Genomic DNA, 57,671 nt, shown 5'->3' with positions numbered 1-57,671 from the left:
ACGGTTCAGATGACGGCTCTGATGATGGACAAGTGGCGCTGTTTCAGGAAAAGCCGAAAGCGTCAGATATTCGCTTGTTAAAAACCATGGCGGAAAAACTGGCCAGTGGTAAATGGCAGGGAGATTTAGATTCTTGGCCAAAATCCGTTCCCCATCATATCTGGCAGACCATTCAATGCGATCGCCATTCATGCTTAAAACACCTGCCTGAACATACTAACTGTCCGTTTCACAAAGCCCGTGAAGCCATGGAACTAGCCGATGTATTGGTAGTTAACCATGCCCTATTGCTTTCAGATTTAGAACTGGGTGGCGGTAAAATTTTAACCGAGCCAGAAGACACCATATACATTCTTGATGAGGCCCATCACCTGCCACAAATCACTCGCGATCATTCCTCGGCAATGGCTACGGTAAAAGGCGCGATGGATTGGTTAAGCAAGGTGAGCATGCTTAGCGACAAGATTTCCAAACTAAGTAAAAATCAACGCGCCATCTCTCCGTCGTTGAAACTGACGGATTATTGCCAGGAAATCATTGCCGATTTACAAAAGGTATTTAGCTTTATTGAAGCTAACCGCGCAGTGTATTTTGCTGACGAAGAACAGTATCGTTTTGAAAATGGCTTAGTTCCTAAGAACCTAAAAAATCTGGCTGAAGATATAGCTGGGATAAGTAAAAAGGCGCTGGCAGAAATCACTAAGCTCTATAACCTGCTGATGGAAGAGGTTAAAGACGGTGCCATACAGATGTATCAGGCTGAAGGCCTGTTATCGGAAAGCGGGTTTATTATGCAGCGTCTGGAAAACTTAGAAAAAATCTGGGCGATGTATGCGAAAACCGATCCGGAAAAAGGTGCGCCGCTAGCACGCTGGATTGAACAAAGTGAAGGCAAGCGTGACGATGTTGTGGTTTGCGCTTCGCCAATTGAAGTCGGCTTTATGCTTGAAGATAACCTCTGGAGCAAATGCGAAGGTGCAGTGCTGTGCTCCGCCACTATCTGCGCGCTAAATTCCTTCGACCATTTCCGCCGTCAGGTGGGTCTTGGGAAAAATGATGGAACTCAATATCAACGCATCGGTTCACCATTTGATTACCAGAACAATGCGGTACTGCACATTCCGGCAATGAAAACCGAACCTACCAATAGCGATGCTTTCACCGACGAATTGATTAAGGTGATCCCGGGCATATTAAAAGATGAGGAAACCAACTTAGTGTTGTTTTCTTCCTACTGGCAAATGCAAAAAGTGGCGGAAGCACTGCGGGAAAAATCCAAGATTGAAATCCTCATGCAAGGTGAAGATTCGCGCCAACACATTATCGAAACCCACAAGAAACTCTGTGATCAAGGTAAAACCAGCGTAGTGTTTGGTAGCCAAAGCTTTTCTGAAGGTCTGGATTTACCGGGCAAATATCTGACCAATTTGATAATCACTAAGCTGCCCTTCTCGGTTCCAACGTCACCTGTCGATCAGGCGCAATCGGAGTACGTAAAGCTTAAAGGTGGTAATCCATTCATGCTCCTGACCGTGCCAGAAGCCTCGAAGAAACTCATTCAATCCTGCGGCCGCTTACTGCGCAATGAGAAAGATACCGGTGATATCTATATTCTCGACAGGCGTCTTGTGAGCAAGCGTTATGGCAAGGAACTACTCGATTCATTGCCGCCGTTTAAACGGGATGTTGCTTACTAATTGCTATCAGTACCCTGTCATCCAGGGTCGCCCTCTCCCGTCATAAACAAGTAGCCCTCTCCCGTCATACCGGGGTCGCCCGGTATCTTCTTGCTAGGCCTTAGATTCCGGATCGAAGTCCGGAATGACGTTGAATCTGGAATGGGAATGACGCTGAGAGTATCGAAACCTCAAGCCATGATAAACGGGGTCCCTAACCCGTCATAAACAAGTAGCCCTAACCCGTCATAAACAAGTAGCCCTAACCCGTCATAAACAAGTAGCCCTAACCCGTCATACCGGGGTCGTCCGGTATCTTCTTGCTGGGCCTTAGATTCCGGATCGAAGTCCGGAATGACGTTGAATCTGGAATGGGAATGACGCTGAGAGGATCGAAACCTCAAGCCAGGATAAACGGGGTCCCTAACCCGTCATAAACAAGTAGCCCTCTCCCGTCATACCGGGGTCGCCCGGTATCTTCTTGCTGGGCTTTAGATTCCGGATCGAAGTCCGGAATGACGTTGAATCTGGAATGGGAATGACGCTGAGAGTATCGAAACCTCAAGCCAGGATAAACGGGGTCCCTAACCCGTCATAAACAAGTAGCCCTCTCCCGTCATAAACAAGTAGCCCTCTCCCGTCATAAACAAGTAGCCCTCTCCCGTCATACCGGGGTCGCCCGGTATCTTCTTGCTGGGCCTTAGATTCCGGATCGAAGTCCGGAATGACGTTGAATCTGGAATGGGAATGACGCTGAGAGTATCGAAACCTCAAGCCAGGATAAACGGGGTCCCTAACCCGTCATAAACAAGTAGCCCTCTCCCGTCATACCGGGGTCGCCCGGTATCTTCTTGCCGGGCTTTAGATTCCGGATCGAAGTCCGGAATGACGTTGCATCTGGAATGACGCAAAGTGCGAAAAACTTAACTTCTTTTAAATAAACGAGTTACCTGCGGGTGTGATAATTTGCAGGCAGTGTTAAGCTAATAAAATAATGTAATGGCTGAACAAAGGATTAGGGAATGAGAAAAGGACTCGGCAAGCATCTACTTAGAGCTGCGCTATTCATTGGCACAGCCATATCCTTATTCTTTGTCCCTTGGTTATTAGTAAAAGCCTGGATTCTGCCGCTGCCAGATACTGTTGAAGAACAACTCAAACAAGGAGTCAGCCATGGGTTTGAAGGTATCATTGTGTATATCGATCAGGCCGGTAAAACGCCTCAGCAGTTTGCAGCGGGATGGCACAATCGAGACTCCAAGACATCTGCAAAAACCGATGCTCTGTTTAAAATTGCCAGCATAAATAAGCTCTATGATGCACTAGCTTTAACCAAACTAGTGGCCGATGGGCGACTCTCTCTCGATAAAACAATCGCAGACTATCTACCTGAGTTAATTGGAAGAATCGAGCATGCCGATCAAATTACTTTGAGGCTAATGGTTCAGCATCGCAGTGGCATTCCCAATTTCACCGATGCCCCGAATTTTTGGGCGGAGCCAACATCTACCTATGAAGAGAGTCTTGCCTTGATCCTCGATAAACCCGCCAATTTTAAACCCGGTGAAGACTACGAGTATAGCAATACCAATTACCTGTTACTCAACAAAATAATGAATAACGAGTTGGGTTACGATAGTTTTAAGTTCATTGAAAAAGAAATCTTACAGCCACTGTCTCTAAACAGCACGTTCAATTCGTCCAAGCAAGTTGATATGAGCCAGGTTATGAGTGGATATCACGTTGGATACCCTCATGATTTGAAGGAAGGTGAGCACGGTATGTTGGCCACAGCCGAAGACGTTGGAGTATTTTTAAGAGCTCTGAACGATGGGACGATATTCGAAGGAGAAGAACGGGAGATATATTCTTCTATTTACGAATATGAACACGGTGGGTGGATTCCTGGCTATCAAAGTTTCGCTACTTATCACCAAGATATTAATACCGTAATGATTGTTTTCTATAACACAACCGATCCCAAGCTTTACTATTGGAACCTATCGGAAATCATCAATAGCCGAATTATTAAAATTCTTAAAAAGCAGAATAATCCCGAACCACATTAACGGGCAGCCCCCTGCTCTATTGGACTTGGCTTGATTGCTGTTCGCGATAACGGTCCAGCTCTTCTAATAACCAATCGCCAGATGGAACAGCTTCCTGATCCGGGCAATGGATCATGTATTTCTTTTTAGAAATCAGGCTTTGGGTGGCACTTTTCTCGATAAAGTCTTCAGTCGTTTCAATATCGTCAACAAAGTAGTCGTATTTCTTTTGAATATGTTCGACCGCTTCTTCGCCTTGGTGAAAATCACCATTGCGTTCGTATTTGCAGCCACTATCGCCAACGTACTTGAGCAGGTGCTTGATTTCTTTTTCGGTTTGCGGGTCGATTTCTGATGCTATCGCCAATGGGCTGATCGCCAAAATACCGGATAACAAAATCATTACGCTGCGCTTCATAAAACTCTCCCGAAGGTTTGAAAATGTGCCTGTTATTTGATTATATGCAATCTATCTAGGACTGCACTCAGCCACATAAAGTTTAAAGTTAATAGCACAATTTTTGCGACATTATTTAGGTTGATACTCTGGATAGTCCGTTAAGCCTTTTTCACCACCACCGAACAGGGTATCCGGATCATGTTGCGCAAGCGGGTAGCCATGTTTAATCCGCTCCGGCAAATCAGGATTAGCAACAAATGGCCGGCCAAAGCCAATCATATCGGCTATCTCGTTTTTAATGGCTTCACTGCCCTTTTCGGCATCGTAGCGCCCTGCGTAGATAATCACCCCAGTAAAGGCTTTGCGAAGCGCTAGCTTAAAGCTCTCTGGAGTATCTGGCGCATCATCCCAATCCACTTCCGCGATATGCATATAGGCGATTTTATGTCGGTTGAGTAATTCGGCAGCTGCAACATAGGCTTCCTCTGGATTAGCGTCAACTGTGCCGTTAAGTGAGGTTAAAGGCGCAAGACGCACACCGACTTTATCGGCACCAACTGCGTCAACCAAGGTTTCAACAACTCGGTCCAAAAACCTTAATCGGTTCTCGAGCGTGCCACCGTACTCATCGACACGTTGATTAGACTCAGAATCAATAAACTGATTTAACAGGTAACCATTGGCGGCATGTAACTCGACGCCATCAAACCCGGCCTGTATAGCGTTTAGTGCCGCCTGATGAAACTCCTGAATGACCAATTCGATATCTTCAACAGACATAGAACGGGGCTGAACAACATCGACAAATCCTGGGGTTTGCTCGCCGTTATCCACATACACTTTAACATTTTCTGCTTTCAGGGTTGAAGAAGAAATCGGTTGTTCTCCACCTAGATTATTGGGATGGGATACCCTGCCTACATGCCACAATTGAGCGAATATGATGCCGTCTTTTTCATGCACCGCTTCCGTTACCAGTTTCCAGCCCTCTACCTGGGCGTCGCTAAAAATCCCTGGGGTAAAAGCGTAACCTTTGCCCATCGGTGAAATTTGCGTCCCTTCACTAACAATCAAACCTGCGGACGCTCGCTGTTGATAGTAAGTAGCCATCATTTGGTTGGGGATATCGCCGGGTTGGGAAGACCTTGAACGTGTCATGGGTGGCATGACAATGCGGTTTTTAAGTTGGTAAGGTCCAAGTTTAATCGGTTGGAATAATGCGTTACTCAAAACAAACACCTCGTTGAAGGGTCTATACCAATTTCATTAAATTCTTACTTAGTGGACTTGATATTATGAGCTTAGCTCAAAATCATTGGGGCGGTAAATTTACTGGGGTCAGAGTCAAACAGCGACTGCCGACCCCAGTAAATTCAACAACTCTGGCCCCTTGATGAAGACTATTCGATGCCGATGTATTTGTGGACCTGAATGGAAAGGCGCCAGTTATTAGCGATACAGGTATCGATGGCAAGTTGGGTTGCCCGTTCTTTTTGGCTGATAGGTTGCAGGTAAACCGGGGTATCAGTAATGCCATGCTCTGCAAGCAAGGCTTTTAAATCATCTACATGTTGTTCTGTTGCTACCGGATGCTTAATTTCATTGGCTCTGTGCATCGCCGAACCAAGCACCTTGTAACCACCGCGCATATTTACCTTAGGAGATACCGTTACCCAACATTTAGGGCTGACGAGTACTTCAAAGGTTCCTGAGGTTTCCACTTGCGTCGAATAACCACTCTCTTCCAGGACTCGGCACAATGGTTCGAGGTCAACCATACAAGGTTCACCGCCTGTTAGTACGATATGTTTGGCCTGCCAGCCGTTATCAGCAATGGTCTGCAATAAATCGGCGATACTAAATTCCGCCCACTCATCGGTTTCCGCCGACTTTGCCAGCATAACCGGAGCGCTGACTTCCCGTTCGGGATCAATATCCCAGGTATGTTTGGTATCGCACCATGAGCAACCAACAGGACACCCTTGTAAACGAATAAAAATGGAAGGTTGTCCGGTAAATGACCCTTCACCCTGAATGGTCTCGAACATTTCGTTAATTTTGTATTGGCTCATCATAAATCTTCTTTAGCGATACAAGATTATCAAGTAAAATTACGGATATTTCGTATTATACATTACGCAAGTTAATAAATGGCTGAAAATATGACAGAAAAAGTCGTGGTAATTTACTCCGGTGGCATGGATTCATTCACCGTGCTCAATCGTGCAGTTCGAGACAACAAAGAGGTCTATGCCCTATCCTTCGATTACGGACAGCGCCATGTAAAAGAGTTGGAATATGCCGCCAATGTTTGTAAAGAGCTGGGTATTGAACATAAAGTGATTGATATCACCAGCATCAACCAATTATTGGCCGGTTCATCGTTAACCGACGAAATTGATATCCCGGAAGGCCATTATGCTGAAGAGAGTATGAAATCTACGGTGGTGCCAAACCGTAATATGATTTTATTATCGCTTGCGGTTGGCTATGCGGTATCAAAAGGTGCTGGTCAGGTTTATTACGGTGCCCATTCTGGTGATCACGCCATTTACCCGGATTGTCGCCCAGAATTCGTGATGAAAATGAACGATGTCTGTAAAATCGCTAACTACGAACCGGTGGAAATTTACTCCCCTTACCTGACAGTTTCTAAAATCGATATTCTTACTGATGGTTTGGAGATGGGGCTAGATTATTCGAAAACCTGGACCTGTTATAACGGTCGTGAAAAAGCCTGCGGTAAATGTGGTGCTTGTCAGGAACGTTTAGAGGCGTTTGCAAAGAATAATGCGACGGATCCTCTAGAGTACGAATAAGAAAGCTAAAAGTGGAAGGTGGAAACATTAAGCCCGCCTTCTACCCTCTTAGATTTTATGTTTCTGACAATTTAGATTAGCGTTTCGCGTCCAATGCCTGTTGAATTTGATCCAACTCTTCCGGGCTCAATTCCGCCTTTTTCAATAAGTGAACAATGGCTTTTGCCGCCCCGCCTTCACCATTGGCGCTGATAAATACCGGGCCACCTTCACTGTCGGCGTGAACCACTTTTTTAATGATTTTTACATCATGGTCTTCACCATGGGTTTCACTAATGGTATCAACAACAATCACTTTATTGGCACCATCTCCTTCTGATACCCATTCAAATGCTTCTTCGCCATGTTCACTTTCAATATGCAACACATGACCATCGCCGTTCCCCACCATGGCAACCTTGCCCAATGCTTTCATCACAACTTCACGGGTTTCTTGCGGAAGATCGGCAAGCTCCTGCTCGAGAACCGCTTTATCTTTTAACGCTTCATCACTAAGTTTCAATGTCGTTGTATTGCCGTTTTCGCTGACGGTAACATTAGCATCGCTGCCTTTTTCTTTAATGATTTCAATTTCTTGTTCGATTTCTTTTGTTTCGGTTGCTTGCAGAGCTGGCGACATTGCTAATGCAATCAAACCGGCGCAAACTGAAGCAGATAGTAGTTGTTGTTTTTTTTCTTTCATCATCGATTCCTCTTTTTATCGTTTTAGGATAACCAGTTCGACTCTACTTTCCAACCAGTTAAAAAACATTTGTTCGAATTAGCAACATAAGGTTGACGCTCTAATGCCGCATTTAGAATATTATTATTTTCAGCACACGTATAAAAATCTGAGGCAAATAAACGACTTATTCAGAGCTGTTTAAACATCGTTATACGATTGCTTAAAAACAGGTAGTAAAAAAGCACGTGGCTGCGTTTTTTCACCTAGAATTAAGGGAGGATGGGGTTTATAGCGAGGTAGTTATGGGTTCAGTTTGGCGCCATCACGCAAAGCATTTGGCAAATTTACTTGGTGAAAACGATGAACTTAAGGCACACCTGTACCTTGAGCAATTGATGCTATTTCCGGTCGATATTCAAGACAAAATTATCGAAGACATTGCCAAACTGCCACGCTGTAACAGCGATGAGATCGCTGAAATCATCAATTATTACACTTCCAGAGTTTAAAAGCCGGTTTAATTCAGCGCTGGATTAACTGCGCAGCTGCATATCACGCAGTTTAGCAATTTCATCACGAACTGCCGCTGCTTTCTCAAATTCCAGATTACGAGCATGCTCAAACATTTCATTTTCAAGCTCAGCAACCTTAGCATCAATCTCAGACGTCGATAATATTGGCGTTTGTTTTTTCGGCTCCGCAACTTTCTTGTTATCGCCCTCGACGCCAGAATCTACACCCATGACGTCAATTATACGTTTCACCAGACCTTTCGGCGTAATGTTGTTTTCTTCGTTGTAAGCCTGTTGCTTAGCACGACGACGCTCAGTCTCATCAATAGCACGCTTCATTGAACCAGTAATTCTGTCAGCATACAAAATGGCGCGACCATTAAGGTTACGAGCAGCACGACCTATGGTCTGGATTAATGAACGGTCAGAACGCAGGAAGCCCTCTTTATCGGCATCAAGAATTGCCACTAAAGACACCTCAGGCATGTCCAAACCTTCTCGGAGTAAGTTGATACCGATAAGCACATCGAATTTACCCAAACGTAAATCACGAATGATTTCCATACGTTCAACCGTATCCACATCAGAGTGCAGGTAACGGGTTTTAACGCCATGCTCTGAAAGGTATTCGGTTAAATCTTCCGCCATACGTTTGGTTAAGGTTGTGGCTAATACCCGCTCGTTAACCTCAACGCGTTTGCGAATTTCTGACAGTAAATCGTCCACCTGGGTATCGACCGGACGCACTTCGATGGTAGGGTCCAATAGACCGGTTGGTCGAACGACTTGCTCAGCAACGTCACCGCCAGATTGCTCTAGTTCATATTGAGAAGGCGTTGCCGAAACATAAATGGTTTGCGGCGCCAGTGCCGTGAATTCTTCAAACTTCATCGGTCGGTTATCAAGCGCCGATGGCAAGCGGAACCCGTATTCCACCAGGTTTTGTTTTCGTGATCGGTCACCCTTATACATGGCGCCCAATTGCGGCACCGTAACGTGGGATTCGTCGATGATTAATAAGCCGTCATTGGGCAGATAATCAAATAACGTCGGCGGTGCTTCACCAGGTTCACGACCAGACAAATATCGGGAGTAATTTTCGATACCAGAACAGTATCCAATTTCCGTCATCATCTCGATATCAAACTGAGTACGCTGCACAATGCGCTGCTCTTCGATCAGACGATTATTAGCTTTAAGTTGCTCAGCCCTCTCCTTCAGTTCCACTTTGATCTTTTCAACGGCATCAAGAATACGATCCCTTGGCGTTGCATAGTGGGTTTTAGGATAGATAGTCACACGAGGCAAAATACGCTCAACCTGACCCGTTAACGGATCAAACTGACTGATGCGCTCTACCTCTTCATCGAACAACTCAACTCGCAAGGCAATTCGGTCGGATTCCGCTGGAAAGATATCAATAACGTCACCACGAACCCGGTATGTAGCACGTTGAAAGGCGACATCGTTGCGGGTGTATTGCAATTCTGCTAAGCGGCGCAGGATATCCCGTTGATTGATGATATCGCCCTGACGCAGGTGCAGCATCATCTTTAAATAAGAGTCGGGATCACCCAATCCATAGATAGCAGACACTGAGGCAATGATAATAACATCGCGACGCTCCATCAGGGCTTTGGTCGCTGATAATCGCATCTGCTCAATATGATCGTTTATCGATGCATCTTTTTCGATAAAGGTATCTGTGGTCGGAACATAAGCTTCCGGCTGATAGTAGTCGTAGTAAGAAACAAAGTACTCCACCGCATTTTCCGGGAAGAATTCCTTCATTTCCCCATAAAGCTGAGCCGCCAGAGTTTTGTTTGGCGCCAGGATCATGGTTGGACGATTTTGTTTTTCAATCACATTAGCAACGGTAAAGGTTTTACCGGAGCCGGTTACACCGAGTAAAGTCTGATGCGCCAAGCCGGCATCCAGTCCGTCCAGCAACTGGGCAATCGCGGTTGGTTGATCACCACTTGGGGTGTAGTTAGAAATAATCTTTAAATCTTTACTCATAACTGGCTCAGGAAGGCTTGCTCTCGGTCAGACACTCAGGCTCTGCAAATTGTCGGGTGAATAAATGATATGACAGGGCTGCCATCAATAAATTTCCAAGTAACGCACCAACAAAGAAGCCATTTAAGTCAAATAACTTACTGCCAAGATAAGCAAGAGGCACATAAAATACAAATAAACGAATAATGCTGAGTGCTAACGCCGCCATTGGCTTATGTAAGGCGTTAAAAGATGAATTGGTAAGGATAATAATGCCCTGCAACCCGTAACCTAGTGGCAAAATGTAGATAAACAATTTGATGATATCCGCCACTTCCTGATCATTGGTAAATGCCATGGCAATAAATGGTGCTACCAACACCATGACTAAATAAATGCCGACCTGCCACACCATTACAAATTTTGAAGTTACCCCGTAAGCTTCCTCAACTCTGGCCATTTTACCAGCTCCCAGGTTTTGGCTGATAAAAGGTGGTAGCGTCATCGACAATGCTAAAACGACTAAACAGGCAATGGATTCGATACGTGAACCCACGCCAAAGGCAGCAACTGCAGTTTCCCCGTAGGATGCAACAATGGCAGTCATCACTGCTGCGGCAATCGGGGTTAGCATATTGGCAAATGCTGCAGGCATTCCAATATGAAGAATTTCTCGAGTGCATTTTTTCATAACATCTAAATGCGGTAATTTCAGATGAATCATTTGTCTGCGCACACCAAGAATATAAAGGATAATTATCATCCCGAATGCCCATGAAACCAATGTTGCGATGGCTGCACCCTTAATCCCCATAGCTGGAACCGGGCCCCAGCCGAAAATGAATAAAGGATCAAGTACCGCGTTAATCAGGCCTGCACCACCCATCACATAACTTGGTGTAACCGTATCGCCCGAGGCTCTTAAAATGGCGTTACCTGTCATCGGGCCGATAAGGCCTATGCTACCTAAAAACCAAAGGTCCATGTAATCGTTAATTAATGGCATCAACGATGGTTTGGCGCCGAGTAGGCTAAACAGAGGTTTGGAAAAGGCATAACCCAACAGCGAAATCAATGCGACGATAATCGCTGTCATCAGCATCGCAACCGTAGCACTATCTCTAGCGGACTCTACATCGCCTTTACCCAAGGTTTTTGCAATGACCGCTGAGGTACCGATACCCAAACCAATGGCGAGGCTAATAACCGTAAACGTTACCGGAAAGGTAAAACTGATGGCCGCTAGCGGCTGAGTGCCGAGTAAACTAACGAAAAAGGTATCGACCAGGTTAAATGTCATCAACAGGATCATCCCTAAGATCATAGGAATGGTCATATTCTTGAGCGTACTGCTTACCGGCTCGTTGAGCAGATCCTGCTTTTTCTTGGTTTTCGCTGATGTCATTAAGTGCCGGTTTTTATGAAGAAATGAAAGGTGCGTATTGTAAAAGATAGACCGCTTTGTTGCTAGCAACATTTCCGATTGTATGAAAGTTACACCGTAAACCTCTCTGGTAGTCCTGTATACGGGTAAAAAGTTGACCTTGTTGATTATTTCCAACTCGATTTGTTCGCAAAATCGGCAATCGAATCAACATTTAAATTTATATTCATTTTTATTGTTGACAGGTAAGTTTCAGATAGATAATATTCCGCCCCGTTAGCGAGACGCGAACATTTTTATTCCCCTGTAGCTCAGTTGGTTAGAGCGGTGGACTGTTAATCCATGTGTCGTCTGTTCAAATCAGACCAGGGGAGCCAAATTTCAATATCAATGGCTCTTATTAAGCGGTTGATTAAAAAAGTATTATTCCCCTGTAGCTCAGTTGGTTAGAGCGGTGGACTGTTAATCCATGTGTCGTCTGTTCAAATCAGACCAGGGGAGCCACTTTCGCAAGTAGGTTTCTACTGCACACAATTTGTAATTCCCCTGTAGCTCAGTTGGTTAGAGCGGTGGACTGTTAATCCATGTGTCGTCTGTTCAAATCAGACCAGGGGAGCCACTTTAGAAAAGCCCGCATTATTGCGGGCTTTTTGCTTTCCAGTTCATTTTAATCCTCTACCCTATTAACTTTACCCATACCTTGGTGTACTCTGACACAGCAGTTAGAACAATATATCCAAGGAAAACAACATGATTAGGAAGATCTTTGGTTCAGCAATAATACCAATCCCACTAAGTTTGTGCACAACTCAGAGTTAGGGCCGAGGTTCATTTGCAACATAGATTTTATTGATATAGTCATTCTATATTAATGAAATATAGGGCCGTAAATGGGCCTCTCACTAACTCCCTACGGGTGAGTTTTAAAGGCGTTTATCCTGCGTTACTGATTTTGACAATGGAACGACCATTCTCTGCAATCAAAGCCTTGTCTAAAAGCCTTTAAATTCTCACTGAGTGAGCAATAATTTAATGGGATTGATATAATGCTGGCATTCTCCCCCCTGGCGATAGCCAACGCAACGGATAATGCGGAAAAATTAGCAACACCAATTAGCAGCTTTACTTCAGTCGTTCCAATTGAACGAGTCCAACCTAATTACCCAAAGTCAGCCGCCAGAAATGGTAAAGAAGGTTGGGTAGAATTTAGCTTAACCGTAGAACCCGATGGCAGCGTATCGAATTTGATCCCCGTTGCCCATTCCGGCAACCGAGCTTTTATAACAGCGTCTGAAAAGGCGTTATCACAGTGGAAGTATCAACCCGCCACGGAAAACGGTGAGCCTATCCAAAGCTGCATGCATAATGTTCGCTTAGACTTCAGAATGGGCTCCAACGGTGTTCGTTCCAGTTTTAAACGATTTTACAACAAAGCGTCTAAGGTTTTAGTCTCAGGTGATATCGAGGCTATCAAAGAAATTGGTGAAAAGATCGATAACTATGAAACCAAGCTTTATGATGAAGAGAGCTATATAAAGTTATTGCAACTCAATTACGCCGCGGCAATAAAAGATCAAGACTTGTACGAACAGCGTCTTGAAGATACGAAATTGTATGCGCTTAAAAACAGTATGCCAAAATCATGGACCGTTATTGGTGAAAGAAAAATGGATCTGTTTATCAAGCAACACAAACTGGCAGATGCACTTAATGTGCTTCAGCAAATCAAACATGACGATAATTCACATTTGAGTTCAGATGCTGTCAGTCAACTAACAGACAAAATTATTGGCTACCGAGATTCCGACATGCATTTAATTGTTCCGGGTGAGGTAAACGAATATAAGCTTTGGCAACATACGCTGACACGTGACAAGTTCTCAGTGGCAGAAATCAATGGTAATTTAGAAAGCATCGATATCCGCTGCGACAACAAACGCAATGTTTACACCGTAAATGAAACCACTATGTGGAAAATACCAAGCAGTTGGAAAAACTGTCAGGTCTATATTTCTGGTGACAAGAATACGACATTTGACCTGGTTGAATATCCGCTCGTTGATGAAAACAAGCATAACGATAGCGAAGAAACCTCAGAGTAAGATAATTTCCGGGTTACCTTTAACCGGGTAACCTTTCTCCAGGCAACTCAGGTTAATTTAACAATAATAAGAAAAAAACATGCAATCGATATTTAAATGTTGTCTGGTAGGCATAACAATGTTGTCTGCTACAGTCGCTGCCGAGATTGAGCTTCCGTTACCGGAAATCACCATTCCTAAACTCATCGAAGAAGCAAAACAGCAGCCTGATCCTGACCAGGAATTTCACCCTGCAAAGCATCACGTAAAAATTGGGCCAATCTACCCTATTTACTATGCAAGAAAGAAAAAAGAGGGCTGGGTTGAACTTACCTTTACCATCGAAAAAGATGGCGCAATCAGTAACATTTTGGTTACTGATGATAGCGGCGGCGCACAGTTTGTAACCTCGGCAATTAACGCGGTTAAAAAATGGAAGTACAAGCCGGCATTAGAATTTAACCAACCGGTGCAATCCAACATTCACAATGTGCGCTTAACGTTCAAGTTTGATCGCGATAAAAACATTCGCGAAAAAGTCTACGACTACTATATGCAGGGGTTAGCATTCATTGCCGCCAAAGACCGTGATGGCATGGACGAAATTTATGAGCAAATAAACGATCTAAGTTATCGCATGTATGGTGAAAAGGACTTTGCTGATGTCTACACCCTGAATTATGCATCTCAGATCAATAATACCGAGCTTTATCACACTACCCTGAAAAACGTAGAATTGATATCAATCATCGATACCTTTCCAGATCTGTGGGCGGATCTGGCGATGGAAAAAGTAAAATTGCTGGCCGAAGACCATAAGCTTGCTGAAGCGCTGGCTTTGTTGAACCACATAGAGGCAGAAAAAAGCCGCGGGGTTGAACAAGCAACGATGGCTTCGACACGGGAACAATTAAATCAGCATATAAATTCAGAAATTGATTTGGTCGTAGAGGCAAAAACCAATAAGCTGGGGATCTGGCAACACCACCTTGCCAGAAACCATTTTGCGATAACCGACCTTCAGGGAACACTGGAACATCTCGATATTCGCTGTGATAACACTCGTAGGCTTATCAACATTGATGAAAGCAGCGAATGGAAAATCCCGAAAAAATGGCGCGACTGCGTACTCTATTTCCAATCTGAAAAGTCCGCACAATTTACCCTGGTGGAATTTGCCGGGAGTTAATGCCTTTAACACTATGACTCGCGGCGCTATTTCATTACAATAGCGCCTCTAAAGCTCAATCGAATAACTCCAACATAGAAAATCAATGGACGCTTCCCTACTCTTTCTTTTTATTCCGACATTTTTCCTGGTAAGTATTAGCCCGGGGATGTGCATGACCTTAGCGTTAACGCTGGGGATGAGCGTAGGTGTTCGACGCACCATGTACATGATGGTCGGCGAACTGCTCGGCGTCGCTGCGGTAGCTATTGCCGCAGTACTTGGTGTTGCGGCAATTATGCTAAAGTTTCCGGAACTCTTTGTGGCGTTAAAATTAGTTGGTGGTGTGTACCTGATTTACATTGCCACGCAAATGTGGCGCTCAAAGGGCAGTATGTCGGTATCGTCTGAACTTTCGAAAAAAGTTGATACGTCACGTTTCACGCTTTTCAGTCAGGGTCTAATCACTGCCATCGCCAATCCGAAAGGCTGGGCATTTATGATCTCCCTGCTGCCGCCATTTATCAGCCCGGAAAAACCATTCTGGATGCAATTGACAATCCTGGTGGCAATCATTCTCTGTTCAGAGTTCATTTGCATGATGATTTACGCTACCGGCGGAAAAACACTGGGCCTGTTGTTATCCAATGGTCGTAACGTAGTATTAGTAAACCGAATATCGGCATCCTTGATGTTTGCCGTCGCGATTTGGTTGGTTTCTGATCTGCTCTAATTTTTTGGATCAGATCACTGGTAGGCGATAAAATCATAGAGCAGGCGCTGCTGTTGGTTATCAACGACAACATTAACTGTCATCCGCCACACCATTTGCGCTTCTGTGCAGGCACCGAGCAGGACATCTGAGCGGTATTTATCACCTTCAGAAGTGAAGAAAACAGGGATCTTGCCCATATACATGTCTCGCCCCTCTATAAATGCACTTTTAATTTCTGCATTTTGGGCTTCAGGGAACTGTAAACTAAATTGAAATGCCTCCTCTGGCCTAATCTTCTCGACAGAAGAAGTCAATAATGCTTTCGTCGTATCCATCTCATAAGAACATGGTTCTACTTGAAAATTACACAGAGGCACGCCGGTTTGACGCAGATCAATATTTTCTTTGCGATTCAGGTTTATTGTTACTAAAACGCCAATAATGGCGACGATTATAACTGTGTAAAAAATACGCATTATTTCACTTTTAATTGCTGATCAGGGACGAATTATCCGACTTTTACTTAGAAAAACCCACTAAATAAATAAAAATGTTGATCTAGGTCAGTTTTTTATAAGTCAAGTGGTGACATCTGGAAGTACAGGCATTATCATTCGCACCGAAAATTGCACTCTCTATGTAATGTTGTGGATTTGAACTATAACTATAGAAGCAAATTTTTATCGATCGGTTTATACCGGTTTGAGCAATAATTTAGAAACGATAAATACTCACATCAACTTTATAATTATAAATGTGGAACCTTTAATATGAGTCAAAGCACTACTGCAGAAATCGATTACAACTACAAAGTTGTACGTCAATTTACTGTAATGACTGTAATTTGGGGTATTGTTGGCACATTTGTCGGTGTGTTGATTGCTGCCCAGTTGATCTGGCCAGCCCTTAACTTTGATACGCCCTGGCTTACATACTCTCGTCTTCGCCCTCTGCACACCAATGCAGTTATTTTTGCATTTGGTACCAGCGCCCTGTTCGCAACTTCTTATTATGTTGTCCAGCGTACCTGTAAAGCCACTCTGTTCGGTGGAGCCCTTGTGCCTTTCACCTTCTGGGGTTGGCAAGCGATTATCGTAGCGGCTGCCATTACCTTACCTTTAGGTATTACTTCGTCGAAAGAATATGCCGAACTAGAATGGCCAATCGACATCCTGATTGCGCTGGTCTGGGTATCCTACGCCATCTGTTTCTTCGGTACCCTGATTAAACGCAAGACATCCCATATCTACGTTGCTAACTGGTTCTTCGGCGGATTCATTATTACCGTTGCGGTATTGCACATCGGTAACTCTATGGCATTGCCTCTGACTCTGACTAAATCTTATTCTATCTACCCTGGCGCCATCGATGCGATGATGCAGTGGTGGTATGGTCATAACGCCGTTGGTTTCCTGTTAACCGCCGGTTTCCTTGGTATGATGTATTACTTCGTACCTAAGCAGGCTGAACGTCCGGTTTACTCATACCGTCTTTCTATCGTTCACTTCTGGGCTCTGGTATCTCTATATATCTGGGCTGGTCCTCACCACTTACACTACACCGCCCTACCTGACTGGACTCAGTCTGTTGGTATGGTAATGTCAGTAGTTCTGTTCCTGCCTTCCTGGGGTGGTATGATCAACGGTATCATGACCCTGTCAGGTGCGTGGGACAAACTACGTTCAGATCCAATTCTACGATTCCTAATCGTTTCCCTGTCTTTCTACGGTATGTCGACTTTTGAAGGTCCAATGATGGCAATTAAATCCGTAAATGCCCTGTCTCATTATACAGACTGGACAGTTGGCCACGTTCACTCAGGTGCACTTGGTTGGGTTGCGATGATTTCCATCGGCTCTATGTACTATCTGATCCCTGCAGTATTTAACAAACCTAAGATGTACTCTATCAAATTGATCAACGTACACTTCTGGTTGCATACAACGGGTATCGTTCTTTACATCGTTGCAATGTGGATTTCCGGCGTAATGCAAGGTTTGATGTGGCGTGCGGTAAATACCGACGGTACGTTGACCTATAGCTTTGTACAAAGTCTGGAAGCTTCATATCCTTTCTACACCATGCGCTTTATTGGCGGTTGTTTCGTGGTTATAGGTTTCATCTTAATGGCCTACAACATGTTCAAAACCATCGGGACCAAAGAACAAAGCCTGCAACGTGAAGCAGTAACGGCTTAAGGACGGAAACAATGAATAGACATGAAAAAGTAGAACAACACGTCGGCTGGTTTTTTATTGTGACCATCATGGCAATCAGTATTGGTGGTCTGGTTGAAATCACTCCGTTGTTTTTTCAGAAAGAAACGACTCAACCTGTAGATAGCCTGCGTCCTTATTCGGCGTTGGAAATGGAAGGTCGTGATATTTATATTCGTGAAGGTTGTAATAACTGTCACTCACAAATGATTCGCCCATTGCGTGCTGAAACTGAGCGTTACGGTCACTACAGTGTTGCTGGTGAATCAGTTTGGGAACACCCTTTCCTATGGGGTTCTAAGCGTACCGGTCCAGATTTGGCCCGTGTGGGTGGTCGTTATTCAGACGACTGGCACTATGCTCACTTGATGGATCCTCGTTCAGTAGTACCTGAATCCAACATGCCAGCATATAAGTGGTTAGCTGAAACACCTGTTTCGAACAAGCTTTCTGCTGAGAAGATGAAGCTGTTCAATGCGTTGACGAAAAACCGCAGTCATAAAGATGAAGACGGTAACCCGATTCCACTTTATTCTGCTGAAGACATCGCTAACGCTGGTGCGGAGTTTGCCACCACGAAAAGCATTACTGGTAAGGATGGTCTGACGGAAATGGACGCCCTTATCGCTTATTTACAATCACTTGGTCACGCGTTGAAGTAATTATGGATTACGGCACTTTAAGAGGCATATTTACCGTTATTATCTTCGTACTATTTATCATCATAGTAGTATGGGCTTTTAGCAAAAAACGTAAAACTTCATTCGATGAAGCTGCCAATTCTATTTTCGACGAGAAAGACGACGTGAATAAAGAAAAACAGGAGACTAATAAGAATGTCTAGCTTCTGGAGTATATGGATCACCGTTCTTACCTTAGGTACGCTTGTTGGCTGTTACCTGCTGTTGAGATGGACATTAACCAACTTCACCGGTGTTGAAGAAGGTGAATCCATGGGCCACGAATTTGATGGCATCGAGGAATTAAATAATCCACTACCAAAATGGTGGAGTACCTTCTTCCTAATCACGATTATATGGGGCTTTATCTATCTGGCCCTTTATCCTGGTCTTGGTAACTTTAAAGGCCTGTTTGGCTGGAAAAGCTCTAACCAGGGTATTACCAGCCTGGCTGATTCAAAAGCACAAAACGAAGCGGCTAAAGAAGCGGGTTTACTGGTTCAATATGACCGTGAAGTAGATAGTGCCCAAGAGCGTTTTGGTCCAATTTTCGAAGGTCTTGCCAAGCAGGATTACAGCGAATTGGTTAAGAACGAAGAAGCATTGCGTATCGGCCAGCGTTTGTTCCTGCAAAACTGTGCTCAGTGCCACGGCTCTGACGGTAAAGGTACCACAGGCTTCCCGGATCTAACGGACAACGACTGGTTATACGGTGGTACGCCTGAAGATATCGAAGAAACGTTGCTTTACGGCCGTAAAGCGCAGGGTATGATCGCCTGGAAAACCATGTTAGGTGGTGAGCAAGGCGTGAAAGAAGTTGCAGCTTACGTTCGTAGTTTGAGCGGTTTGGAAGTTGATTCTGCCATGGCAGATGCCGGTAAAGAGAAGTTTGCCATGTGTGCTGCCTGTCACGGTGAAAACGGTGAAGGTAGTCACGAAATGGGCTTAGCCCTTGGCGCACCTCGCCTGAACGACGATATCTGGTTGTACGGTGGTTCTCCTCGTGCAGTAGAAGCGACGATTCGTGACGGTCGTGCTGGTGTCATGCCAGCCTGGAAAGACTTCCTTGGCGAAGACAAGATCCGCGTAGTCAGCGCCTACGTTTACAGCTTGTCAGCTGACAATTCCGACAGCGAATAATCTTAATCTCTATAAACCCTGTACAATCTAATTGTGCAGGGTTTATTTTTGCCCGACAAACAAACCTAAAAAAAGTTAAATCAGATTAAGTTTTCATAGTTAATAAACAAGAGAGCTTAACCTTATTTAACTTGATACCGAAAAAGCGTTAAAATTGGCGCGTTTACATACATGCTGAGCTTTTTCTCACAATAATAGGTTTATTTATGACTACCCGCTGGTACAAAGAGCCCTGGGCTTATTTCGTTTTCTTCCTGCCATTAAGTGCTGTGATCGCCGGGATCACTACCCTTATCATTGCCAACACCGATGCCGATACCGTTGTCGTTGACGACTATTACAAAAAAGGCAAAAGCATCAACCTGGAGATATCTAAGATTAAAGAAGCTCAGAAACTTGGTATTGCCTTCGATATGAAGGTTTCCGATGACGAAATTATTTTAAAACCTACGGGTATCGAGAAGAGCTTCCCGGTACTAAACGTGAGTTTTTACCATTCAACCCTGGCTGACAGAGACTTTTCATTAAAACTAACCGCCGACGGCAATGGCTGGTATCGCCAGACGTTTGAAAACAAAATTGACGGTAAATGGCGCATTCAGGTGTTGCCATTTGATGAACGCTGGAAAGTACAGACTACCGTTGCCCTACCCCAATTAGAATTCAGGCCGTTTGAAATTCAATATTAATGATGAACATGGATTGTTACCACTGCGGTGAAATCGTTCCAGCAGGCCTGGATTTAACCGTCAATATTCACGGCAAAGACGAGCCTATGTGCTGCATAGGCTGTCAGGCGGTCGCCGAAGCCATCGTCGATAATAACCTCGACGATTACTACCGTTTCCGTACCGAAAAAGGCAATAAAGTAAACGCTGATATTCCAGAACAATTGCAGGTTAATCAATTTGTCGACGATCAGCAGTTACAATCCGAATTCACCTTTGAATCCGATGGCCATCAGGAAACCATTTTATCGGTAGAAGGCATGAGCTGTGCCGCTTGTGCCTGGTTGATTGAAAAGCAACTCTCTCCACAAAGCGGTATCGTCAAAGCGCAGGTTAACGCCACGACCCAACGTGCCACCGTTACCTGGGATAAAGATAAAATAAAGCTGAGCGAAATTATCTCAGCCATTGCCAAAATTGGTTATTCAGCCCTGCCGTTCAAAGCCAATACCACAGAAATAAAAAACAATCAGCAAAGCAAAGCCTTTATTCGCCGCCTTGGCGTAAGCGGTATCTTAACCATGCAGGTGATGATGATCGCTTTTGGTTTGTACTTTGGTGCGTTCAGTGATTTAAGCGAACACAATCTGGTGTATTTGCGGGCAACCAGCCTGGTGCTAACCTTGCCAATCGTTACCTATGGTGCATTCCCGTTTTACCTAGGTGCCATCAATGCCCTTAAGGGGCGCCGTTTAACCATGGATGTGCCCGTGGCAATTGCCATCAGCCTGGCATTTATGGCCAGTTGCTGGGCAACCTTTTTCCAACAGGGCGAAGTGTATTTTGAATCCGTCGCCATGTTCACCTTCTTATTGTTGATTGGTAAGTTTATGGAGTTCAGGGCGCGCGCCCGGGCTGCAGAGGTGTCAGCAAACCTACTTAAACTGATGCCGCTATCGGCAACCGTTATCGTTGATAACCAGGAATCTATCGTTAGTGCCAAACACTTAAAGGTTGATGATATCTGTATCGTCAAACCCGGTGAAACCATTCCCGGCGATGGCATTATTGTGCAGGGCAAAACTTCCGTTAACGAAGCCATGCTAACCGGTGAATCCTCACCTGTAAGCAAAAACGTTGGCTCACAGGTATTTGCCGGAACGGTAAATACCGATGGCAACCTGCAAATCAAGATTAACGCCACCAATGCCGATAATTTCTTAACCAACATTATTCGTATTAGTGAGCGAGCGCAGAACCATAAACCAGCAATTGCCAGGCTTTCCGATAAAATTGCCCAATACTTTGTGGCCCTGATTTTGGTTACCGCAGTATTTACCTGGATTTACTGGGCTCAGGAAAATGCCAGCCACGCGTTTTGGATCACCATTTCGGTATTGGTTGCCACTTGTCCGTGTGCCTTATCGCTGGCAACGCCAACTGCCCTAACCTGCGGCACAATCAAATTGAACCGCCAGGGGATCATGGTGAAAAGTGCGCATGTCATCGAAACCATGAATCGTATCGATACCTATGCTTTTGATAAAACCGGCACCCTTACCCAGGGTAAATTCTCGTTAAATCAGGTTAATTTACTGTCTGACAGATATAGCGAAGAGCAGGTGTTGGCTATCGCCAGTGCGTTAGAAGCCCATTCTCAACACCCGATTGCCGATGCTTTTGCAAGCTATAGAAAATCAGATATCAACGTCGATAACGTAGAAACGATAACCAGCTGTGGTATTGCCGCTGAGTACCAGGGCGAGCCTGTGATGATAGGTAAGGCTAGCTGGGTTGGTAATAAGCAACAGGGTGAAGCGAGTAAGCTAGAAGGCAATTGCGTACTGAAAATAAATGACCAAATCATTGCCGAATTTTATCTTGATGATGATATTCGTGAAGATGCCACTCAGGTTATTAATAAACTGAACCAAGACTCAGACACATTATTGCTAAGCGGTGATAATCAAACGGGTGTTGATCGATTCTCAGAGCAACTCGCTGCAGCCGGTACATCCTTAACCGAGGCAAAAGCGAATTTAACCGCATCTGAAAAGCTAGATACCCTGAGCAAGCTAACTGAGCAAGGCAAGAATGTGGCAATGGTTGGCGATGGGGTTAACGATGCCCCTGTATTTGCCGGAGCTCATGTTTCGGTTGCCATGGGTAGCGGCACCGAGATCGCCAAAACTGGCGCCGATGTGATTTTGCTGGATAACCATTTAACCAGCTTGCTATCCTTAAAAGATACCTCGATACGCACACAACGTATTATTAAACAAAACTTTAGCTGGGCTATGGCCTATAATGCCATTGTACTGCCATTGGCCGTATGTGGTTATATCACCCCCTACTTTGCGGTATTGGGTATGTCGGCCAGTTCCCTGATAGTGGTGACAAATTCATTAAGGCTACTAAAAAAATGAGTGTAATTTACGTCCTTATTCCTATTGCCATTTTATTCACTGCGGTGGCCATCTATTTATTTTTCTGGGCGGTAAAATCCGAGCAATTCGACGATCTGGAAAAAGAGGGAATGAGCATTTTATTTGATGATGAGCCAGCGAAAAAAACCGAAAGCTCTGAATCAATAGCAGACGTTAGCGCCGACGATAGCGTTGACAAGAGCGCCGTCAGTAACGTGGTAACTAAAGAAAACGTCGAAACGGAAAAGCCCTAGGTTAATTCGCCCATGGAAATGGATGTCATTTCAGCATTTTTGGTTGGTCTCGCCGGTGCCGGACATTGTATTGCTATGTGCGGCGGCATCACTTCAATGCTGTCTCGCTCTGTCGGTAAAGACAAACCCGCGCCAGCCATTATCTTCAATTACAATTTCGGTCGGATCCTTTCCTACACCATCGCCGGCGCAATAGCTGGCTTTACCGGCTCGATAGCGGCACGTTCCATTGGCGTACCCATTGCCATGCTGCAAATCTTCGCCGCAGTCTTCCTGATTTTACTCGGCCTGTATATCGGCCAATGGTTGTTTGTTCTCAACCGGGTAGAAGCCATTGGAAAAATATTGTGGCAACGGATACAGCCTTTGTCGAAACGGTTTATCCCGGTCAACTCCGGCTCCCATGCTTTAGCATTAGGCGCTATCTGGGGCTGGTTACCCTGCGGCCTGGTATATTCAACCCTTACCTGGAGCATCGCCAGTGGTAGCTGGCATCAAGGTGCGTTAATCATGTTCGCCTTTGGCCTTGGTACCCTACCCGCACTCCTTACCTTAAGCGCGGGGTTTCGGTGGTTCACCGACGGGTTAAGAAAACCTATGGTGAAAAAACTGAGCGGTATCCTACTGATCCTTTATGGGATTTATTCATTGCATATTGCACTGAAAATGCTGTTTTAGTACCCTTGTCGGTAAAACCTAATTCGATTCAATACGATTAACTATGTCAACTGCGCCAAATATATCCTGTGCTAATTGCCGTATCAGCGAGCTTTGCCTGCCTTTTAGCTTATCCAATATTGAATTGAATTTGCTTGACGAGATTATCAAGCGCAAGAAGCCTATCCAAAAGAATCAAACCTTGTTTCAAGGTGGCGATAATCTGCATAGCCTGTTTGCGATTCGTTCCGGCACCTTTAAATCCTATATTCAGAGCGCCCAAGGCGAACAACAAATTACCGGGTTTCATCTTCCAGGTGATGTCCTAGGGTTTGACGCCCTGTCTGATAAAGTTCATCCGGGAACCACGCAAGCGTTAGAAACCGCCATGGTGTGCGAAATTCCATTTGATGTCCTGGATCAGCTATCTAACCAGATCCCGCGTCTGAAAATGCAAATCATGTCGCTAATGAGCGCTGAACTGGGTTGTAATCAACAGCATCTGTTAAGCATTAATCAGGAAAACGCCGAGCAAAAGCTTGCCCGCTTTCTGGTAAATTTTGGCGATAGACTGTCAGACCGACAATTATCTTCCCGCGAATTTCAACTACCAATGACCCGCACCGATCTCGGAAATTACTTAGGTTTAACGGTAGAAACCGTTTCCCGGTTACTCAGTCGTTTTCAACAAAATGGCTGGATAAAACTGGACCGCAAGTTTGTTACCATTCTCGATGTTAATGCAATGCAGCGTCACACAGATTAACGCGCTGCTTCTACCGATTTTTTTATTTGTAACCCGTCCGATATCCGATTAAGCTTAATACCAATCAGGCCGTATTCACGTAATCACAACTGTTGATAAAGGTGGGAGCAATGGATAGATATCGCAATATTCTGGTAGTTATCGACCCGGATAGTGAAGATCAAAAAGCATTAAAACGGGCGTGTACAATTGCCAAGCAAACCGGCGATAAAATTACTGCACTATTGGTAATTTTCGATTTTTCTTATGAAATGACCACCATGCTTTCTGGCGATGAGCGCGAAGCAATGCGCAAATCGGTGGTGAAAGATCGCCAATCCTGGCTCGAAGACTTAGCCAAAGAATACGATCACCCTGTAGAAACCAAAGCGGTTTGGCACAATCGACCGTTTGAAGTCATTATTGAAGAAGTCATTGAACACAAATTCGATGTGGTTGTAAAAAGCACCCACGAACACCCTACTCTGCAATCCGTCATCTTTACTCCAACCGATTGGCACCTGATCCGCAAATGCCCGGTACCTTTATTGCTGGTTAAAGATCATGAATGGCCTGAAAACGGTCATATCCTTGCGGCCATCAATGCCAGCAGCGAGGAAGACAGCCACAAGGCGTTAAATGCGAAAATTACCGATGCAGCGCTTACACTCAGCGGTTTAATTAAAGCCGATGTACATCTGGTGAACTCCTATCCTGGCACGCCAGTTAATATCGCCATTGAGATCCCTGAGTTTGATGCTGGGGAATACAATAAAACCATGCGTGAACATCATCAAAAAATGATGGAAGAGCATGCCAAAAAATATCAGATTCAGTCGCAATACCTGCATGTTGAAGAGGGCTTGCCTGAGGATGTGATTGAAAAAGTCGCTAAAGATATTGATGCCGAGTTGGTAATATTGGGTACCATTGGCAGAACCGGCTTGTCGGCGGTCTTCATTGGTAACACCGCTGAGCACGTCATTGATCGATTGAACTGCGATCTCCTGGCGTTAAAACCAGACGGTTATGTGTCACCCGTTGAAGAATCGTAATAAATAACTAATAAAAATTTACACAAATTTGTTAAACGGTTTGCCCCGTGACCCGGCTTGGCTATAATACGCCTTTTTTTTGCATGGGTTGGATACATGTCTGAACAAACAGCATTCGAAAAGCAGCAGCTAAAACAACTGGAAAAGCGATTTCGTCATCATGTCGGTAAAGCGATCAGCGATTACAATATGATCGAAGACGGCGACAAAATCATGGTGTGCTTATCTGGTGGTGCTGACAGCTATACCATGCTGGATATCTTATTGAAGCTTAAAGCTTCAGCGCCAATCCATTTTGATATCGTTGCCGTTAACCTAGATCAAAAACAACCGGGCTTTCCTGAGCACGTATTACCAAATTATCTTGAGCAAATTGGTGTCGACTATCAAATTGTCGAAGAAGACACCTATGCCATTGTCAAAGAAAAAATTCCTGAAGGTAAAACTACCTGCAGCCTATGTTCTCGTTTACGCCGAGCCATTCTATATAAAGCAGCAAAACATTTAGGTGCGACCAAAATCGCCCTAGGACACCACCGCGACGACATGATTGAAACCCTGCTACTTAACATGTTTTTCAATGGCAAAACCAAAACCATGCCAGCGAAGCTAGTCAGTGACAATGGTGAACACGTGGTGATCCGTCCCCTTGCCTACGCCAAAGAAAAAGAGATCAAGCAATACGCTGAGCTCAAACAATTTCCTATCATCCCTTGTAATCTGTGCGGCAGCCAACCAAATCTGCAACGCCAGAACGTTAAAGCCATGCTAAGAGACTGGGATAAACACTACCCGGGCCGTGCCGAATCAATCTTTACGGCAATGCAAAACATTGTGCCATCGCACATGGCTGATAATGAGCTTTTCGATTTCAAAAACGTCAATCTTGAATCCGGCGTTATTAATGGTGGCGATTTAGCGTTTGATCCTGAACCAATTTCGCAACAACCATTAGCAGAATTAAATCAGAATGTTAATGCTGATCAAGCGATTAACATCGTTGAAATAAAATAACGTTAAACCACGTAAAATTGCGAAAAAATGCGTAAAAAGATGTAATTTAGCTACATCTTTCGCTAAAATGCGCCAAATTTTTTATAGGACCAATCGATGTTTGAGAAACTCTTTAAGCTTTCACAGCACAATACCACTGTGAAGCAAGAAGTGATTGCCGGGTTCACCACCTTCCTGACCATGGCATACATTATCTTTGTTAATCCAAGTATGCTTGCTATGACTGGCATGGATCAGGGTGCAGTATTCGTTGCAACCTGTCTTGCTGCAGCCATTGGCTGTTTGATCATGGGCTTATATGCAAACTACCCTATCGCATTAGCGCCGGGTATGGGCTTAAACGCGTTCTTCACATTCACGGTTGTGATGGAGCTGGGATATAGCTGGAACGTTGCCTTAGGTGGCGTGTTTATTTCCGGTGTGATCTTTACTGCATTAAGTGCATTCAAAGTTCGTGAGTGGATCATTAACTCAATCCCGCATGCATTGCGTTTCGGTATTGCTGCCGGTATCGGTTTGTTCCTGGCCTTAATCGCTCTTAAAAGCGCCGGTATTATCGTCGCCAGCGACGCAACTTTAGTAACGTTAGGTAGTGTTACTGATTTTGAACCGCTAATGGCGATTCTTGGTCTGTTTTTAATCGTTGGTTTAATCTCTTTGAACATTAACGGCGCCGTTATGATTTCCATTTTGGTTATCACGGTTCTTGGCCTGGTTTTTGGTTCTGTAGAGTACGCAGGTATCGTCACTGCGCCACCTTCGCTTGCTCCTACCTTTATGGAACTGGATATCGCCGGTGCTCTTGAAGTAGGTATGCTAAGCGTTATCTTTGCGTTCCTATTCGTCGACTTATTCGATACCTCAGGTACCTTAATCGCTGTTGCCCAGCGTGGTAACCTGCTTGATAAAGACGGTAACCTGCCTGGCCTTAAAAAAGCATTATTTGCCGATTCCGGTGCAACTATCGCCGGTTCCTTATTAGGTACATCAACCACAACCAGTTACGTTGAAAGTACTGCTGGTGTTGCCGCCGGTGGCCGTACCGGTCTTACAGCCGTTACCGTTGCTGCGTTGTTCTTATTGGCACTATTCTTCTCACCATTAGCGGCGATGGTTCCAGCTTACGCAACCGCAGGCCCACTATTTTTCGTCGGTGTTCTGATGGTTGCCGGCCTGGTAAATGTTAAGTGGGACGATTTAATGGATGCCGTACCTGTAACCGTAATCGTTGTCACTATGCCACTGACCTTCTCTATTGCAGACGGTATTGCGTTTGGGTTTATCAGTTACGCTGCGGTTCGCATCTTCAGCGGCCGCTTCAACGAAATTAGCCCAGCGGTATGGTTATTGTCGGCGCTATTTGTGGCCAAGTTTGCTTTTGCCTAAGCAACAATTAATTTAATTAAAAATTCTATATTGGCCCCGATATGTTGTCGGGGTCAGTAAAATTCTAGTATTTTGGGAATGCGCTCATGTTAAATGTTAAGCACTTAGTTGCTGGTCTTGTTGCCAGTGCTTCTTTCTTTGCCTCTACGGCAAACGCAGAAATGTTCTGGAGTGACAACTCCATTTCTTATCTGATCAACCAAAACCAATATCAGGTTACTGAAAACGATGACGTGCACGTCATTACCCTTGAGCACGCTTCTGGCCATAACTGGGGTGACGTATTTTTCTTCGTTGACCGCCTTGATGCCAAAGCTGATGCAAACAACTTAGCAAGTAAAGAAACCTATGCTGAGTTATCGCCACGTTTAAGCTTAAGCTACCTAACCGGCTCTAAGCTTGAATACGGTTTCGTAAAAGACGTTTTCATCGCCACTACCTGGGAACACTCTACCTTAGACGTTTCTGGTGTTGTTTCTCAAAGCTTTGACAACTACTTAGTTGGTGTTGGTGCAGATTTCGCCGTTCCAGGTTTTGCTTACTTTAATGCCAACGTTTATCAGGCAAACAATGAGCTAACTGAAAATGACCAGCAGTTAACGGTTGTTTGGGGTTACCCGTTCAGCATCGGTTCTGCCGATTTTATGTTTGACGGTTACATGGATTGGTCTTCTGCTGAAGCGGATCACGCCTCAGATTTCCACTTCAACCCACAGCTTCGTATGGACGTAGGTAAATACTTCGGTGTTCCTAAGAAGTTTGAAGCAGGTATCGAGTACTCATACTGGCACAACAAATTCGGTATTGCCGGTATCGATAATGAATCTACTTTGAGCTGGATGGTTAAAGTTCACCTTTAATGCCAGGTTAAAACCTCTAAAAAGCCAGCTCCACGCTGGCTTTTTTTATGCATTGAAGAATTATCCGTTCTACAAGCTGAGCATTTGCTGTGCTCTTTCTGGTTCTTTTTCATTCAATGCAAACAGTTTGTTACAAATCTCCAGCTGCAATAAACCAATGGCTAATGCCCACCTAGCGCAATTGCTGTAGCATTACCGGGTTTTATTTGAAGGAAGTAATGATGAAAAAAATATTAACCTCTTGCCTGGCGCTGTTAAGCATTGCCAGTCAGGCAGATGAAGGGATGTGGCAACCAAACCAACTCCCGGAAATTAGCCAGCAACTTAAGCAGGCCGGTCTGAAATTAGATCCGAATGATTTAACCAACCTAACCGGTTTTCCAATGGGGGCAATCGTAAGCCTGGGTGGTTGTACCGCTTCTTTTGTCTCTGACAAAGGCCTGGTTGCGACAAACCACCACTGTATTTATGGTTCTATCCAATACAACTCCAGCGAAGAAAATAACCTGTTACGTGATGGTTTCTTAGCAAAGAGCTTCGATGAAGAGTTACAGGCAACCCCTGGTAGCCGCATCTATGTAACCGAAGAAATCAATGAAGTAACCGAACAGGTTAATGCCGGTTTAAATGACGATATGGATGGCGCTGAGCGCTTTAAAGTTATCGACCAAAATCGCAAAGCATTAGTAAGCGAATGTGAAGCCGATGACAAATATCGTTGTCGCGTGGTGAACTTCCACGGTGGTTTACAATATTTCCTATTCAAACAATTGACGATTCGTGACGTTCGTTTAGTTCACGCACCGGCAATGAGCGTCGGTAAATACGGCGGTGATATCGATAACTGGATGTGGCCTCGTCATACGGGTGATTACGGTTTCTACCGCGCTTATGTTGGCAAAGATGGTCAACCGGCAGATTACCACGAAGACAATGTTCCTTATGAGCCAAAACACTACCTAAAAGTGAACAAAGCGTCAGTTGAAGACGGTGATTACATCATGGTTCTGGGCTATCCGGGCCGTACTAATCGTTACCGCGTTGCCAGCGAAGTGGAAAACCAGTTCACTTGGACTTACCCACACGCGAAAACCATGCGTGAAGATATTATCGATTTAATTAAATCCAATTCTGAGCCTGAAAGTGATGCGCGTATTAAATACGAAAGCACACTGGCAAGCCTTGCGAACTACGCCAAAAACTATGGCAGTATGATCACCAGTTATCAAAAAGGCGATATGCTGGCGCGTAAGCAAAAGCTGGAAGCGGATTTAGCCGCCTGGATCAAGGCTGACAGCAAGCGCCAGGCAAAATATGGTGATGCCCTAACTGGTTTAAATAAGCTGATTGCTCAGAGCCAGGAAAATCAGTCACGTGACCTTATCTTAGGTTACCTGCGTTACGGCGCCCTTTACAGCAGCGCAAACCGTTTGTATCGCTGGTCAATCGAGCAGGAACTTGAAGATGCTGTCCGTAAAAGTGGCTACCAGAATCGTGATAAAAACCGTTTTGTTCAAGGCATGAAAACCATCAGCCGTCGTTATGATGAAGTCATTGATAAAGCGATCATGACCAAGTTGTTAAGCGATTATGCAAAACTTCCTGCTGATCAGCGTTTAGCGAGCCTGGATAAATTCTTCGCTATCGATAAAGGTGCTGATCAAGCTAAGATCGCCAAACAACTAGATAAGATGTACGCGAAAAGTAAGCTTGCCGAGCAAGAGCAGCGTTTGGCCTGGATGGAAAAATCTGCCGAAGATTTTGCTGACAGCAAAGACCCGTTCATTCAGTTAGCGGTTGCAACATACGATGATCGCAAAGCATTAGAGCAAAGCAGCGAAGCATTAAGCGGTGAAATTCAGGCATATCGTCCGAAGTTCATGGAAGCTCTAATCGCCTATTACAAAGATAAGAACCTGCCGGTATATGCCGATGCGAACTCTACTTTGCGTATTACCTACGGTAACGTCAAAGGCTATTCTCCTCAGGACGGTTTATGGGCAACACCATTTACTCGCCTTGAGGGTATTACCGCGAAAAACACTGGTGAAGTGCCATTTAATGCCTCTGAAAAGCAGTTATCGTTAATTGCTAACAAAGAGTACGGTGATTATGCTCGTCCTGAGCTAGGTTCTGTGCCGGTGAACTATTTAGGCACACTGGACATTACGGGTGGTAACTCTGGTTCTCCTACCTTAAATGACAAAGCCGAATTTGTTGGTTTAGTATTTGATGGTGTTTATGAAAGTATCATTGGTGACTGGGATTATGACCCTTCATTAAACCGCTCTATCCACGTAGATGTGCGTTATATGCTTTGGGTAATGGAGCATCTTGATGGTGCGACCAACCTAATCGAAGAAATGGATATCGTTGAATAACCATATTCTTTTTTTGGCGGCTCTAACTTGAGCCGCCTCTTACTTTTTAAACCTCACCTACTCGTGTTCAAACTCTGCTGCCGCCGTTGAGCCTGTCATAATCAACACATAATCAAACCCAAACACCGCACGATATAACTCAGGGCTTTCGGTTTTCATTTGCCCTTTCATCAAAGGCCTTAGCTTTTGCATATCATACAGCATCATGCTGTCCTTAGATTGCGCATATAACGCCTGCAAACCCTTGGTATAACCATCTTTAGCCGGTGCTGGTTGGAAAGTCCAGTTTGCCGGATCAAGCACCGCTACGTTAGATTCATCGCCTGGAAGCACCATCACACTGACCGCTTTACCACCATTGATTTCAGCGACTTCTGGAAGTAAGGTGCCTAAATCGAATGTAGCGTTGCTGCTAAGGCCTCGCATTAGGTGAGAAGCACCAAGCTTTGCCATCAACTTGGTTTGTCCATCCTGACCTCTGATTTGTTGCCAGTGCTTTAAGAAATTTTCTCTTAAAAGCTCAACCCTGGCCTGATTCGATTGCCAGCCCTGCCCTTGCATCCAATAACGATTTATTTCGAGTGTTTTTTGAAGTTCGTGAAGGGTCCAGTCAACGTCGTTACTGGCAGATGGCCAACTTTCCCTTACGTCTTCAACCAATGCAGGATCGCCGGCAAAGCTGAAAATATATTGCGGGCTTTTCTCCTGATAATAACGTTCCCAGGATTGCTGGGAAGCATGGGTAAGTGTGGTTAATGGCGCTTTTGCCGAATCGGGAATTTGCTGTTGCTGAAGCCATTGCAATAAGGGCCTGTCAGAGGCAACCTCATAATCAACGCCAAGCAATACATTATTGTTGTCAGGAAGCAGCGCTTTAATATCGGCAAGCATTTCTGCCTCTTGTTGCATACCGAAAAAGGCTGGCTCACCGCCAGGTTTTGCAAATAACCGCCGCAGCCCGTCAAGTCCGTCTTTGGCCAGATGCAGCTCCATAATCCTGGCAATTTGTGGCGATACTTCAATAACCAGGTGCTGATAACCAGAACCTTCTAGTCTGGCAAATAGTTGTGCCGCTAACACTGGGTTTTCGGCGATACCGTGCTCTTCCCCGATAAGGAAAAACTGAGCTTGCTTGCCCTGCTCTACCAAAGTATCAAATGCCGGTCCTGAGAATGTATTGTCTTGGTAAGTCAGGGGTAATGCCGATGCTTGAATCGCGTCCTCTAACGGGTTTGTTGCCTGCTCAGCCTCAGCTGCGGCAGAGAATAACAAAGAAACACCGCACAGCGGCATAAGAAATGATTTCATAACGTTCACCCATTATTGTCATTATCGTTAGGCTAGGCTGTTATGTACCGCAACGGCCCTGTTCATTATTTAACCTTGCCACAGGGATAACTCACTGACAAGTATAGCGATCGGGAGTTGAAACTCCCTTAAAACGTGGCAGAAAGCGCCACTCCGAGCACACAATCAAAGATTGTTCCGAGTTACCGACATGGACGTTGGTATGCAGAATTTGTCTGGAACCGAAACTCTGTACCCGCGACACAAAACGTCGCTCCGAGTTAAAAGCAAAAACCCTTGAGTCATTCCCTGATACTACAGGGAATCTTAGCTAGAGCCGAATGTCTCAAATGTGCCAAAGGCGGGAGTTGAAACTCCCTGAGTACGTATCGTAAACGATACTCCGGGTACGTGACGGAAAACGTCACTTCGGGTACACAATCAAAGATTGTTCCGGGTACGCGACAAAAAACATCGCTTCGAGTGAGGTAAGCTTCGCTGAGGAAGGTGGGAGGTGGAAGAAAAAGCAAAAACTCTTGAGTCATTCCCTGATACTACAGGGAATCTTAGCTAGAGCCGAATGTCTCTAGTGTGCCACAAGCGGGAGTTTAAACTCCCTGATTACGTATCGTAAACGATACTCCGAGAACGTGGCAGAAAGCGCCACTCCGAGTACACAATCGAAGATTGTTCCGGGTACGCGACGGAAAACGCCACTTCGAGCACGCTGATGTCATCAGCTCCGAGCACACGCTATTCCTAGCAAAAGCAAAAACCCCTGAGTCATACCGTGATACTACACGGTATCTAGGTCGAGAGCCGAACGTCTCTAGAGTGCCAAACTCGGTCCGTTAGCAAGTGCTAATATAAGCTATGTTTAGGGACTTCTATTAAATCACCGCATAATTAAGTTAGGTCGACTCAGTTTGTTGAGGATAAACACCTTTATAAGACAGAGTTATTTCCGCCTGACCCACAATTTTTTCATTCTGGCAAAAAGCACCAACATAGCTAAACTCAGTAAAGTCAAAACGAATTTGGGATAACTTCATGTTTAATAGAAGAAAAACATACGTAGGCCTGTGTCTTTTATATATTCATATGCTCCTGTCTCACTTGGCGTTCGCTGAGGCCACAGAGCATCGCCTACCAAAATCCACGATACCTCTATCACAATATATTGAAATGAATTTAGATCCCAACAAGGAAGAATATTCAGGAATTACAAAAATAGATTTTAGAGTTACTCAGCCAACAAATCGTATCGGCATTCATTGGCTTGACTTAAACATCAAGTCAATTACCTTGAAACAAAAAAACGAAGATCGAAAACTTTCAGCAAGTAAAGGTGAATATGATATTCAATGGTTGAGCAGTGAGAAAGAGATACCAGTAGGGGAACATCAACTAATCATTGAATTTTCGGGTGATTTTTCCAATGATGCTTTAGGTTTATATCGCACTAAATATCAAGATAAACACTATTTGTTTACTCAATTTCAAGCTCTGTATGCTAGACGTGTTTTTCCGGTTTTTGATGAGCCAGATGTGAAAATACCCTACCAATTAACACTCACTGTTCCGAAAAACCTTGAAGTCGCTGCTAATACACCAGTATTAAAGGAAACTTTAAAAGGAGATAATAAAACTGTTTACTTCAAGGCTACTCCTCCTATACCAAGCTACTTAATTGCGCTTGCGGTTGGTGACTTAGATAAGACCCCTATTGAAGGTCTATCTGTTCCGGGGTTTATCTATTCTCCGAAAGGTACAGGCAATAAAACTGGTTTTGCGATTAAGCATACCCCGCAAATCTTAAATGCATTAGAACAATATTTTGGCACTAAATACCCTTATGAAAAGCTGGATTTTGTCGCGGTTCCTGATTTTGCATCCGGCGCCATGGAAAATGTTGGTTTGGTGACATACCGAGCGGAATTCTTACTACGAGGTGACACCACAACAGCAAGTAATGCAACAATGACCTTAAATATTATTGCCCATGAACTCGCCCATAGTTGGTATGGCAACCTGGTGACCATGCAATGGTGGAATGATTTGTGGTTGAACGAAGCTTTTGCTACTTGGATGGCACAAAAGGTCATGGATCAGCATTATCCTCAGTACCAAAGTGACTTAGACCTACCTCAGGTAAATGCCTTTTATGAGGACGCTTTATCAACCACAAAGCCCATCAGAAAAGAAGTGAAAAATGCCAAAGACATCGAAGATGGTCTCGGCTTAAGTTACACCAAAGGCCATGCCATTTTAAACATGATTGAATCAACTATCGGCGAAAGAAACTTCCAAACTGCCATTCAAAAATACATGCAAAAGCATCAATGGCAAAACGCCACTGCGAATGATTTATGGCAAGCCTTTGCAGACCAGTCAAAATACGACATCGGCGAAATTGCTAATACTTACCTAGATCAGGCGGGATATGCGCATATTAAATTCGATAAAAAAGGTCAAGTTACTCAACAGCGGTTTAGAAATTTCGGCACAGACGTGACTGAACAGTCTTGGCAAGTCCCCTTAACCATTAAATACAAGCAAAATGGCAAACTGGATGTAACACAAACATTATTAACCGATAAACCAACGCAAATTCAATCTCTAATTGAATCTGATTGGTTTTTTCCCGTTACAAATGGGAATGGTTATTTTCGTTGGGAAATACCTCAAGAAAAGTATCAAGCCTTAGTTGATGACGTTGGTTTATTGAATGATAGGGAGAAAATTGCCTTATTGTCAAATAGTCGAGGATTGTTAAATTCTGGTGAAATCTCGTTAGGCGATCACTTAACGCTACTTACTCAACTGACCCAAGAAGACAATGCAATAGTCGTTCTAAAAGTTACTGAAGAAATAAAACTGATTGGAGAACGGCATATCAATGTCAAAAATCAGTACGCTTTCAGTAATTATATTACTGCAATATTGACACCTTGGTATCAGCAGATAGGCAGTAAAACCAGGCAGGGAGACGATGACAGCATATTAGCTTTAAGGCCTCGGTTATTAAGCACGTTAGGTCAATTAGGTGACAATCCTGAACTTAATAAAGAATTGACGCAGATAGCTCATGGTTACCTGAAAGGCGATGAGAGTATCGATGATAATTTAGGAATAGAGGCTCTTAGAATCGCAGCAATGCTAGATACTGGGAACTTAGTCAAAGATTATTTTGATACATACCATTCGAGCTCTGATGCCACGCTAAAATCCAACATATTACGTTCAATGTACTTCACTGAAGATAAATCAGTAAATTATTTACTGGAGCAAATCTTGAATGAAGATATCCCATCAGGCGACAAGCCAGGTCCTTTGGCCGGAAGTTTTTATATCAATAAAGAGCAAACCCTACTTTATCGATGGCTAGAAGAAAACTTTGATGAAGTAGAAAGAGTTATACCTGAAATGTATCATAACTACCTGCCTTTTATGATGTATACAAATTGCCAGGCTGAAAATGTTGAAAAACTAAATTCGTTTTTTAAATCCAAAGACGATGTTTATCAAGCGAGCCTCACTAAGTCGGTGGAGGCAGCAAATAATTGTTTGGCGATGAAAGAGCGAGAAGCTCAGTCATTTTCACAATTTTTATCTAAATACCAAGGTAACGTAAGTAACCAAAACACTACAAAGTGAGCTTATGGCTTCGGTATCTCTGAAGCGGGAGGTGTATCAATCATTACATAATTTTAAACCAATACTGTAAGCACGAAGATTTATCTGAGAACGATTAGAGCTGTCGATTAAGGAAAGCAGCATAAGTGAAATAAGTTAGAATGGTCCGGCTTATCGAATGGCCGTAGCTCGCTCTTTATAGTCATCCCAACCTGGATCAGACCATACTTATCTGGTTCGGGTCATGTGCCTGTTTCATCCGAATAACTCGCTGGCAACAACTTGTATTTTTGCCCTATTAGCTTCGATGTTAAACTCTTTAATATTGGAAATACGAAAGGCAGCGCACTGAACTAATCAGCTTGTTTTGTGCTTAAACTTCAATCAATGCATCGTTCCAAATTACCTATGAGCCTGTTTAAGTCGACGCTAGTTAAATATGACCTCATGAAGGCAGAAGAGCTAAAGAACAAAAAGCCCGTGATATAAGCTCTTACTTTAAAACCTTTTACAGCGTCATATCCGGAAAAAGTGATTCGAATGTTAGACCAAAAACTTACTGGAATTTTCAATGCTTTTTTAGCGTTTGCTTCATTCAAGTAGCGCAGGTCGGTTAACAGTTTCATCAAATCTTCCTGTTCGAGCGGATCTTGAACGTCGACATAATGAGAATTAGCCCCCGCACAAAATAGTTGAAGATGAAGCTTACCGGGAACTTGGCCGCTTAAAAAAGAAAATATTGCGGAAGATACGCTAACACGAGATTGAATTTGTTTTACTTTTCTCATTTCATTCTTTGATTATGAATAACTCAGGATTGAGTAACCGTTCCTAGCTCTTTGAAGACATTAACCTTTTCAATCTGTTAACGTCAAATTTGACTCGTTAGCCTTCGAAAAAAAAAGTTAAGAATTAAGCTCGGAGTATTTTCTGGCACAGAAACCTTCGATTTTTTTATAAACAAGCCCAGATACCGGAATCACCATAAACCAAAGCATGCCACTAAAAACTTGTTCACCTCGCAAGGAGAATACTGGCGGGTATAACGCGGGAACAATTAATAAAGTGAAGAATGCATACCCTGGCATCAGATAATACAAGAACTCATGCTTTAGCTTCGCCATACTCCCAACTATCCTGAGCACCATTCCACCCAAAAAGAGATTGAGAATGAAAACAAAGCTATAAAATGCAGTCATGTGTTGGAGACGAGATGGACTATAAAAATCCTGAAGCGCTGCTTGTTGGTAGACAAATGTAATCACAGCCTCGAAATATAAGGTCATTATTAAAACAACGACTGTTTGAATTGATATTTTTGTTATTTTCGACTGATAAATATCCATAAATACTCTTCCTGATCCTTATGGTTGAATACGTGAAGGTTGGTCTAACTGACTGCAGCTCGCTCTTTTTAGACATTAACCTTTTCAATAAGTTAACGTCAAATTTAAGCGCTTCATCGGTTGTATAAAATGGAAACGACCGGAGAATAATCAGCAGGATTTACCACAACCTTTAGAGCGTTCATGCCATTCCATCATATTGCCCTGGGCGTCTAATTCAAACTGGCAACAACGGTTATACCAATCACATTAAGTTTGTGCACAACTCAGAGTTAGGGCCGAGGTTCATTTGCAACATAGATTTTATTGATATAGTCATTCTATATTAATGAAATATAGGGCAGTAAATGGGCCTCTCACTAACTCCCTACGGGTGAGTTTTAAAGGCGTTTATCCTGCGTTACTGATTTTGACAATGGAGCGACCATTCTCTGCAATCAAAGCCTTGTCTAAAAGCCTTTAAATTCTCACTGAGTGAGCAATAATTTGATGGGATTGCTATTAAACAAGCCGCGGAGTAACTCACGACTTTTCTGGGTGCGGGATTTTAAGGTGGAATATGGAATGCCATGGTGCTCGGCATATTCTTTCTGGCTTTGCCCATGTAAATCGATGGCGGTGAGGATATCTCTCGACTCTTTAGGTAAAGCCTCGATGAAAGGCTCAAGGCAGTCTTCAAGGCCAGTTAACGGGCTTTCGAAATCCTCGGTATCAGCATTGGCGAGGGAATCTAGTACGTTATCGTCGATACCTGACGCAACTACCTTACTGTCTCGTCCCTGTTTGCGGTAATAATCGATAATGGTGTGATTGGCGATTTGAAACAGCCAGGGTTTGATTTTCGAGATATCGTTAAGTGAGGATAATTGCTGATAGCTTTTGATCAGGATGTCCTGCAGTAAATCCTCCACCTGATTGGCATCGGATACCTTGCTATGCAGAAACCCCTTCAACTGGTCGCTAAACTGTTGCCAGATGCTAACCATATCAATGCTGATTTCTGCCTTAGCTGTCATGTTGCTACCTGATTAACTAATCCTTGGAGATCCAGGGTGATATCACCACCGGCGGCTGGCTAAATTGCAACGCCATACGATTGGATGTCAACTCTTCTTCAACCAGCAAGGTACATTGTAAATCCTCACAGTTAAAACCTGATTTTAAACTGTCATCAATAAAGCTCAGGGTGTTATCGCTGGCCACTTTTAAGTTCAGTCCCTGCACATCTGGCATCATAAACCATAAGAAACCACCAAACTCATCCACCAAAGATTGCATTTGTTCACGGTAGACAGATAACTCAGCGAAGCTGAATTCTGTTTTCTGATTATCTTTAACCTGAATTTGCATCTGTAAAGTACAGTTCTGTGCGGGATCGCTGAGATTCACTCTTAATACAGCGAAACGATCGTAGAGCTCCTTATCATAAGGAATTTGTAAGCGACCATCGGCGGCAATATCAATTTCTTTCTCGTTTACGCCTGGTCCAAAGAAAAATGCTTTATCGATATGACAACGCTCGCGGTTGTAGGCATCCACCAGATAAAACCCCATGGTAATTTTATCCAGTTCATTTTCCTCAATAATATCAAGGCGTTGATAAAAGCCCTTATATTCGAGATCGAGTGCTTGCGCAGACAGGCTAAATAAACCCATTACCAGCAGAGTCGCAAATTTTCTTATCATAGTTTTTATCGGGTCACGTTGTTTCGGCTTTAAAATATCGTTTGTTTTGACGCAGCATGGTATGAATTTCGACAATGTAATCGATACCGCGTTGCGAGTATGGCAATAGCCCCGTTGCTAACACATCTGCCTGCAGAGGCAGATCGTTTGCCCGTAATTGTCCGCGGATTGAGCGGAACATATCATAAGCATAGTGGCTATTGAGGTTATGGAAGTAAAATCTGAGCATCTGCTGCACACTGTCAAAGGTAGCAACTTCATGGCGAGCTCCGGTATCACGGCCTTTTGGCACCATGCCGCAATTGCGTTTAAAGCACCATAAGCCGAAGAAATTCAAACCTTGCTGAGCAAACCGGGAACTGCCCCAGGCCGATTCATTGGCGGCCTGTACCAAAACCAACTCCATTGGAATTTGATCAACTCGCAGCAATAGCTGTTCAAACAGTTCAGGCATGTTGTCACTCGCCTCAAGCGAGTAAATGTCTACCATTTGTGCAATAAACTCTTTCTGCTCCAGGGTTAGATTCTGGTTTTGATTAAACTGTTGTTGGCTATCCAGTACTTGCTTACGCAGCGATAACAAGCGCTGATTCTCAGCGATAATAGCCGGACGCAGGAAATCAAAGAATTGTTTCTTTCGCTCGGTAACATCAGAAATACTGGCGAAATCAGGAATATCTACGTTGTGATAGCGAATGGTTTTAGATTCACCAGACACCGAAGTCGTGTCTTCAGGTTTTGCCGCAATAGCGCCAGGATCGGGTTGTTGCGACCAATAGTAGATTGGCTGTATCAGCAGGTACCCAGATGCCAGAGCAATGATAGTAAGAAATAACTTTTTCATGACGATGTGATCAGGCAGAAAAGTAACTTTCGCCCGGCGTTCCGGCATTGTCATCAAGCACCTCCATGCGCACACCAAATATCTGACGGTATAAAATACCTTTCAGATAATAGAAAAATGGTGCAATCCAGGTAACACCAAGCACAGCTACTACAACCGCTGGAATAACACCTACGCTTTGCGCAAGTAAAGCAACAATGAATACCACAGGCAGGGTGATGGCAAAGGCAAACAGGTAAACCTGGAACAGCTTAAACCATTGGAAACGCGTGGCTTTTAACGACAGGATAATGGCCTGGTTTGGACTCAGGTTTTTCTCTACCACTAAAGGCGCTGTTAATGACAAGGCTACGCCAAGGTAGATACCTGGTATCAATAGTAACTGCATCCCCAAGCTAGTCATACAACTAACGATCAAACTGGTTAAGGCAATGTAGGCGCTTTTTCTCAGGAAAGAGAAAATCATCGATGGTCGTGATTGCATACCGATGGCGTAGGAAATACCCATCATTTCCAATCCGGCAACCAACGGAGAAAGTAAAGTGGTCAACACCATATTTATTGCGAAAAGACGTCCCTGATCGGCTAGAACCAATTCAAAACCACCCATGGCTTCGGCGAACAGCACAAATGCTGTCATCGAAATAGACAGGATCATAAACAATGCCACAACAACGGACTGCTTACTGGTTTGGGTAAGTTTCCAGGCTTCTTTTATTGTGCCGGCAACATCGATTTCATAGTCACCGGTAACGGCTTTTTCAGGACTGCCGCCAATCTGGATATAGCGCTTTTCGTTCATTCAGTTTTATTATCTAGGGCCTGTTGATAACTACAGACCGAATTTTGTTTAATAAAGTTTATAGGTTGCTGTACCTTGAAAATAACCTCAAAAGATCAACAACCCCTGATAAATGTTTGCGATTATACCTTAGATGTTAACAAATCTCACCTTGATAAACTCTGACTTGATTGTAATTAAGTGTAATATCGACGATTTTCGCCGAAAGTCGGTGGAATGATTAACCAATTTTTTACGACTTGTTGATACTTACAACTGCCAGACAATTCGCGCCGCCAATAAAATTAATACCACACCCATCACTCGCTCAATAATGTGACGGTTGTTTTGCAGTTTTTGCTGATAGCGCTCAATGGTAAATAGCCATGAGACCAGGCAAAACCAGGCCGCGGTAGCGATCATCATATACACGCCATAGGATGCTTTTATCCAAAGCGGTGTATCTATGGAAACAACAACAGAAAACAATGCGACAAAAAACATCGTCGCTTTTACGTTTAATCCATTGACAATAAAGCCTAAGGAAAAGGCACGAAACTTAGACTGTTGCTGCGGATTTTTCTGTTCAGAAACCTGCACAAGTTCACCGTTTTCAGCTTTTGCGCGTAATCCACCCCAACCGAGATAAGCGAGATAAGCGGCCGCAATCAGGCTTAGCCAGCGAATGTAATCTGGATTGGAAGCAATGATAATGCCGATACCCAAAAGCGAGTAGGCAACGTGTAATCCAATGCCCGTCCCTACCCCTAAACTGGTTAATATGGCGTATTGTCTACCCCGGGTAAGACTTTGCTTTAGTACAATAGCGAAATCCGGACCTGGGCTGGCCACCGCTAAAAAGTGCACCACGGCAATGGTTAGAAATTCCTGCCAATAAGCTGTCATGTTTGAATTTACTTTGAAATATCGAATTATTTTTGTTGATGCAAAGATGCTAAGTACTCGACGAAAAATTGTCGACCTTTTTGTTCGCATAAAGCGATATTGCGCTCTGGGATCCCTTCCGGATCCGGATGGACATCAACGGCTCGAGACATCGACTCTTCCCTGAGAATATGCAGAATTGGCCAAGGCGCACGGTTGGTATAATTGCTGACATCATCTTCAGAAACATCAGCAAAACAATAATCGGGATGGAATGTCGCAATTTGGAAAATGCCTTCTAATTTGCTCATCTTTATCCACTGCTGTGCCAAATCAACCAATTGCATAAAGTCATCAAAAAACGAGAAGCCGTCGGCAAGAATCAATAATGTAGTTTCAACGTCCGAATGATTTTGCAGGTGCGCTAATTCTTCAGCGAATAGGGTTAATGCCTGCTCGTTGTCTAAATCGGAACCAACCTGATAACGAATGGTCTGATTAATAACCTCTTTTTTTGCAAAGGGGCAGAAGTTTAAATCGACGACTATGTCCTCGACCCAGCGCTGACATTGGCTAATGATGTGTTGTTCGTTCATAAACAAGCAATTGTGAATTGGGAAAATACGGTCTGGGATTATATCACTGGTTGTGCACTATAGTCAGAAATAAAGCCAATGGCATTATCAATACTCACCATGTAGTATGAGATGCATAGGTTTCAATCAATAACAAAAAGAGAAATCGTCACGTGTTTCGTTTTATCGCCAGTATTTTCGACCGAATCATTTTCACTCTGACATTCATTCTTGGGATGCAGGTGCCTGCATTTATCAACGCCTATCGTCAGCGGCTTTCCGGCCATGTCGAAGAGGCACAAATTCAGCTACTGAACTTTCAAAGTATTGCTGACAAATACCATCAGGGTGATTTAACGCAACTGTTATCGGCCTATCGCGCAAGTACCGATCCCGGTGTTAATGCCAGCGCCGAGCTGGTACTGAATTTAATTGACCGTATTGCCCAGTTGAAAAGTCACCTCGGCAAATTGACGGAAGGCGAATACATCCAACAGCTTTATTATTTCTTCATCGATATGGACTCGAATATCGCCAAAGCGACCCTCAACGATTACCAGTTTTCGCTGCCGATTGAACTGAGCGCCATGGCAACTGGATTGGTTGTAGCGCTACTCGTCACCCTGCTTGTAAGCCAGACAGCTGGCCGCTTGGTCCCTCAACATTAACCCTGTAAGGATTAGTCAACAGTCTTTTAAATATTCTGCCGCACCTAAATAGTGCGGCAACTGATTATTTTGTGTACAGTTAAATTATCGGTTCACAATAATGATCAGGGGAAACTTTGAAAAAGACCGACGTAAACCACTATCAGCACTACCTGAAAGTCGTTGATTGCCAACACGCCTGCCCAGCACACACGCCTGTGCCAGAATACATTCGTCTTATTACTCAAAAACGCTACAGCGATGCCTACATGCTAAATTGGGAATCCAATGTTTTTCCCGGTATTTTAGGTCGCGTATGCGATCGTCCCTGTGAGCCAGCTTGCCGACGCACCCGGGTAGAAGATAAAGCCGTTGCTATTTGTCGCTTAAAACGGGTAACGGCCGATTACAAAGACGATATCACCGACAGGCTACCTGCAGTGCCCGAACAAAAAAATGGTAAACGCATTGCCTTAGTTGGCGCCGGCCCTGCATCATTAACCGTTGCTCGCGACTTGCTGCCGCTAGGGTATCAAATCGATATGTTTGAGCGTGACGGTAAAGCCGGCGGCATGATGCGAACGCAAATTCCCCAGTTCCGTCTTCCCCATGACGTATTAGACGAAGAGCTAAATTACATTCTTGATATGGGCGTAAATGGCTTTTTTAATCACCCCATCGAAAGCCTTGATAGCTTGCTGAGTAAAAACTATAACGCGGTATTTATTGGTACCGGTGCGCCGAAAGGCCGTCATTTGGGCTTACCCGGTTATGAAGACTGTAAAGACAATATCCAAATCGGCATTGACTGGCTATCCGGTGTTAGTTTCGAACATATTGATGAAGCACCGAAACGCGTTGTGGTTTTAGGTGGCGGTAATACCGCCATGGATTGTTGCCGCACAGCTAAACGCCTCGGTGCCACTGATGTGAAGGTTTTGGTACGTTCCAGCTTTGAAGCGATGAAGGCATCGCCCTGGGAAAAAGAAGACGCGATGGCAGAGAGCATTGCCATCATGCCGGATCATAGCCCACTGGAATATAAGAAAAACGACGATGGTTCGATTCAAGTATCGTTTGAAAAAGTAATTTCCAGTTACGATAAATCCAGCAACCGAACCTTAACCCCTACCGGAGAAATCATCCGTGTAGATTGCGATTTAGTACTGGTTGCTATTGGCCAGGATACCAGCTTCCCCTGGATTGAACGGGATATTGGCTTGCAGTTTAACGACTGGGCGCAGCCGGTTCTTAACAAACTAACTTTACAATCTACCCTACCTAAGGTGTTCTTCGGTGGTGATTCAGCTTATGGGCCAGAAAATATCATTACCGCCGTGGCCCATGGTCATAAAGCAGCCATTTCAATTGATTTATTCTGCCAGGGTAAAAACCCAGCGAACCGGCCAGAGAGTGATTTTAATCTGGTAAGCCAAAAAATGGGCATGCATGAATGGCGATATGACAATCAGATTGAACATCATCAACGTCGCAATGTTCCCCATGTGGACTGGCAAGAGGCAAGTAAGGAATTAGCCACGGAAGTGGAACTGGGATTTGATGAACAGCTTGCCCTAAAAGAAGCGCAGCGATGTTTAAATTGCGATATTCAAACCGTGTTTACCGAGTCCAAATGTATTGAATGCTCTGCCTGCGAAGATATCTGTCCGCTTGATTGCATTAACTTTATTGACGATGTTCGCCAACCAGGTGACGCCAATCAGATACTGCAGGGTAAATTACGGGTGGAGAAAGCTGATCCTGATCAGGATTACTTTATATCCGACAGTCTCAACACCGGCAATATTATGGTGAAAGATGAAGATGTGTGTGTTCATTGCGGCCTCTGCGCCGAGCGCTGCCCAACCGGCGCCTGGGACATGCAAAAGCTGATCCTTAGCAACATCGAGGCGACCATCAAATGACGAACAAGAATAATAAGCTCAAAACCAATGATTTTGTTGTCCGTTTTGCCAACACTAACGGCACAGGGTCTGCCAGTGCCAACCACATGTTTGCCAAAGCCATTATGCGCATGGGCATTCCGGTAAGCGCTAAAAATATCTTTCCATCGAATATTCAGGGCTCGCCTACCTGGTATGAAGTCAGAATTAATGAGCGCGGTTTCCTGGGTCGTCGTGAAGGCCCTGCAGATATTATGGTGGCAATGAATTCGCAAAGCTTTTACCGTGATTTACAGGATTTAAAATCTGGCAGCTACCTGCTTTATGACAATAGCCGGGAACCCGAGTTTTCCGAACTTGCCGAAGGCGTTACTACCTTAGGCATTCCTATTGCGGAGATTTGCCTGAAGGAATATCAGGACCCAAGGTTAAGGCAACTATTTAAGAACGTGATTTACGTTGGCGCCCTGGCGGCATTATTGGATATCGAATTTGATGTGCTGAAATCTTTAGTCAGCGATCAGTTTAAAGGTAAAGAAAAGCTGATCACTCCAAATATCTTTGCGTTAGAGCTTGGTTATCAGTATGCCCATACCCATTTTCAATGTCCGCTACCATTTCGGGTTGAACGCAGAGATTTAATTGGTGAACAAATCCTCGTCGATGGCAACACAGGCTGTGCACTTGGCTCTGTCTATGCCGGTGCTACCGTGGTCGGTTGGTACCCTATTACCCCATCGACATCGGTGATTGAAAAATTTGCCAGTTACTGTGAGCGGCTCAGAATTGACCCAGCCACAGGTAAGAAAAACTACGCTATCGTTCAGGCTGAAGATGAACTGGCGGCCATAGGTATTGCTTTAGGTGGCGGCTGGAATGGTGCTCGCAGCTTTACCGCAACCAGTGGCCCCGGGGTTTCGTTAATGACAGAGTTTCTCGGCCTGTCTTATTTTGCCGAAGTCCCGGTGGTGTTAATGAATATACAACGGGCAGGGCCATCGACGGGAATGCCAACACGCACCCAGCAATCGGATATTCTTGCCTGTGCTTATGCCTCCCATGGTGATACCAAGCATGTATTGTTGTTTCCCAAATGCCCTACAGAATGTTTCGAGCTAACCACCATCGCTTTTGATTTGGCTGATCGCCTACAAACAGCGGTGATTTTAATGAGCGATCTCGATTTGGGCATGAACGATCATCTGTGTCAGCCGTTTCAATGGGATGATGACCGCCAATACGATTTAGGGAAAGTACTCAGTGAGGAGCAGCTGGAAGCGTTAAGCCATTATGGTCGTTATCAGGATGTGGACGACGATGGTATCTGTCCAAGAACGCTAGCAGGCACTCATCCGAATAAAGGTGCTTTCTTTACCAGAGGCACTTCACGTAACCGCAATGCGGTCTACAGCGAACGCTCGGAGGATTATGTTGATAATATGGAGCGCCTTGAGAAGAAATTTAAAACCGCGGCGTCTTTGGTGCCTGAGGCGCAAATTACTCAACAAAGCCAGGTTGCAGATATATCACTGATTTACTTTGGCACTAGCGCTCAGGTGATTGATGAAGTCATCGATAAGTTCCAACAGCAGGATTTGACGGTAGACACCATGCGGATTCGCGCATTCCCGTTTGGTCCGGAAGTGGCTGAGTTTATTCGCAAACGCAATAACTGTTATGTGATTGAACAGAACCGCGATGCACAAATGCGAACCTTGCTTATCAATGAGTTGGATGCCTCACCCCACTCTCTGGTATCGGTATTAAATTACGATGGTTTATCGCTTACCGCCGATGCGGTGGTCGACAATATTAACAATGCACGGAAAATAGCACCTATTCGCCAAAGGGTCGTCAAAGGGGGCGCAGATGAGTTACGCTAAATCAACATTCCGCCATCAAAACCTTAAGGTTAACGATATCGGATTAACCTACCGGGATTATGAAGGCGTGGTTTCCACACTTTGTGCTGGCTGTGGCCACGATTCGATATCGGCCGCCATTGTTCATGCCTGTGCCGAGCTTTCCCTGCCGCCACATAAAATCGCCAAAATGTCAGGCATTGGCTGTTCTTCTAAAGCGCCTAATTATTTTCTTGGACGCTCACACGGTTTTAACTCGGTACATGGCCGTATGCCGTCGGTAACAACCGGTGCAAACCTTGCTAATAAAGATTTGACCTATCTGGCGATGTCTGGCGATGGCGATACCGCATCTATCGGCTTAGGTCAGTTTGCCCATGTTATCCGCCGCCGACTTGATATGGTTTATATGGTGGCCAATAACGGTGTTTATGGCTTAACCAAAGGCCAGCTTGCGGCCACATCCGATAAAGGTGCCCGCAACAAAGCTGGGGAAATCAGCCCCTTTAATGAAATCGATTTGTGTGTAATGGCACTGCAACTCGGTGCCAGTTTCGTGGCACGTTGTTTCTCCGGCGATCGCAAACAGCTGGTGTCGATATTAAAAGCCGCTATTTCCCACCAGGGCTTTGCCTTTATCGATATCATCTCACCTTGTGTCACCTTTAATAATCAGGCTAATTCAAAGCGCTCTTATGATTATGTGCAACAGCATGTGAGTACCGCCGCCATTAGTGATTTCGTGCCGGTAAAAGACGAAATCAGCTGCGACCTGCCTGCTGGTAACTATCACGATATCTGCCTGCACGATGGTTCGCTCATTCGCCTTTACAAGGTGGCTAGTGATTATCGCAGTGACGATAAGCTGCACGCAGTAAACATGATTGAGGAGCACAAAGCCAAAAACGAGATCCTAACCGGCCTGTTTTATGTAAACCCGGCCATCGATACCTACCATGAGGTTAATCAAACCTCGGATACACCATTGAACGAACTCCGTGAAGATGCTCTTTGCCCAGGGCAACGGGTGTTGAATAGTATTAATGGGAGTTTTAGGTAGCGGGCGTTAAAACGCCCGCTACTGACTGCAGAGCACAGAATTCAGATGGCAGAAAAAACAACTATAACCTTCGTCATACCGTGATACTGCACGGTATCTAAAATCAAGGGATTTCCAGGCATTGAAAACTAGACGCCACAATCGTCTTATCTTGATTTACTTCGAAGCGAAGTAATCTTGAACCGCATTCATTAGATTGCCAGGGGTTGCACTCGGATATGCTGTACCAGCAGTGGATTTCATCGCACGACAAGCCTGTGCGATTAATTCGACTGCTTTGATTAATTTCTAAAATGCTAGCCATAACATCTCCGACGGTTTCTAGGCTTTCACCTTCGCAATTGTTTGCAGAAATAGCGACATTGGCATGCTCTAGAATTTGTTCAACACGAATATCCAGTACTTGTGGCTCGTCTTTTGTCGTGTAGACAAAAACATAAACCGCAAGCCCACCAGCTAGCGCTGCCAGGATGACAACCGCCAAAGACTTAATTGTTCGCATTAACTGTCCTTGATAAACAATGTCAGTCATTTCAAGTTAAGCCTTACGCTTATTGCCAGAAAACAATTTGCTCACAAGATAGAACAATGCAGGCGTTAGTAAGAAAACTAATAGATCTTTAATGTGGATTACCGATTGGTATTGGTTCACCGCAGAAGACGTTTCAAAGGGAAACATGGTTAGCACCAGTGGCATGGTTATCACGAGGCAAATTAGCATTTTAAAGCGAGCAAAGCATAGATTAATTAGCCACACTGCGATACCGGCCGAAATAAAAAAGCTTAGATTATGGGGTATTCCTAACAGCAGTAAATAAACAAGGCTTTCTGTGTCTTCTGCTTGCGAGAACACAGGGAAAAATAAATCGGTTAAATACGGCAAAAGCAAATAGGCTAATACTGGATAGGCAATTGATAGTCCGGCGACTATCAACAAAGACTTAAATTTATTCAAGAACAACATCCCTATTGGATTAGGTTTATCCGTCATATATTGAGAATTATCTTATACCATCATCAACATAGAATGAATATACCAATGAAATCTATGTGGTCAATGAACCGCTTCTCTAACTTTAAGCTGTGCACAAACTTAGGGGAACCGATATAAGGGTTATTCAAGGCTGTTTGAATGATAATAAAAAAGGCGCCAACAGGCGCCTTTTTTGAAGCTATAAGCAAAAACTAATCTTTGTTCGATTCTTCTACACGAGCTTTTAGTTTCTGTCCCGGGCGGAACGTCACTACTTTACGTGCAGAGATTGGAATGTCTTCACCTGTTTTTGGGTTTCGACCTGGGCGCTCATTTTTCACTCGCAAATCAAAATTACCAAAACCGGACAGCTTTACTTGCTCGCCATTTTCCAGACAGGCTCGGATTTCTTCAAAGAATTCCTCCACCATCATTTTCGCGTCGCGTTTGCTTAATCCGAGTTGTTCGTACAAGTGTTCAGATACTTCTGCTTTAGTTAGCGCCATACTCTTAGTCTCTCAATGATGCATCAAGTTCAGTGGTCAGGGCCTGCACAACGGTTTGCACAACATTATTGATGTCTTTCTCTTCCAGAGTACGTTCCTTGTCTTGCAAGGTTAATGCGATTGCCAGACTCTTATAGCCAGGCTCTATTCCCTTGCCCTGATATACATCAAACAATTCTAGGTCAACTAGATGATTTGTGCCAACCTTTTCAATGAGTTGTAGCACAGAATTTGCACTGATGTCATCTTTTACGATAACCGCAATATCACGTCGGTTAGCTGGGAATTTGGAAATATCCTGAGCTTCTGGGATTGCCTGAGTCAAAATTTCGCTCTGACGCAGTTCAAATACCAAGGTACGACCGTTTAATCCAAGCTTACGCTCAAGCTCTGGATGAACCGCACCAACGAAACCAACAAGCTCTTCACCGCGATAAATTGCCGCTGTTTGACCTGGGTGCAGTGCGCTGTGCTCAGCCGCTTTAAACTCGTAAGCGCTGCTGTCTGCGGTTAACGCAAGTAGTGCTTCAACGTCGCCTTTGGCATCGAAGAAATCAACACCAGCTTTTTCCAGCTGCCAGTGCTCACCGCTGCGAAGACCGGTGATAACACCGGCAAACATAGGTTCCTGACGAACACCATTTTCCGCATCGCTATCCGGGATAAAGCTCAAACCGCTTTCGAATAAACGCACACGGCTTTGCTGACGATTCTGGTTATAAACAACCGATTGCAACAGACCTGGCCATAAGCTTACGCGCATAACCGACATTTCCGAGGAAATCGGGTGTGGTAAGGTCAATACTTCCTGCTCAGGGAATAGTAATTGCTGAATTTTTGGATCAACGAAGCTATAAGTAATTGCTTCCTGGTAACCACGAGTAACCAAGGTGTCTTTGAACTTACCGATATTAAGGCTTGCTTCGTGGTGCTGACGCATGGTCAGTTTGGCTTGTGGAGCAACATTTGGAATGTTGTTGTAGCCATAAACACGGGCAACTTCTTCGGTTAAGTCTTCTTCAATGCTGATATCAAAACGATACGGCGGCACTTCAACCGACCATTGGTCATCACTAAAGGTAACCGCAAAACCTAAACGAGTTAGGATCTCAGTAACCTGTTCGGTTTCAATGTGAATACCGATACGGCTGTCTAATTTTGAGCGACGCAAGGTTACTGGCGTTGCTTTAGGTAAATGCTGTTCAGATTTAGCTTCAACGATTGGGCCAGCCTGACCACCAACAATTTCAAGCAATAGCGCGGTAGCGCGTTCCATTGCTGCAAACTGTAGTTCCGGGTCAACACCACGCTCATAACGGTGCGATGCATCGGTGTGCAAACCGTATTGACGGGCTTTACCTAGAATTGCTAATGGTGCGAAGAAAGCACTTTCTAACAAGATATCCTGAGTATTAGCAGATACGCCAGAATCTTCACCACCGAAGATACCCGCCATCGCTAATGGCTTGCTGTGGTCGCTAATGACTAATGTTTGTTCGTTCAGTTTTACTTCCTGACCATCAAGCAAAGTTAATGGCTCTTCGGCTTTAGCAAAACGAACATTGATACCGCCATCGATTTTCGCTAAATCGAATGCGTGCATTGGATGACCAAGCTCAAGTAATACGTAGTTCGTTACATCAACCACAGGGTCGATAGCACGGACACCACAACGGCGTAGCTTTTCTACCATCCACAATGGTGTGGTGGCATTAACATTGATACCTTTGATCACACGGCCTAAGTAGCGAGGACAAGCTTCGCCGGCAGTGATTTCAATCGGCAGTAGATCATCAATTGACGGTGCTTGTGGCTCACAGCTTACTTCGTTGACTTCAAGGTTGTTTAATACGCCAACCTCACGGGCAAGGCCACGAATACCTAAGCAATCACCACGGTTTGAGGTTAAATCCACATCGATGGTGACATCATCAAGCGTTAAGTATTCACGAATATCAACACCTACTGGCGCATCATTTGGTAGCTCGATAATGCCATCAGCGCTTTCTGCCATGCCAAGCTCAGATTCTGAGCAAAGCATACCGAAAGATGGTTGACCGCGAAGCTTAGCTTTTTTGATTTTAAAGTTACCCGGCAGAACCGCGCCAACTTTAGCAACCGCAACTTTTAAGCCCAGGCGACAGTTTTTGGCGCCACATACAATATCAACCACTTCGTCACCAACGTTTACTTTGGTAACCTGTAATTTGTCTGCATCAGGGTGCTGGCCACATTCAATCACTTCACCAACAACCACATTGGTAAACTCGCCAGCAACCGCATCAACGCCGTCTACTTCAAGACCGGCCATGGTGATTTGATGCGTCAGTTCTTCAGAAGTATTTGCCGGGTTCACCCATTCTCTTAACCAGGATTCACTAAATTTCATTGTCGGCTTTCCTACTTAAACTGCTTCAAGAAACGAAGATCATTTTCAAAAAATGCGCGCAGGTCATTAACGCCATAACGCAACATGGTTAAACGCTCTACACCCATACCGAAGGCAAAACCGCTGTATTCTTCTGGATCGATACCAACACTGCGAAGAACATTCGGGTGCACCATACCGCAGCCTAGAACCTCTAACCACTTACCGTTTTTACCTTTCACATCAACTTCTGCTGAAGGTTCAGTGAATGGGAAGTAAGAAGGACGGAAACGAATTTCTAAATCTTCTTCAAAAAAGTTGTGAAGAAAATCATGCAAAATGCCTTTTAAGTGGGTAAAGCTTACGTCTTTATCCACCATCAGACCTTCCACCTGATGGAACATCGGCGTATGAGTCTGGTCGTAATCGTTACGATATACACGGCCCGGAGAAATGATGCGTAATGGCGGCTTTTCTACTTCCATGGTACGAATTTGTACGCCTGAGGTTTGCGTGCGCAAAACCAATTTCGGGTTGAAGTAGAAGGTATCGTGATCGGCACGAGCCGGGTGATGCGCCGGAATATTCAAAGCATCAAAGTTATGGAAATCATCTTCCACTTCCGGGCCGGATTTTACTGCAAAACCTAATTCCGAGAAAAATGTCTCAATACGTGCAATGGTGCGACTAACCGGGTGTAGACTACCGGCTTCGCTAGTGCGACCTGGTAAGGTTACATCAATTGCTTCAGCGGCCAGTTTTTGCTTGATTTGCTCAGCACGCAATAATTCACCACGTTGGTGGATTAACGCCTGAACCTGTTGTTTGGCCTGGTTGATAAGTTGACCAGCTTTCGGACGCTCTTCGGCACTCAATTTGCCGAGAGATTTTAACTGTTCCGTCAACTTACCTTTTTTGCCCAGAAATTCGACACGAACCTGATCCAGGCCGGCAACTTCTGTAGCGCTCGCTACTGCTTCTTCAGCTTGCGAGATAATCTCTTCTAAATTCATATATTCCTCGGGCGATACTTCGCGAATGAATATGGTTTTGCCTTACACATTTTAGGTGCAAGGTTACGGCTATTTTCAAAAGCGATAATTTTACACGAAAATAGTCACTAACATAGTGAAAAGTGCTGATTTTAGCATTTTTTTTACACGATCTCGGGGATGGGCGGGAAATGCGGAAGTGGGAGGCATATTTTGCCTCCCGTAACTACGTTAATTAGCGGAATAATACCGATTCTTTGTTAAACCAGTACACGCAAAAAGCGATAGATAAAAACGCGAAAATACCGGTTGAGATAAAAATGGGGACCAAATAACTGTATTCAATGGTACCTTTTAACAACTCTTTTATCGCCAGAGCGACATTCGAAATAGGCACCAGAGCCCACATAAAGTTGAGTTTTATCCCCGGTAACATAGGCGCAATTATCGGGAATATTACCAGTATGGTTAGCGGCCCCATATAGTTTTGCGCTTCTTTGTAGGAGCTTGCATATATGGATATCGCCAGCAAAATTGCCGAGAAGATTGCTGATACCGGCAACAACAATAAAACCATCAACAGGTAATCAAACCAGCTTACCGAAGCGAGAATACTTGAAACCTGAGATACATCGAACAGACTACCAATAATAAACGACCAGAAAACCATGGAAAATATGGTGATTAATGCCGTCATCATCGCCGTTGCGGTAATGGTTAAAAACTTGCCGATTACAATCGAGAACCTCGATACCGGTGTTAGCAGCAGGGTTTCAATGGTGCCCCGTTCTTTCTCACCGGCGCCGAGATCAATCGCTGGGTACATGGCGCCCGTCAGACATAATGGAATAAGAATGTAGGGTATAAATCCACCTAAGGTTTCGCCAAAACTTTCCCTGTCATCGGCGGTATCGTGTTGCTCGAAAATCACCGGATCTTTGAACGCTAACAGCTCACTGGCACTAAAGCCTTTTTCGGCGAGTATCTTATCCTGCAATACAGTCACAAATTCTTCAAAGGCCTCTTTAACTTTGATGCCTATGCCGGAAATGACATTGGCGCCGTTGTAATAAACCTGCCAATGACTGGACTCACCTGCCTCAAAGTGCTGTTCAAAATCTGGGTTTAGAACAATAACTAAATCGGCTTTTTTGGTTTTAATGGCATTGATGTAATCTTCCTCACCGCTCAGTTCTAAATCGACTTTTTCAAAATCGCTATGATAGAACATGGTATTGGCAAAACGGTCCGATGCTTCCGGATTAACAAGCACGTAGCGCACCATTTTCTGGTGTTCTTTAAGGGCTGCGGTTGAGCCTAAAAAGCCAATTAAGCCGAAAAGGACCGGGAATACCACCATAGGTAAGGCGATGATAAAAAACAGCGTTTTGGTGTCTCTGAGCAGCTCAATGAGCTCTTTATTAAATACTTGCCACATGATGATTCCCCTGCTCTAACACATGCATAAATGAACGACGTAAATCATGGTCTGGACTCAATTCCCGGAACGCATCAAGTGAATCCGAAAAAGCACTGGTTCCCTTATCGATAACCGTTACTCGATCCGCCAGCATTGCCACCTCATCGAGGTGATGGGTGGAAAAAATCACCGCGGTGCCCTGCTCTTTGGTCAGTTCAATAAATTCAAGAATGATTTCTGTCGCCATGATATCCAACCCGGTAGTAGGTTCATCTAACACCAGTACATCCGGTTTATGGATAACAGCTCGGGCAATGGACACCTTTTGCTGCATCCCCGTTGATAAATGCTCAACGCGTCTATCAAGGTATGGGGCAATCGCGAGGTTGGCGTAAATTTCCTCTGCGACCGTGGCCAGATATTCGTCGCTTACGCCGTGCAAACGGGCGAAAAACTCAATATTTTCCCTGGCAGTTAAGCGGCCATACAAACCGGTTTTACCCGATAAAAAACCAATCTTTTGTTTCGCCAACAATGGTGATTTCACCACGTCAACTTCATTGATTCGAACCGCACCACTGTCGGGTTTTAACGCCGACGATAAAATGCGTAATGTGGTAGTTTTGCCCGCTCCATTTGGGCCAAGTAAACCTAAAACTTCACCTTTTTCGCAATGAAAACTTACCCCCATCAAGGCGTTGAAAACACCATCATGTTGACGGGGATCGAGTTTATGACTGCGATCTTTTTTGGATTTGGTGTTGAGGGTAAAGGTTTTCGTCAGATTCTCTACAGAAATCATAATATTCCTTTAAATGCACAATGCGATGGTCAGCGCTAACTGAAGTGGAATTAGCGTAATCCTTTTGGACGTAATCTAACTCTTTGTTAACATGCAAGTTTAAACCCGTTAATAAACATTGCAATGATTTTTGCAGTTAACACACAATTCCCAACTACCGTATCGACACGGTAACTCAAGGTTTTTTGCTTCCAATTCTGACTTCAATTCGCTAACGTATGCCGGCAAATTTTAAGGAAGTAATTTCTATGACAGATAAGTTATACAGCTTGCTAGGCACCGTCATTGCGGCATCGGTATTAACTACCGCACAAGCAAAAACTCTGGAACAGGCCTATCAGGATATTTCTGAATCAGAGCTACATAAGCATACAAAAATCCTATCCTCTGATGCATTCGGTGGTCGTCTTCCGACCAGTGAAGGTGAGAAAAAAACCATGGATTATCTCACCAAGCACTTTAAAGAAGCTGGTTTTAAAGGCGGATACAACGGCAGTTACCTGCAGCCGGTGGAATTAACGGAAATTACCGCTAATCCAGATGTGGTGTTAACCGTGACTGGCAAGGGTAAAACCGCAACATTTAACTATATCGACGACATGGTACTGGGTACCGCACGAGTTAGTGAAAAAGAATCAATAAAAGATTCCGAAATTGTCTTTGTTGGCTATGGCATAAATGCGCCTGAATACAAGTGGAATGATTATCAGGATCTCGACGTAAAGGGTAAAACCGTTGTTATTTTGGTAAACGACCCTGGTTTTGAAACGCAAAATCCGGATTTGTTCACGGGGAGCGCCATGACTTACTACGGCCGCTGGACCTATAAATATGAAGAAGCCAGTCGCCAGGGCGCGGCGGCAGCCGTTATCGTCCATGAAACCGCACCGGCTTCATACCCATGGTCGGTGGTTACCAATAGCTGGACCGGTCCTCAGTACGGTTTGTATCGTGAAGATAAAAATATGGATCGTGTTAGCCTTGAAGGTTGGTTAACCCGGGATACGGCGGTGAAAATATTTAACCAAGCCGGTTTAAACTTCGATGAATACAAGCAAAAAGCCTTGCAGGGACCTATCGCTAAATCTCTGGGCCTGAACGCCAATGCCACAGTAAACAGCACCTTAAAGCGTTCTACTTCAAATAACTTTGTTGCAACATTACCTGGCTCCGCAACCCCTGACGAGCATATTCTACTGACCGGTCACTGGGATCACATTGGTACCGATACCTCGTTAGAGGGCGATCAAATTTATAATGGTGCCCACGACAATGCCACAGGTATTGGTGGCATGATTGAAATCGCCAAAGCATTCGGTTCCCTGGATAAAGCGCCTAAACGTTCGATCACAGTATTGGCTACTACAGCGGAAGAACAAGGCTTATTAGGTTCTTTATATTACGCACAGAACCCGTCCTATGCGATGGACAAAACGGTTGCGGTATTTAACTTAGATAGCCTGAATATCCTTGGCCCAACGGAAGATATGATCGTTCGCGGTAAGGGTAAATCTGAAGTAGAAGACTATTTGGCTGAAGCGGCTGAAAAGCAAGGACGTCATCTGGTAAAAGGTACAAATCCAGCAGCGGGTAGCTACTATCGTTCGGATCATTTCAATTTTGCAAAACAAGGTGTACCAGCAGTATTTTCCGGTGGCGGTAGCTACCCAATCAATGACGATGTTGCTGAGTATCGCAAAAAAATGTTGCCAGAAATGCGCCGCTGTTATCACCAACTTTGTGACGAATACAATCCAGAATGGAACCTTAAAGGTGCAATTGAGGATTTACAGGTAACCTTTGATGCCATGTTTAATGTCGCCAATTCCGATGACTGGCCAAAATGGTCAAAAACCAGCGAATTTCAGCGCAAATAACCCACAAAATGCCGAATCAATCAGCACTTAAACAGGATGTTAATAAAAAGTTGAATATTTATTCTAATTTATAGCTTTCTGCTATTGATTTTTATGCCTAAATATTAGACTCTCAAGGGCAGTCTGTTCTACAGACTGCCCTTTTTTATTCTTGAAAACAAAGCAGTTCCCTGTACAGAGTGCCTAAATCAGGCAATTACCACACTCTTTCCTGCGTCGCTGCAAACGAAGAATAGAAATACGTGATTTCGATTTTATGGTAAAGGAGTAACACCACCATGTGTTCAATTTTTTGTGTGTTGGATATTCAAGGCGACGCAGCATCATTGCGCGATCAAGCCTTGCAAATGTCCCGTTTATTAAGACACCGCGGCCCGGATTGGTCAGGTGTATTTGCCGACGAACAGGCAATTTTAGTTCATGAACGTTTAGCTATTGTCGATACCGAAAATGGCGCCCAACCTCTATATAACTCCAATCGAAATCACGTATTAGCGGTTAATGGCGAAATTTATAATCACAAGCAGCTGGAACAGGAACTTACCAGTAATTACCAATTTCAAACCAAGTCCGATTGTGAAGTGATCCTGCCTTTGTATGAAGAGCATGGCAGCGCGTTTATCGATAAATTACAGGGTATGTTCGCCTTTGTTGTTTATGACAAAGAAAAGCAGCGCTATCTGGTGGCCCGTGACCATATTGGTATTATCCCGCTTTATACGGGTGTTGATGAGCACGGTAACTTCTATGTTGCTTCTGAGATGAAAGCGTTAGTACCGGTTTGTAAAACCGTAAGTGAGTTCCCTCCTGGTCATTACCTGGATTCAAGTGAAGGTGAAATTAAGCAGTACTATCAAAGAGACTGGCAGGAATACAGCGCGGTTGCGGAAAATACGGCAAGTCTTGATGAGTTGCGCAATGGTCTTGAACAAGCGGTTAAATCTCACCTGATGACAGACGTACCTTATGGGGTATTGTTGTCTGGTGGTCTGGACTCTTCATTAGTATCAGCTATCACTCAGAAATTTGCGTCTCGTCGTATTGAAGAAAATGGCTTGAGCGATGCCTGGTGGCCAAAAGTGCATTCTTTTGCCGTAGGTCTTGAAGGCTCTCCGGATTTAGAAGCCGCGCAAAAAGTTGCCGATGCCATTGGCACTGTGCATCACACCATGCACTTTACCGTGCAAGAAGGTATCGATGCCCTTAAGGAAGTTATTTATCATCTCGAAACTTATGATGTAACCACTATTCGTGCATCGACTCCTATGTATCT

General features: G+C 44.3%; 51 protein-coding genes, 3 tRNA genes and 1 pseudogene (2 of these 55 only partly in view). 31 read left to right on the top strand and 24 right to left on the bottom strand.

Annotated features, from left to right (window positions below):
- A protein-coding gene (dinG, locus tag FNC98_RS07630) for an ATP-dependent DNA helicase DinG (protein ID WP_143580678.1) crosses the window boundary here: on the top strand, positions 1-1,697 show its 3' portion. The gene continues 403 nt to the left of window position 1, outside the view; the window shows 1,697 of its 2,100 coding nt (coding positions 404-2,100); the start codon falls outside the window, past its left edge; the stop codon is at positions 1,695-1,697.
- A gap of 1,001 nt (positions 1,698-2,698) precedes the next feature.
- Positions 2,699-3,745: a serine hydrolase domain-containing protein gene (locus tag FNC98_RS07625; protein ID WP_143580677.1), complete on the top strand. Its 1,047-nt coding sequence runs from the start codon at positions 2,699-2,701 to the stop codon at positions 3,743-3,745.
- 16 nt (positions 3,746-3,761) lie between these two features.
- Here FNC98_RS07625 and FNC98_RS07620 read toward each other — a convergent pair whose 3' ends face one another.
- The 3 genes from FNC98_RS07620 to queE all read right to left on the bottom strand — a co-directional run bounded on the left by FNC98_RS07620 (position 3,762) and on the right by queE (position 6,199).
- Positions 3,762-4,142 carry a DUF5329 domain-containing protein gene (locus FNC98_RS07620; RefSeq protein ID WP_260680571.1) on the bottom strand — a complete coding sequence of 127 codons (381 nt, stop codon included), beginning with the start codon at positions 4,140-4,142 and terminating at the stop codon, positions 3,762-3,764.
- Positions 4,143-4,253: 111 nt separating this feature from the next.
- The gene (locus FNC98_RS07615; protein WP_143580676.1) at positions 4,254-5,354 is read right to left on the bottom strand and encodes an alkene reductase; all 1,101 of its coding nucleotides are present in this window, start codon (positions 5,352-5,354) and stop codon (positions 4,254-4,256) included.
- A gap of 170 nt (positions 5,355-5,524) precedes the next feature.
- Positions 5,525-6,199 (bottom strand): 7-carboxy-7-deazaguanine synthase QueE, encoded by a 675-nt coding sequence (queE, locus tag FNC98_RS07610; protein ID WP_260680570.1) that lies wholly within the window; start codon positions 6,197-6,199, stop codon positions 5,525-5,527.
- An 87-nt stretch (positions 6,200-6,286) separates the two neighbouring features.
- On the opposite strand from queE, the gene queC reads away from it, so the two are divergent.
- A complete protein-coding gene (queC, locus tag FNC98_RS07605; protein ID WP_144035497.1) occupies positions 6,287-6,943 on the top strand; it encodes a 7-cyano-7-deazaguanine synthase QueC in 657 nt (218 codons plus the stop codon).
- Between the two features lie 76 nt (positions 6,944-7,019).
- Here the strand turns inward: queC and FNC98_RS07600 are convergent, their stop codons facing one another.
- Positions 7,020-7,628 carry a hypothetical protein gene (locus tag FNC98_RS07600; protein WP_143580675.1) on the bottom strand — a complete coding sequence of 203 codons (609 nt, stop codon included), beginning with the start codon at positions 7,626-7,628 and terminating at the stop codon, positions 7,020-7,022.
- 281 nt (positions 7,629-7,909) lie between these two features.
- Here FNC98_RS07600 and FNC98_RS07595 point away from each other — a divergent pair, with 281 nt between their 5' ends.
- Entirely contained in the window at positions 7,910-8,116 is a 207-nt protein-coding gene (locus FNC98_RS07595) for a hypothetical protein (protein ID WP_143580674.1), read from the top strand.
- 24 nt (positions 8,117-8,140) lie between these two features.
- Here FNC98_RS07595 and uvrB read toward each other — a convergent pair whose 3' ends face one another.
- Positions 8,141-10,138 (bottom strand): excinuclease ABC subunit UvrB, encoded by a 1,998-nt coding sequence (gene uvrB, locus FNC98_RS07590; protein ID WP_143580673.1) that lies wholly within the window; start codon positions 10,136-10,138, stop codon positions 8,141-8,143.
- Positions 10,139-10,145: 7 nt separating this feature from the next.
- Positions 10,146-11,522 (bottom strand): MATE family efflux transporter, encoded by a 1,377-nt coding sequence (locus tag FNC98_RS07585; protein WP_143580672.1) that lies wholly within the window; start codon positions 11,520-11,522, stop codon positions 10,146-10,148.
- Between the two features lie 279 nt (positions 11,523-11,801).
- On the opposite strand from FNC98_RS07585, the gene FNC98_RS07580 reads away from it, so the two are divergent.
- The 6 genes from FNC98_RS07580 (at position 11,802) to FNC98_RS07555 (ending at position 15,483) form a co-directional block, all read left to right on the top strand.
- Positions 11,802-11,878, top strand: a tRNA-Asn gene (locus FNC98_RS07580).
- Between the two features lie 50 nt (positions 11,879-11,928).
- Positions 11,929-12,005: transfer RNA gene (locus FNC98_RS07575), tRNA-Asn, on the top strand.
- 38 nt (positions 12,006-12,043) lie between these two features.
- Positions 12,044-12,120, top strand: a tRNA-Asn gene (locus FNC98_RS07570).
- A 427-nt stretch (positions 12,121-12,547) separates the two neighbouring features.
- A complete protein-coding gene (locus FNC98_RS07565; protein ID WP_143580671.1) occupies positions 12,548-13,603 on the top strand; it encodes an energy transducer TonB in 1,056 nt (351 codons plus the stop codon).
- A 118-nt stretch (positions 13,604-13,721) separates the two neighbouring features.
- Positions 13,722-14,771, top strand: coding sequence for an energy transducer TonB (locus FNC98_RS07560; RefSeq protein WP_185968090.1), 1,050 nt, complete (start codon positions 13,722-13,724; stop codon positions 14,769-14,771).
- Positions 14,772-14,856: 85 nt separating this feature from the next.
- Positions 14,857-15,483 (top strand): LysE family translocator, encoded by a 627-nt coding sequence (locus FNC98_RS07555; RefSeq protein ID WP_143580669.1) that lies wholly within the window; start codon positions 14,857-14,859, stop codon positions 15,481-15,483.
- Positions 15,484-15,497: 14 nt separating this feature from the next.
- On the opposite strand, the gene FNC98_RS07550 is transcribed toward FNC98_RS07555, so the two are convergent.
- On the bottom strand, positions 15,498-15,941 hold the full coding sequence (locus FNC98_RS07550; protein WP_143580668.1) for a hypothetical protein: 444 nt from the start codon (positions 15,939-15,941) through the stop codon (positions 15,498-15,500).
- 294 nt (positions 15,942-16,235) lie between these two features.
- Between FNC98_RS07550 and ccoN the strand changes: the two genes are divergently transcribed.
- The 14 genes from ccoN (at position 16,236) to FNC98_RS07480 (ending at position 30,947) form a co-directional block, all read left to right on the top strand.
- A complete protein-coding gene (gene ccoN, locus FNC98_RS07545) occupies positions 16,236-17,663 on the top strand; it encodes a cytochrome-c oxidase, cbb3-type subunit I (RefSeq protein ID WP_143580667.1) in 1,428 nt (475 codons plus the stop codon).
- Between the two features lie 11 nt (positions 17,664-17,674).
- Positions 17,675-18,343, top strand: a complete 669-nt coding sequence (ccoO, locus tag FNC98_RS07540; RefSeq protein WP_143580666.1) for a cytochrome-c oxidase, cbb3-type subunit II — start codon at positions 17,675-17,677, stop codon at positions 18,341-18,343.
- A 2-nt stretch (positions 18,344-18,345) separates the two neighbouring features.
- On the top strand, positions 18,346-18,525 hold the full coding sequence (locus FNC98_RS07535) for a cbb3-type cytochrome oxidase subunit 3 (protein WP_143580665.1): 180 nt from the start codon (positions 18,346-18,348) through the stop codon (positions 18,523-18,525).
- The gene (ccoP, locus tag FNC98_RS07530) at positions 18,518-19,501 is read left to right on the top strand and encodes a cytochrome-c oxidase, cbb3-type subunit III (protein WP_143580664.1); all 984 of its coding nucleotides are present in this window, start codon (positions 18,518-18,520) and stop codon (positions 19,499-19,501) included. The genes FNC98_RS07535 and ccoP overlap by 8 nt, the downstream gene beginning before the upstream one ends.
- 206 nt (positions 19,502-19,707) lie before the next feature.
- Entirely contained in the window at positions 19,708-20,190 is a 483-nt protein-coding gene (locus tag FNC98_RS07525; protein WP_143580663.1) for a FixH family protein, read from the top strand.
- Positions 20,190-22,595: a heavy metal translocating P-type ATPase gene (locus FNC98_RS07520; RefSeq protein WP_260680560.1), complete on the top strand. Its 2,406-nt coding sequence runs from the start codon at positions 20,190-20,192 to the stop codon at positions 22,593-22,595. The genes FNC98_RS07525 and FNC98_RS07520 overlap by 1 nt, the downstream gene beginning before the upstream one ends.
- On the top strand, positions 22,592-22,849 hold the full coding sequence (ccoS, locus tag FNC98_RS07515) for a cbb3-type cytochrome oxidase assembly protein CcoS (RefSeq protein WP_143580662.1): 258 nt from the start codon (positions 22,592-22,594) through the stop codon (positions 22,847-22,849). Before FNC98_RS07520 ends, ccoS begins: the two co-directional genes overlap by 4 nt.
- 12 nt (positions 22,850-22,861) lie before the next feature.
- The gene (locus FNC98_RS07510) at positions 22,862-23,527 is read left to right on the top strand and encodes a sulfite exporter TauE/SafE family protein (protein WP_143580661.1); all 666 of its coding nucleotides are present in this window, start codon (positions 22,862-22,864) and stop codon (positions 23,525-23,527) included.
- 43 nt (positions 23,528-23,570) lie between these two features.
- A complete protein-coding gene (gene fnr / locus FNC98_RS07505) occupies positions 23,571-24,272 on the top strand; it encodes a fumarate/nitrate reduction transcriptional regulator Fnr (protein ID WP_143580660.1) in 702 nt (233 codons plus the stop codon).
- 110 nt (positions 24,273-24,382) lie between these two features.
- A complete protein-coding gene (gene uspE / locus FNC98_RS07500) occupies positions 24,383-25,306 on the top strand; it encodes a universal stress protein UspE (RefSeq protein WP_143580659.1) in 924 nt (307 codons plus the stop codon).
- A 96-nt stretch (positions 25,307-25,402) separates the two neighbouring features.
- Positions 25,403-26,320 (top strand): tRNA 2-thiocytidine(32) synthetase TtcA, encoded by a 918-nt coding sequence (ttcA, locus tag FNC98_RS07495; protein ID WP_143580658.1) that lies wholly within the window; start codon positions 25,403-25,405, stop codon positions 26,318-26,320.
- Positions 26,321-26,416: 96 nt separating this feature from the next.
- Positions 26,417-27,706 carry an NCS2 family permease gene (locus FNC98_RS07490; protein ID WP_143580657.1) on the top strand — a complete coding sequence of 430 codons (1,290 nt, stop codon included), beginning with the start codon at positions 26,417-26,419 and terminating at the stop codon, positions 27,704-27,706.
- Positions 27,707-27,792: 86 nt separating this feature from the next.
- Entirely contained in the window at positions 27,793-28,566 is a 774-nt protein-coding gene (locus FNC98_RS07485) for an outer membrane protein OmpK (RefSeq protein ID WP_143580656.1), read from the top strand.
- Positions 28,567-28,787: 221 nt separating this feature from the next.
- Positions 28,788-30,947, top strand: coding sequence for a S46 family peptidase (locus tag FNC98_RS07480; protein ID WP_143580655.1), 2,160 nt, complete (start codon positions 28,788-28,790; stop codon positions 30,945-30,947).
- Between the two features lie 57 nt (positions 30,948-31,004).
- Here FNC98_RS07480 and FNC98_RS07475 read toward each other — a convergent pair whose 3' ends face one another.
- Positions 31,005-32,255: a hypothetical protein gene (locus tag FNC98_RS07475; protein WP_143580654.1), complete on the bottom strand. Its 1,251-nt coding sequence runs from the start codon at positions 32,253-32,255 to the stop codon at positions 31,005-31,007.
- 1,164 nt (positions 32,256-33,419) lie between these two features.
- Between FNC98_RS07475 and FNC98_RS07470 the strand changes: the two genes are divergently transcribed.
- Positions 33,420-35,891: a M1 family metallopeptidase gene (locus FNC98_RS07470; RefSeq protein ID WP_221932929.1), complete on the top strand. Its 2,472-nt coding sequence runs from the start codon at positions 33,420-33,422 to the stop codon at positions 35,889-35,891.
- Between the two features lie 359 nt (positions 35,892-36,250).
- On the opposite strand, the gene FNC98_RS07465 is transcribed toward FNC98_RS07470, so the two are convergent.
- From FNC98_RS07465 to FNC98_RS07430, 8 genes are all read right to left on the bottom strand, one after another.
- Positions 36,251-36,658: a hypothetical protein gene (locus FNC98_RS07465; protein ID WP_143580652.1), complete on the bottom strand. Its 408-nt coding sequence runs from the start codon at positions 36,656-36,658 to the stop codon at positions 36,251-36,253.
- Positions 36,659-36,775: 117 nt separating this feature from the next.
- Entirely contained in the window at positions 36,776-37,216 is a 441-nt protein-coding gene (locus FNC98_RS07460) for a hypothetical protein (protein ID WP_143580651.1), read from the bottom strand.
- Positions 37,217-37,683: 467 nt separating this feature from the next.
- Positions 37,684-38,232 (bottom strand): sigma-70 family RNA polymerase sigma factor, encoded by a 549-nt coding sequence (locus tag FNC98_RS07455; protein WP_143580650.1) that lies wholly within the window; start codon positions 38,230-38,232, stop codon positions 37,684-37,686.
- Between the two features lie 16 nt (positions 38,233-38,248).
- Positions 38,249-38,902 carry a DUF2987 domain-containing protein gene (locus FNC98_RS07450; RefSeq protein WP_143580649.1) on the bottom strand — a complete coding sequence of 218 codons (654 nt, stop codon included), beginning with the start codon at positions 38,900-38,902 and terminating at the stop codon, positions 38,249-38,251.
- Positions 38,903-38,915: 13 nt separating this feature from the next.
- Entirely contained in the window at positions 38,916-39,800 is an 885-nt protein-coding gene (locus FNC98_RS07445) for a glucosaminidase domain-containing protein (protein WP_143580648.1), read from the bottom strand.
- Entirely contained in the window at positions 39,757-40,548 is a 792-nt protein-coding gene (locus FNC98_RS07440; RefSeq protein WP_143580647.1) for a hypothetical protein, read from the bottom strand. Before FNC98_RS07440 ends, FNC98_RS07445 begins: the two co-directional genes overlap by 44 nt.
- Positions 40,549-40,797: 249 nt before the next feature.
- Entirely contained in the window at positions 40,798-41,433 is a 636-nt protein-coding gene (locus tag FNC98_RS07435; protein WP_143580646.1) for a LysE family translocator, read from the bottom strand.
- Positions 41,434-41,459: 26 nt separating this feature from the next.
- Positions 41,460-42,008 (bottom strand): DUF1415 domain-containing protein, encoded by a 549-nt coding sequence (locus tag FNC98_RS07430; protein WP_143580645.1) that lies wholly within the window; start codon positions 42,006-42,008, stop codon positions 41,460-41,462.
- Positions 42,009-42,160: 152 nt separating this feature from the next.
- Here FNC98_RS07430 and FNC98_RS07425 point away from each other — a divergent pair, with 152 nt between their 5' ends.
- The 4 genes from FNC98_RS07425 to FNC98_RS07410 all read left to right on the top strand — a co-directional run bounded on the left by FNC98_RS07425 (position 42,161) and on the right by FNC98_RS07410 (position 47,460).
- Positions 42,161-42,655 carry a DUF2937 family protein gene (locus FNC98_RS07425; RefSeq protein ID WP_185968089.1) on the top strand — a complete coding sequence of 165 codons (495 nt, stop codon included), beginning with the start codon at positions 42,161-42,163 and terminating at the stop codon, positions 42,653-42,655.
- Positions 42,656-42,771: 116 nt separating this feature from the next.
- The gene (locus FNC98_RS07420) at positions 42,772-44,559 is read left to right on the top strand and encodes an FAD-dependent oxidoreductase (protein ID WP_143580643.1); all 1,788 of its coding nucleotides are present in this window, start codon (positions 42,772-42,774) and stop codon (positions 44,557-44,559) included.
- On the top strand, positions 44,556-46,421 hold the full coding sequence (locus FNC98_RS07415) for a 2-oxoacid:acceptor oxidoreductase subunit alpha (protein WP_143580642.1): 1,866 nt from the start codon (positions 44,556-44,558) through the stop codon (positions 46,419-46,421). The genes FNC98_RS07420 and FNC98_RS07415 overlap by 4 nt, the downstream gene beginning before the upstream one ends.
- Entirely contained in the window at positions 46,408-47,460 is a 1,053-nt protein-coding gene (locus FNC98_RS07410; RefSeq protein ID WP_143580641.1) for a 2-oxoacid:ferredoxin oxidoreductase subunit beta, read from the top strand. The genes FNC98_RS07415 and FNC98_RS07410 overlap by 14 nt, the downstream gene beginning before the upstream one ends.
- 103 nt (positions 47,461-47,563) lie before the next feature.
- Here FNC98_RS07410 and FNC98_RS07405 read toward each other — a convergent pair whose 3' ends face one another.
- From FNC98_RS07405 to FNC98_RS17080, 8 genes and pseudogenes are all read right to left on the bottom strand, one after another.
- Positions 47,564-47,962 (bottom strand): hypothetical protein, encoded by a 399-nt coding sequence (locus tag FNC98_RS07405; RefSeq protein ID WP_143580640.1) that lies wholly within the window; start codon positions 47,960-47,962, stop codon positions 47,564-47,566.
- A gap of 36 nt (positions 47,963-47,998) precedes the next feature.
- The gene (locus FNC98_RS07400) at positions 47,999-48,415 is read right to left on the bottom strand and encodes a hypothetical protein (RefSeq protein ID WP_143580639.1); all 417 of its coding nucleotides are present in this window, start codon (positions 48,413-48,415) and stop codon (positions 47,999-48,001) included.
- A gap of 230 nt (positions 48,416-48,645) precedes the next feature.
- Positions 48,646-48,939 (bottom strand): integration host factor subunit alpha, encoded by a 294-nt coding sequence (gene ihfA / locus FNC98_RS07395; protein ID WP_143580638.1) that lies wholly within the window; start codon positions 48,937-48,939, stop codon positions 48,646-48,648.
- Positions 48,940-48,943: 4 nt separating this feature from the next.
- A complete protein-coding gene (gene pheT / locus FNC98_RS07390; RefSeq protein WP_143580637.1) occupies positions 48,944-51,328 on the bottom strand; it encodes a phenylalanine--tRNA ligase subunit beta in 2,385 nt (794 codons plus the stop codon).
- 11 nt (positions 51,329-51,339) lie between these two features.
- Positions 51,340-52,320 carry a phenylalanine--tRNA ligase subunit alpha gene (gene pheS, locus FNC98_RS07385; RefSeq protein ID WP_143580636.1) on the bottom strand — a complete coding sequence of 327 codons (981 nt, stop codon included), beginning with the start codon at positions 52,318-52,320 and terminating at the stop codon, positions 51,340-51,342.
- A gap of 214 nt (positions 52,321-52,534) precedes the next feature.
- Entirely contained in the window at positions 52,535-53,737 is a 1,203-nt protein-coding gene (locus FNC98_RS07380) for an ABC transporter permease (protein ID WP_143580635.1), read from the bottom strand.
- A complete protein-coding gene (locus FNC98_RS17085) occupies positions 53,721-54,053 on the bottom strand; it encodes an AAA family ATPase (protein ID WP_409574577.1) in 333 nt (110 codons plus the stop codon). The genes FNC98_RS07380 and FNC98_RS17085 overlap by 17 nt, the downstream gene beginning before the upstream one ends.
- A pseudogene (locus FNC98_RS17080) lies at positions 54,039-54,383 on the bottom strand (ATP-binding cassette domain-containing protein); the annotation flags it as partial. The gene FNC98_RS17085 and the pseudogene FNC98_RS17080, both read right to left, overlap by 15 nt.
- Before the next feature lie 386 nt (positions 54,384-54,769).
- On the opposite strand from FNC98_RS17080, the gene FNC98_RS07370 reads away from it, so the two are divergent.
- Positions 54,770-56,398 carry a M28 family metallopeptidase gene (locus FNC98_RS07370; RefSeq protein ID WP_143580633.1) on the top strand — a complete coding sequence of 543 codons (1,629 nt, stop codon included), beginning with the start codon at positions 54,770-54,772 and terminating at the stop codon, positions 56,396-56,398.
- A 278-nt stretch (positions 56,399-56,676) separates the two neighbouring features.
- Positions 56,677-57,671, top strand: partial view of an asparagine synthase B gene (gene asnB / locus FNC98_RS07365; protein WP_143580632.1) — the 5' portion only. Its footprint extends 670 nt past the window's final position; 995 of the gene's 1,665 nt are visible here — the first part of the coding sequence; it begins with the start codon at positions 56,677-56,679; its stop codon lies off the right edge, out of view.

Origin of the sequence: Thalassotalea sp. PS06 (genome assembly GCF_007197775.1) — a bacterium.
GTDB lineage: Bacteria > Pseudomonadota > Gammaproteobacteria > Enterobacterales > Alteromonadaceae > Thalassotalea_A.
Note: the sequence above shows the minus strand (reverse complement) of the source record. Positions and strands in the feature narration are given on the sequence as shown.

Bases quoted from the DNA above. Each gene is read 5' to 3' on its own strand.
- FNC98_RS07525 (WP_143580663.1), top strand. From the start codon at position 19,708: ATGACTACCCGCTGGTACAAAGAGCCCTGGGCTTATTTCGTTTTCTTC.
- FNC98_RS07550 (WP_143580668.1), bottom strand. From the start codon at position 15,941: ATGCGTATTTTTTACACAGTTATAATCGTCGCCATTATTGGCGTTTTA.
- FNC98_RS07595 (WP_143580674.1), top strand. From the start codon at position 7,910: ATGGGTTCAGTTTGGCGCCATCACGCAAAGCATTTGGCAAATTTACTT.
- FNC98_RS07465 (WP_143580652.1), bottom strand. From the start codon at position 36,658: ATGAGAAAAGTAAAACAAATTCAATCTCGTGTTAGCGTATCTTCCGCA.
- FNC98_RS07430 (WP_143580645.1), bottom strand. From the start codon at position 42,008: ATGAACGAACAACACATCATTAGCCAATGTCAGCGCTGGGTCGAGGAC.
- ccoP (WP_143580664.1), top strand. From the start codon at position 18,518: ATGTCTAGCTTCTGGAGTATATGGATCACCGTTCTTACCTTAGGTACG.
- FNC98_RS07510 (WP_143580661.1), top strand. From the start codon at position 22,862: ATGGAAATGGATGTCATTTCAGCATTTTTGGTTGGTCTCGCCGGTGCC.
- FNC98_RS07460 (WP_143580651.1), bottom strand. From the start codon at position 37,216: ATGGATATTTATCAGTCGAAAATAACAAAAATATCAATTCAAACAGTC.
- pheS (WP_143580636.1), bottom strand. From the start codon at position 52,320: ATGAATTTAGAAGAGATTATCTCGCAAGCTGAAGAAGCAGTAGCGAGC.
- uvrB (WP_143580673.1), bottom strand. From the start codon at position 10,138: ATGAGTAAAGATTTAAAGATTATTTCTAACTACACCCCAAGTGGTGAT.
- ihfA (WP_143580638.1), bottom strand. From the start codon at position 48,939: ATGGCGCTAACTAAAGCAGAAGTATCTGAACACTTGTACGAACAACTC.
- ttcA (WP_143580658.1), top strand. From the start codon at position 25,403: ATGTCTGAACAAACAGCATTCGAAAAGCAGCAGCTAAAACAACTGGAA.
- FNC98_RS07585 (WP_143580672.1), bottom strand. From the start codon at position 11,522: ATGACATCAGCGAAAACCAAGAAAAAGCAGGATCTGCTCAACGAGCCG.
- FNC98_RS07485 (WP_143580656.1), top strand. From the start codon at position 27,793: ATGTTAAATGTTAAGCACTTAGTTGCTGGTCTTGTTGCCAGTGCTTCT.
- FNC98_RS07450 (WP_143580649.1), bottom strand. From the start codon at position 38,902: ATGATAAGAAAATTTGCGACTCTGCTGGTAATGGGTTTATTTAGCCTG.
- FNC98_RS07405 (WP_143580640.1), bottom strand. From the start codon at position 47,962: ATGCGAACAATTAAGTCTTTGGCGGTTGTCATCCTGGCAGCGCTAGCT.
- fnr (WP_143580660.1), top strand. From the start codon at position 23,571: ATGTCAACTGCGCCAAATATATCCTGTGCTAATTGCCGTATCAGCGAG.
- FNC98_RS07600 (WP_143580675.1), bottom strand. From the start codon at position 7,628: ATGATGAAAGAAAAAAAACAACAACTACTATCTGCTTCAGTTTGCGCC.
- queE (WP_260680570.1), bottom strand. From the start codon at position 6,199: ATGATGAGCCAATACAAAATTAACGAAATGTTCGAGACCATTCAGGGT.
- queC (WP_144035497.1), top strand. From the start codon at position 6,287: ATGACAGAAAAAGTCGTGGTAATTTACTCCGGTGGCATGGATTCATTC.
- FNC98_RS07410 (WP_143580641.1), top strand. From the start codon at position 46,408: ATGAGTTACGCTAAATCAACATTCCGCCATCAAAACCTTAAGGTTAAC.
- FNC98_RS07370 (WP_143580633.1), top strand. From the start codon at position 54,770: ATGACAGATAAGTTATACAGCTTGCTAGGCACCGTCATTGCGGCATCG.
- pheT (WP_143580637.1), bottom strand. From the start codon at position 51,328: ATGAAATTTAGTGAATCCTGGTTAAGAGAATGGGTGAACCCGGCAAAT.
- FNC98_RS07480 (WP_143580655.1), top strand. From the start codon at position 28,788: ATGAAAAAAATATTAACCTCTTGCCTGGCGCTGTTAAGCATTGCCAGT.
- FNC98_RS07440 (WP_143580647.1), bottom strand. From the start codon at position 40,548: ATGAACGAAAAGCGCTATATCCAGATTGGCGGCAGTCCTGAAAAAGCC.
- FNC98_RS07625 (WP_143580677.1), top strand. From the start codon at position 2,699: ATGAGAAAAGGACTCGGCAAGCATCTACTTAGAGCTGCGCTATTCATT.
- FNC98_RS07435 (WP_143580646.1), bottom strand. From the start codon at position 41,433: ATGACAGCTTATTGGCAGGAATTTCTAACCATTGCCGTGGTGCACTTT.
- FNC98_RS07620 (WP_260680571.1), bottom strand. From the start codon at position 4,142: ATGAAGCGCAGCGTAATGATTTTGTTATCCGGTATTTTGGCGATCAGC.
- uspE (WP_143580659.1), top strand. From the start codon at position 24,383: ATGGATAGATATCGCAATATTCTGGTAGTTATCGACCCGGATAGTGAA.
- ccoN (WP_143580667.1), top strand. From the start codon at position 16,236: ATGAGTCAAAGCACTACTGCAGAAATCGATTACAACTACAAAGTTGTA.
- FNC98_RS07490 (WP_143580657.1), top strand. From the start codon at position 26,417: ATGTTTGAGAAACTCTTTAAGCTTTCACAGCACAATACCACTGTGAAG.
- FNC98_RS07445 (WP_143580648.1), bottom strand. From the start codon at position 39,800: ATGACAATGCCGGAACGCCGGGCGAAAGTTACTTTTCTGCCTGATCAC.
- FNC98_RS07415 (WP_143580642.1), top strand. From the start codon at position 44,556: ATGACGAACAAGAATAATAAGCTCAAAACCAATGATTTTGTTGTCCGT.
- FNC98_RS07470 (WP_221932929.1), top strand. From the start codon at position 33,420: ATGAATTTAGATCCCAACAAGGAAGAATATTCAGGAATTACAAAAATA.
- FNC98_RS17085 (WP_409574577.1), bottom strand. From the start codon at position 54,053: ATGCAGCAAAAGGTGTCCATTGCCCGAGCTGTTATCCATAAACCGGAT.
- ccoS (WP_143580662.1), top strand. From the start codon at position 22,592: ATGAGTGTAATTTACGTCCTTATTCCTATTGCCATTTTATTCACTGCG.
- FNC98_RS07520 (WP_260680560.1), top strand. From the start codon at position 20,190: ATGATGAACATGGATTGTTACCACTGCGGTGAAATCGTTCCAGCAGGC.
- FNC98_RS07535 (WP_143580665.1), top strand. From the start codon at position 18,346: ATGGATTACGGCACTTTAAGAGGCATATTTACCGTTATTATCTTCGTA.
- FNC98_RS07455 (WP_143580650.1), bottom strand. From the start codon at position 38,232: ATGACAGCTAAGGCAGAAATCAGCATTGATATGGTTAGCATCTGGCAA.
- FNC98_RS07475 (WP_143580654.1), bottom strand. From the start codon at position 32,255: ATGAAATCATTTCTTATGCCGCTGTGCGGTGTTTCTTTGTTATTCTCT.
- FNC98_RS07380 (WP_143580635.1), bottom strand. From the start codon at position 53,737: ATGTGGCAAGTATTTAATAAAGAGCTCATTGAGCTGCTCAGAGACACC.
- FNC98_RS07565 (WP_143580671.1), top strand. From the start codon at position 12,548: ATGCTGGCATTCTCCCCCCTGGCGATAGCCAACGCAACGGATAATGCG.
- FNC98_RS07555 (WP_143580669.1), top strand. From the start codon at position 14,857: ATGGACGCTTCCCTACTCTTTCTTTTTATTCCGACATTTTTCCTGGTA.
- ccoO (WP_143580666.1), top strand. From the start codon at position 17,675: ATGAATAGACATGAAAAAGTAGAACAACACGTCGGCTGGTTTTTTATT.
- FNC98_RS07560 (WP_185968090.1), top strand. From the start codon at position 13,722: ATGTTGTCTGCTACAGTCGCTGCCGAGATTGAGCTTCCGTTACCGGAA.